At 73.6% G+C, this 56511-nt stretch carries 48 protein-coding genes and 1 riboswitch (1 of these 49 cut by a window edge); of the genes, 23 read left to right on the top strand and 25 right to left on the bottom strand.

What is annotated here, in order from left to right:
• The 4 genes in view from ABZ714_RS16900 to ABZ714_RS16885 are tightly spaced (at most 50 nt apart) and all read right to left on the bottom strand, a layout consistent with a single transcriptional unit that may run on beyond the window.
• A protein-coding gene (locus ABZ714_RS16900; RefSeq protein ID WP_358825992.1) for an XdhC/CoxI family protein crosses the window boundary here: on the bottom strand, positions 1 to 1147 show its 5' portion. It extends 29 nt beyond the left edge of the window; 1147 of the gene's 1176 nt are visible here — the first part of the coding sequence; its start codon is at positions 1145 to 1147; its stop codon lies off the left edge, out of view.
• Positions 1148 to 1197: 50 nt separating this feature from the next.
• Entirely contained in the window at positions 1198 to 3588 is a 2391-nt protein-coding gene (locus ABZ714_RS16895; protein ID WP_358825991.1) for a molybdopterin cofactor-binding domain-containing protein, read from the bottom strand.
• On the bottom strand, positions 3585 to 4235 hold the full coding sequence (locus ABZ714_RS16890) for a (2Fe-2S)-binding protein (protein ID WP_358825990.1): 651 nt from the start codon (positions 4233 to 4235) through the stop codon (positions 3585 to 3587). Before ABZ714_RS16890 ends, ABZ714_RS16895 begins: the two co-directional genes overlap by 4 nt.
• Positions 4235 to 5143: an FAD binding domain-containing protein gene (locus ABZ714_RS16885; RefSeq protein WP_358825989.1), complete on the bottom strand. Its 909-nt coding sequence runs from the start codon at positions 5141 to 5143 to the stop codon at positions 4235 to 4237. Before ABZ714_RS16885 ends, ABZ714_RS16890 begins: the two co-directional genes overlap by 1 nt.
• A 360-nt stretch (positions 5144 to 5503) precedes the next feature.
• Here ABZ714_RS16885 and ABZ714_RS16880 point away from each other — a divergent pair, with 360 nt between their 5' ends.
• From ABZ714_RS16880 to ABZ714_RS16860, 5 genes are all read left to right on the top strand, one after another.
• The gene (locus ABZ714_RS16880; RefSeq protein WP_358825988.1) at positions 5504 to 7213 is read left to right on the top strand and encodes a PucR family transcriptional regulator ligand-binding domain-containing protein; all 1710 of its coding nucleotides are present in this window, start codon (positions 5504 to 5506) and stop codon (positions 7211 to 7213) included.
• A gap of 732 nt (positions 7214 to 7945) precedes the next feature.
• Positions 7946 to 9010, top strand: coding sequence for an iron ABC transporter substrate-binding protein (locus tag ABZ714_RS16875; protein WP_358825987.1), 1065 nt, complete (start codon positions 7946 to 7948; stop codon positions 9008 to 9010).
• 76 nt (positions 9011 to 9086) lie between these two features.
• Positions 9087 to 10649, top strand: a complete 1563-nt coding sequence (locus tag ABZ714_RS16870; protein WP_358825986.1) for an iron ABC transporter permease — start codon at positions 9087 to 9089, stop codon at positions 10647 to 10649.
• Complete coding sequence (locus ABZ714_RS16865; RefSeq protein ID WP_358825985.1) at positions 10646 to 11725, top strand: ABC transporter ATP-binding protein; 1080 nt, start codon at positions 10646 to 10648, stop codon at positions 11723 to 11725. The genes ABZ714_RS16870 and ABZ714_RS16865 overlap by 4 nt, the downstream gene beginning before the upstream one ends.
• Before the next feature lie 425 nt (positions 11726 to 12150).
• The gene (locus ABZ714_RS16860) at positions 12151 to 12918 is read left to right on the top strand and encodes a hypothetical protein (protein ID WP_358825984.1); all 768 of its coding nucleotides are present in this window, start codon (positions 12151 to 12153) and stop codon (positions 12916 to 12918) included.
• Between the two features lie 531 nt (positions 12919 to 13449).
• Here the strand turns inward: ABZ714_RS16860 and ABZ714_RS16855 are convergent.
• Positions 13450 to 14127, bottom strand: a complete 678-nt coding sequence (locus tag ABZ714_RS16855) for a GntR family transcriptional regulator (protein ID WP_358825983.1) — start codon at positions 14125 to 14127, stop codon at positions 13450 to 13452.
• 302 nt (positions 14128 to 14429) lie between these two features.
• On the opposite strand from ABZ714_RS16855, the gene ABZ714_RS16850 reads away from it, so the two are divergent.
• Complete coding sequence (locus tag ABZ714_RS16850) at positions 14430 to 15275, top strand: (2Fe-2S)-binding protein (protein WP_358825982.1); 846 nt, start codon at positions 14430 to 14432, stop codon at positions 15273 to 15275.
• 289 nt (positions 15276 to 15564) lie between these two features.
• The gene (locus ABZ714_RS16845; RefSeq protein ID WP_358825981.1) at positions 15565 to 16656 is read left to right on the top strand and encodes a DUF2637 domain-containing protein; all 1092 of its coding nucleotides are present in this window, start codon (positions 15565 to 15567) and stop codon (positions 16654 to 16656) included.
• Positions 16657 to 16760: 104 nt separating this feature from the next.
• Here the strand turns inward: ABZ714_RS16845 and ABZ714_RS16840 are convergent, their stop codons facing one another.
• From ABZ714_RS16840 to ABZ714_RS16830, 3 genes are all read right to left on the bottom strand, one after another.
• Positions 16761 to 17138 (bottom strand): ATP-binding protein, encoded by a 378-nt coding sequence (locus tag ABZ714_RS16840; protein WP_358825980.1) that lies wholly within the window; start codon positions 17136 to 17138, stop codon positions 16761 to 16763.
• Between the two features lie 281 nt (positions 17139 to 17419).
• Positions 17420 to 19162 (bottom strand): pyruvate dehydrogenase, encoded by a 1743-nt coding sequence (locus ABZ714_RS16835; protein WP_358825979.1) that lies wholly within the window; start codon positions 19160 to 19162, stop codon positions 17420 to 17422.
• A gap of 470 nt (positions 19163 to 19632) precedes the next feature.
• On the bottom strand, positions 19633 to 21186 hold the full coding sequence (locus tag ABZ714_RS16830; protein ID WP_358825978.1) for a protein phosphatase 2C domain-containing protein: 1554 nt from the start codon (positions 21184 to 21186) through the stop codon (positions 19633 to 19635).
• A 255-nt stretch (positions 21187 to 21441) separates the two neighbouring features.
• On the opposite strand from ABZ714_RS16830, the gene ABZ714_RS16825 reads away from it, so the two are divergent.
• Both ABZ714_RS16825 and ABZ714_RS16820 read left to right on the top strand, forming a co-directional pair.
• On the top strand, positions 21442 to 21900 hold the full coding sequence (locus ABZ714_RS16825; protein ID WP_358825977.1) for a DUF456 domain-containing protein: 459 nt from the start codon (positions 21442 to 21444) through the stop codon (positions 21898 to 21900).
• A gap of 110 nt (positions 21901 to 22010) precedes the next feature.
• A complete protein-coding gene (locus ABZ714_RS16820; RefSeq protein ID WP_358825976.1) occupies positions 22011 to 22382 on the top strand; it encodes a PPOX class F420-dependent oxidoreductase in 372 nt (123 codons plus the stop codon).
• A gap of 60 nt (positions 22383 to 22442) precedes the next feature.
• On the opposite strand, the gene rsgA is transcribed toward ABZ714_RS16820, so the two are convergent.
• Positions 22443 to 23558 carry a ribosome small subunit-dependent GTPase A gene (gene rsgA / locus ABZ714_RS16815; protein WP_358825975.1) on the bottom strand — a complete coding sequence of 372 codons (1116 nt, stop codon included), beginning with the start codon at positions 23556 to 23558 and terminating at the stop codon, positions 22443 to 22445.
• A 393-nt stretch (positions 23559 to 23951) separates the two neighbouring features.
• Between rsgA and ABZ714_RS16810 the strand changes: the two genes are divergently transcribed.
• Both ABZ714_RS16810 and ABZ714_RS16805 read left to right on the top strand, forming a co-directional pair.
• On the top strand, positions 23952 to 25052 hold the full coding sequence (locus tag ABZ714_RS16810) for a right-handed parallel beta-helix repeat-containing protein (protein WP_358825974.1): 1101 nt from the start codon (positions 23952 to 23954) through the stop codon (positions 25050 to 25052).
• Positions 25053 to 25167: 115 nt separating this feature from the next.
• Complete coding sequence (locus ABZ714_RS16805; protein ID WP_358825973.1) at positions 25168 to 26268, top strand: methyltransferase; 1101 nt, start codon at positions 25168 to 25170, stop codon at positions 26266 to 26268.
• A gap of 101 nt (positions 26269 to 26369) precedes the next feature.
• Here the strand turns inward: ABZ714_RS16805 and ABZ714_RS16800 are convergent, their stop codons facing one another.
• The 7 genes from ABZ714_RS16800 to ABZ714_RS16770 all read right to left on the bottom strand — a co-directional run bounded on the left by ABZ714_RS16800 (position 26370) and on the right by ABZ714_RS16770 (position 31840).
• Complete coding sequence (locus ABZ714_RS16800; RefSeq protein WP_358825972.1) at positions 26370 to 26759, bottom strand: TcmI family type II polyketide cyclase; 390 nt, start codon at positions 26757 to 26759, stop codon at positions 26370 to 26372.
• Complete coding sequence (locus tag ABZ714_RS16795) at positions 26756 to 27220, bottom strand: SRPBCC family protein (RefSeq protein ID WP_358825971.1); 465 nt, start codon at positions 27218 to 27220, stop codon at positions 26756 to 26758. The genes ABZ714_RS16800 and ABZ714_RS16795 overlap by 4 nt, the downstream gene beginning before the upstream one ends.
• Position 27221: 1 nt before the next feature.
• On the bottom strand, positions 27222 to 27479 hold the full coding sequence (locus ABZ714_RS16790) for an acyl carrier protein (RefSeq protein WP_358825970.1): 258 nt from the start codon (positions 27477 to 27479) through the stop codon (positions 27222 to 27224).
• 119 nt (positions 27480 to 27598) lie between these two features.
• Positions 27599 to 28873 carry a beta-ketoacyl synthase N-terminal-like domain-containing protein gene (locus tag ABZ714_RS16785; RefSeq protein WP_358825969.1) on the bottom strand — a complete coding sequence of 425 codons (1275 nt, stop codon included), beginning with the start codon at positions 28871 to 28873 and terminating at the stop codon, positions 27599 to 27601.
• Positions 28873 to 30174, bottom strand: coding sequence for a beta-ketoacyl-[acyl-carrier-protein] synthase family protein (locus tag ABZ714_RS16780; RefSeq protein WP_358825968.1), 1302 nt, complete (start codon positions 30172 to 30174; stop codon positions 28873 to 28875). The genes ABZ714_RS16785 and ABZ714_RS16780 overlap by 1 nt, the downstream gene beginning before the upstream one ends.
• Positions 30171 to 30605, bottom strand: a complete 435-nt coding sequence (locus ABZ714_RS16775; RefSeq protein ID WP_358825967.1) for a cupin domain-containing protein — start codon at positions 30603 to 30605, stop codon at positions 30171 to 30173. Before ABZ714_RS16775 ends, ABZ714_RS16780 begins: the two co-directional genes overlap by 4 nt.
• Positions 30606 to 30697: 92 nt before the next feature.
• Complete coding sequence (locus tag ABZ714_RS16770; protein ID WP_358825966.1) at positions 30698 to 31840, bottom strand: SchA/CurD-like domain-containing protein; 1143 nt, start codon at positions 31838 to 31840, stop codon at positions 30698 to 30700.
• A gap of 243 nt (positions 31841 to 32083) precedes the next feature.
• Between ABZ714_RS16770 and ABZ714_RS16765 the strand changes: the two genes are divergently transcribed.
• Together ABZ714_RS16765 and ABZ714_RS16760 are read left to right on the top strand one after the other, a co-directional pair.
• The gene (locus ABZ714_RS16765; protein ID WP_358825965.1) at positions 32084 to 33850 is read left to right on the top strand and encodes an FAD-dependent monooxygenase; all 1767 of its coding nucleotides are present in this window, start codon (positions 32084 to 32086) and stop codon (positions 33848 to 33850) included.
• Between the two features lie 453 nt (positions 33851 to 34303).
• Positions 34304 to 36940 carry a SpoIIE family protein phosphatase gene (locus ABZ714_RS16760; protein ID WP_358825964.1) on the top strand — a complete coding sequence of 879 codons (2637 nt, stop codon included), beginning with the start codon at positions 34304 to 34306 and terminating at the stop codon, positions 36938 to 36940.
• A 78-nt stretch (positions 36941 to 37018) separates the two neighbouring features.
• Here ABZ714_RS16760 and ABZ714_RS16755 read toward each other — a convergent pair whose 3' ends face one another.
• A complete protein-coding gene (locus ABZ714_RS16755; RefSeq protein ID WP_358825963.1) occupies positions 37019 to 37810 on the bottom strand; it encodes a DUF1775 domain-containing protein in 792 nt (263 codons plus the stop codon).
• A 206-nt stretch (positions 37811 to 38016) separates the two neighbouring features.
• Here ABZ714_RS16755 and ABZ714_RS16750 point away from each other — a divergent pair, with 206 nt between their 5' ends.
• Entirely contained in the window at positions 38017 to 39114 is a 1098-nt protein-coding gene (locus ABZ714_RS16750; RefSeq protein ID WP_358825962.1) for a serine hydrolase domain-containing protein, read from the top strand.
• A gap of 28 nt (positions 39115 to 39142) precedes the next feature.
• Here the strand turns inward: ABZ714_RS16750 and ABZ714_RS16745 are convergent, their stop codons facing one another.
• The 5 genes from ABZ714_RS16745 to ABZ714_RS16725 form a co-directional block, all read right to left on the bottom strand.
• Positions 39143 to 40351 carry a hypothetical protein gene (locus tag ABZ714_RS16745; RefSeq protein WP_358825961.1) on the bottom strand — a complete coding sequence of 403 codons (1209 nt, stop codon included), beginning with the start codon at positions 40349 to 40351 and terminating at the stop codon, positions 39143 to 39145.
• Between the two features lie 570 nt (positions 40352 to 40921).
• Positions 40922 to 41245 (bottom strand): hypothetical protein, encoded by a 324-nt coding sequence (locus ABZ714_RS16740; RefSeq protein ID WP_358825960.1) that lies wholly within the window; start codon positions 41243 to 41245, stop codon positions 40922 to 40924.
• The gene (locus ABZ714_RS16735) at positions 41242 to 41745 is read right to left on the bottom strand and encodes a SigE family RNA polymerase sigma factor (RefSeq protein WP_358825959.1); all 504 of its coding nucleotides are present in this window, start codon (positions 41743 to 41745) and stop codon (positions 41242 to 41244) included. The genes ABZ714_RS16740 and ABZ714_RS16735 overlap by 4 nt, the downstream gene beginning before the upstream one ends.
• Positions 41746 to 41785: 40 nt before the next feature.
• Positions 41786 to 42436 (bottom strand): exonuclease, encoded by a 651-nt coding sequence (locus tag ABZ714_RS16730; protein WP_358825958.1) that lies wholly within the window; start codon positions 42434 to 42436, stop codon positions 41786 to 41788.
• A gap of 109 nt (positions 42437 to 42545) precedes the next feature.
• A complete protein-coding gene (locus ABZ714_RS16725) occupies positions 42546 to 43145 on the bottom strand; it encodes a histidine phosphatase family protein (protein ID WP_358825957.1) in 600 nt (199 codons plus the stop codon).
• A 119-nt stretch (positions 43146 to 43264) separates the two neighbouring features.
• Positions 43265 to 43406, top strand: a riboswitch (adenosylcobalamin (AdoCbl) riboswitch).
• A gap of 10 nt (positions 43407 to 43416) precedes the next feature.
• Between ABZ714_RS16725 and ABZ714_RS16720 the strand changes: the two genes are divergently transcribed.
• Positions 43417 to 43656: a CbtB domain-containing protein gene (locus tag ABZ714_RS16720; RefSeq protein WP_358825956.1), complete on the top strand. Its 240-nt coding sequence runs from the start codon at positions 43417 to 43419 to the stop codon at positions 43654 to 43656.
• 26 nt (positions 43657 to 43682) lie between these two features.
• The gene (locus tag ABZ714_RS16715; protein WP_358825955.1) at positions 43683 to 44522 is read left to right on the top strand and encodes a CbtA family protein; all 840 of its coding nucleotides are present in this window, start codon (positions 43683 to 43685) and stop codon (positions 44520 to 44522) included.
• A gap of 111 nt (positions 44523 to 44633) precedes the next feature.
• Here the strand turns inward: ABZ714_RS16715 and ABZ714_RS16710 are convergent, their stop codons facing one another.
• On the bottom strand, positions 44634 to 46019 hold the full coding sequence (locus ABZ714_RS16710; RefSeq protein ID WP_358825954.1) for a hypothetical protein: 1386 nt from the start codon (positions 46017 to 46019) through the stop codon (positions 44634 to 44636).
• A gap of 260 nt (positions 46020 to 46279) precedes the next feature.
• Between ABZ714_RS16710 and ABZ714_RS16705 the strand changes: the two genes are divergently transcribed.
• Together ABZ714_RS16705 and ABZ714_RS16700 are read left to right on the top strand one after the other, a co-directional pair.
• Entirely contained in the window at positions 46280 to 46750 is a 471-nt protein-coding gene (locus ABZ714_RS16705) for a hypothetical protein (RefSeq protein ID WP_358825953.1), read from the top strand.
• A gap of 73 nt (positions 46751 to 46823) precedes the next feature.
• Positions 46824 to 47237, top strand: a complete 414-nt coding sequence (locus ABZ714_RS16700) for a VOC family protein (RefSeq protein WP_358825952.1) — start codon at positions 46824 to 46826, stop codon at positions 47235 to 47237.
• On the opposite strand, the gene ABZ714_RS16695 is transcribed toward ABZ714_RS16700, so the two are convergent.
• Positions 47156 to 47980 carry a helix-turn-helix domain-containing protein gene (locus ABZ714_RS16695; protein ID WP_358825951.1) on the bottom strand — a complete coding sequence of 275 codons (825 nt, stop codon included), beginning with the start codon at positions 47978 to 47980 and terminating at the stop codon, positions 47156 to 47158. The two genes, ABZ714_RS16700 and ABZ714_RS16695, sit on opposite strands and share 82 nt — an antisense overlap.
• A gap of 10 nt (positions 47981 to 47990) precedes the next feature.
• Positions 47991 to 49313, bottom strand: a complete 1323-nt coding sequence (locus ABZ714_RS16690; protein ID WP_358825950.1) for a YihY/virulence factor BrkB family protein — start codon at positions 49311 to 49313, stop codon at positions 47991 to 47993.
• A gap of 18 nt (positions 49314 to 49331) precedes the next feature.
• Here ABZ714_RS16690 and ABZ714_RS16685 point away from each other — a divergent pair, with 18 nt between their 5' ends.
• From ABZ714_RS16685 to ABZ714_RS16665, 5 genes are all read left to right on the top strand, one after another.
• Positions 49332 to 50972, top strand: coding sequence for an acyl-CoA dehydrogenase family protein (locus tag ABZ714_RS16685; protein ID WP_358825949.1), 1641 nt, complete (start codon positions 49332 to 49334; stop codon positions 50970 to 50972).
• 366 nt (positions 50973 to 51338) lie between these two features.
• Positions 51339 to 52592: a GAF domain-containing protein gene (locus ABZ714_RS16680; protein ID WP_358825948.1), complete on the top strand. Its 1254-nt coding sequence runs from the start codon at positions 51339 to 51341 to the stop codon at positions 52590 to 52592.
• A gap of 53 nt (positions 52593 to 52645) precedes the next feature.
• Positions 52646 to 52876 (top strand): hypothetical protein, encoded by a 231-nt coding sequence (locus ABZ714_RS16675; RefSeq protein WP_358825947.1) that lies wholly within the window; start codon positions 52646 to 52648, stop codon positions 52874 to 52876.
• A 613-nt stretch (positions 52877 to 53489) separates the two neighbouring features.
• Positions 53490 to 54056 carry a GNAT family N-acetyltransferase gene (locus ABZ714_RS16670; protein WP_358825946.1) on the top strand — a complete coding sequence of 189 codons (567 nt, stop codon included), beginning with the start codon at positions 53490 to 53492 and terminating at the stop codon, positions 54054 to 54056.
• A 682-nt stretch (positions 54057 to 54738) separates the two neighbouring features.
• Complete coding sequence (locus tag ABZ714_RS16665; RefSeq protein ID WP_358825945.1) at positions 54739 to 56436, top strand: nitrite/sulfite reductase; 1698 nt, start codon at positions 54739 to 54741, stop codon at positions 56434 to 56436.
• Positions 56437 to 56511 lie beyond the last annotated feature (75 nt).

Raw genomic sequence — 56511 nt, 5'->3', positions numbered from 1 at the left:
GAGGTTCCGGGCGGGGAACCGGCCGTGGTTCGTCGTGGTGGATGGGTGTCCCGGTATCGGTGAGCGGCAGCCCGCCGCCGCCCCGGCGGTTCGCCACGATCTCCGCCGCGATCGACAGCGCCGTCTCCTCGGGGGTCCTGGCGCCCAGGTCGAGCCCGATGGGGCTGCGCAGCCGGGCGAGTTCGCGTGCGGTGACACCCGCGGCGCGCAGTCTCCGTTCCCGGTCGGCGTGGGTGCGCCGGGAGCCCATCGCGCCGATGTACGCGACCGGCAGCCGCAGCGCGTACTCCAGCAGCGGTACGTCGAACTTGGCGTCGTGGGTCAGGACGCAGAGCACGGTCCTGCGGTCGGTCCCGGTGGCCCGCAGATAGCGGTGGGGCCACTCCACGACGACCTCGTCGGCGCCGGGGAAGCGTTCGGCCGTGGCGAAGACGGGCCGGGCGTCGCAGACGGTGACGCGGTAGCCGAGGAACGTGCCGATCCGGACCAGCGCCGCGGCGAAGTCGACGGCCCCGAAGACGATCATGCGCGGGGGCGGTGCGCCGGCCTCCACGAAGAGGGTGAGCGGGTCCTCGCACCGGTCGCCGTCCGCGCCGGTGCCGTCCGCGCCGACGGTGACCGTGCCGCTCCGGCCGGTCTCCAGCAGGGCGCGGGCCTCGGCCGCGGCGGCGCGGTCGCGTCCCGGGGGCCCGCCGAGGGTGCCGTGGTACGCGCCGTCCGGCGCGACGGCCAGGGCACGGCCGAGGAGTCCGGCGGGGCCGCCGGTGATCCGTACCAGGGCCGTGGTGTCGCCTTCGGCGGCCCGGGTGACGGCCGCCGCCTCCGGCCCGTCCGGGGCGACCGGGACGACCAGGACGTCCAGTTCGCCGCCGCAGGTGAGTCCGGTGGCGAAGGCGTCGTCGGGATCGAAGGTGCCGAAGCGTTCCCGCAGGGGCCGTCCTTCGCTCAGGACCCGGACGCAGAGTTCGTAGACCGCGCCCTCCACACAGCCGCCGGAGACGGAGCCGACGGCCCGGCCCTCGGTGTCGACCGCGAGGGCGGCTCCGGGAAGCCGGGGCGCGCTGCCGCTGACGGCGACGACGGTCGCGACGGCGAAGGTCCGGCCGTCCCGGAGCCAGCGGTGGAGTTCGTCGGCGATGTCGAGCACGGTCCGCTCCTGTCCTCTGCGCTCTGTACCTCTGTCCCTGCCCTCGGCCCTCAGGCCGTGCCGGTGAGATGTTCCGGCCGGACGGGGACCCGGTTCAGTTCGAGCCCGGTGGCGGCCCGGATCGCCGCGAGGATCGCGGGGGTGGCGGAGAGGGTGGGGGCCTCGCCGACGCCGCGCAGCCCGTACGGCGCGTGGTCGTCGGCGAATTCGAGTACGTCGACGGGCATGGTGGGGGTGTCGAGGACGGTGGGGATCAGATAGTCGGTGAAGGACGGGTTGCGGACCTCGGCGGTGACGGGGTCGACCAGGATCTCCTCCATCAGGGCCACGCCCAGTCCCTGGGTGGAGCCGCCGTGGATCTGGCCGATGACGGCGAGCGGATTGAGGGCTTTGCCGACGTCCTGGGCGCAGGCCAGTTCGACGACCTTGACCAGGCCGAGTTCGGTGTCGACCTCGACCACGGCGCGATGGGCGGCGAAGGCGTACTGGACATGCCCCCGGCCCTGTCCGGTGGTGCGGTCGAAGGGCCGCGTCGGCCGGTGCCGCCACTCCCGTACGACTTCCACCGCCTCGTCCGCCAGTACGTCGGCGAGTTCGGCCAGGGTCTCGCCGGTGTCGGTGACGACCCGGCCGCCTTCGAGCCGGAGTCCGGGGTGCGCCCAGGCCGGATGGTGCGAGCCGAGACGGCGGCGCCCCAGCTCGAACACCTGCTCGCGGACGGCTTCGCAGGCGTGTTTGACGGCGCCGCCGGTGACATAGGTCTGGCGGGAGGCGGAGGTGGATCCGGCCGAGCCGACCCGGGTGTCGGCGGGGCTGATGGTGACGTGGGTGACGCCGAGTTCGGTCCGGGCGATCTGGGCGTGGACGGTGACTCCGCCCTGGCCGACCTCGGCCATCGCGGTGTGGACGGTGGCGACCGGGACACCGCCCGCGATCTCCAGCCGGACCCGGGCGGTCGAGTAGTCGTCGAAGCCCTCGGAGAAGCCGACGTTCTTGATGCCGACGGCATAGCCGACGCCCCGGACGACGCCCTCGCCGTGGGTGGTGCCGCCGACCCCGCCGGGCAGGGCCCGCAGATCGGGGGCGCCGCCCGCGACCTCCCACTGCCGTTCCGGCGGCAGCGGCCTGGCCTCGACCCGGCGCAGCAGTTCGGCGACGGGGGCCGGGGAGTCCACGGTCTGTCCGGTGGGCATGGTGGCGCCCTGGGACATGGCGTTGATCCGGCGGAGTTCGACCGGGTCCAGGCCGAGGGCGGCGGCGAGCTTGTCCATCTGGGCCTCGTAGGCGAAGCAGGCCTGGACGGCGCCGAAGCCCCGCATCGCGCCGCACGGCGGGTTGTTGGTGTAGAGGGCGAGGGCCTCGATCTCGATGTCGTCGACGACATAGGGGCCGATGCCGAGGGAGGCCGCGTTGCCGACGACGGCCGGGGACGAGGAGGCGTAGGCGCCGCCGTCGAGGACGATCCGGCAGCGGACGTGGGTGAGTCTGCCGTCGCGGGTGGCGCCGTGTTCGTAGTGGAGCCGGGCGGGGTGGCGGTGGACGTGGCCGAAGAAGGACTCGTACCGGTCGTAGACCATCTTGACGGGGCGGCCGGTGCGCAGGGCGAGCAGACAGGCGTGGATCTGCATGGAGAGGTCCTCGCGGCCGCCGAAGGCGCCGCCGACGCCGGAGAGGGTCATCCGGACCTTCTCCTCGGGCAGTCCGAGTACGGGGGCGATCTGGGCGAGGTCGGAGTGGAGCCACTGGGTGGCGACGTACAGATCGACGCCGCCGTCGTCGCCGGGCACGGCGAGCCCGGACTCGGGGCCGAGGAACGCCTGGTCCTGCATGCCGAAGACATAGTCGCCGGTGACGACGGTGTCGGCGCGCCGGGCGGCGGCCGAGGCGTCGCCGCGGACGATCGGCTGCCGGTGGACGATGTTGGGGTGGGGGACGTGCCGGCTGTGCGGGTCGGCGCGGTGTTCGTGGACGAGTACGGCGCCGGGCGCGGTGGCGGACGCCTCGTCGGTGACGACGGGCAGTTCGGCGTAGTCGACCCGGATCTTCGCGGCGGCCCTGCGGGCGGTCTCGGGGTGGTCGGCGGCGACCAGGGCGACGGGTTCGCCGTGGTGGCGGACCTTGCGGTGGGCGAGGGCGGGGGTGTCCTTGATCTCCAGGCCGTAGTGGGTGACCGCGGCGGGCAGGTCCTCGTAGGTGAGGACGGCGTGGACGCCGGGGACGGCGAGGGCGCCGGAGATGTCGATGGAGAGGATCGCGGCGTGGGCGGCGGTGGAGCGCAGGGTGTGGCCCCACAGCATGTCCTCGTGCCACAGGTCGGACGAGTAGGCGAACTCGCCGGTGACCTTGAGGGTGCCGTCGGGGCGGAGGGTGGACTCGCCGACGCCGCCGGGGGTGGTGTGGGCGTTCTGGGTGAGGTCGGTGGGGGTGCCGGTGACGGTCATCGCGGGGTGCCTTCTCCGGTGGGGCGGCGGGCGGCGGCGAGCCGTACGGCGTCGAGGATCTTCTCGTAGCCGGTACAGCGGCAGAGGTTGCCCGCGAGGGCTTCCCGGATATCGGAGTCGGAGGGCTCCGGGTGGCGTTCGAGGAGTTCGTCGGCGGCGACGAGGAGGCCGGGGGTGCAGAAGCCGCACTGGACGGCGCCGGCTTCGACGAACGCCCGCTGGATCGGTGCGAGGTCCTGGCCGGGCGCCCCCGGTACGGCGCCGGGCGCGGCGGGTGCCGTACCGGAGGTGTCCGGGGTCCCGTCGTACGTCTCCGGTACCGCGGCGGAGCCGTCGCCGGAACCTTCGCCGGGGCCGGGCGGCGCGGCGGGTCGCGCGACGACCCGTTCGGCCCGGCGGCGGGCCAGTTCGGCGAGCCCTTCGACGGTGATCACGTCCCGCCCCTCGGCCTGACCGGCGGCGACCAGGCAGGAGCAGACGGGGACACCGTCGAGCCGGACCGTGCAGGAGCCGCATTCGCCCTGCTCGCAGGCGTTCTTGGAGCCGGGCAGCCCGAGCCGTTCCCGCAGGACGTAGAGCAGGCTCTCGCCCTCCCAGACGTCGTCGGCGATCAGCCGCCGTCCGTTGACGGTCAGTTCGATCCGCATCAGACCGCTCCTCCGGTTCCGCCGGTCGTGGTGTCCCGGCCGCCGGTGCTCCGGTACTCCTCCCAGGCCCATTCCAGGGTGCGGCGGGCCAGGACGCCGACGGCGTGCCGCCGGTAGGCGGCGGTGCCCCGGACGTCGTCGATGGGGACGCAGGCCCCGGCGGCGAGGGCGGCGAACTCCCGGGCCACGGCGGGCGGTACGGGTCTCGGCTCCTCCCAGTACCCGCCGTCGGCCAGGGCCGCGACCAGGAACTCCTCGGCGGTCCGGGCCCGGACCGGGGTGGGGGCGGCGGAGCCGATCCCGGTCCGGACGGTACGGGTCGCGGGGTGGAGGGCGAGGCCGAAGGCGCAGACCGCGATCACCATGGCGTTGCGGGTGCCGACCTTGGCGAACTGCTGGGGCCCGCCGGCCCGGGGGACGCGGACGGCCCGGATCAGTTCGTCGGGGGCGAGGGCGTTCCGTTTGACGCCGGTGTAGAAGTCGTCGACCGGGATCAGGCGGGTGCCGCGGACCGAGGCGGCCTCGATCTCGGCGCCCGTGGCGAGGAGCGCCGGGTGGGCGTCCCCGGCCGGGGACGCGGTGCCCAGATTGCCGCCGACTCCGGCCCGGTTGCGGATCTGGGGGGAGGCGACGGTACGGGCGGCGCGCGCGAGCGCGGGCAGCTCGGTCCCCAGCCGTTCGATGATCCGGGTGTACGGGACCGAGGCGCCGAGCCGGACGGTGCCGCCGTCCGTCTCCCAGCGGCTCAGTTCGCCGATCCGGCCGAGGTCCATCAGCCGGCCGGGGCGCCGATGGTCGAAGTTGATCTCCACCATGACGTCCGTCCCGCCCGCGATGGGCACGGCGTCGGGGTGCGCGGCCTTGGCGGCGAGGGCCTCGTCCCAGGTGGCGGGCCGGAGGAATTCCATGCGCTGGCTCTCTTCTGCGGCGGTCCCGGAGGCCGGTCGGTCCCCGTGAGCCCGGTGGTCCCCGGTGGCCCGAACGGTCCCGGGAGGCACCCGGACGGCCGTCCCGCCCGTCGGGGCGTCGTCCGGGGTGGTGCGCGGCGCGTAACCAGTACACAAAGCGGCGCCGCGCCCGGTGCAGTCACCGAACCCCCGAAGGAGTTCGCTGGCCGGCCGGTACTTCTTGTAGATTCAGACAAACACAGGACGGGGCATTCGGGCGCGGCGAGCCGGTACCGCCGGTGACCGGGGCGTCACCGCGGCCGGTGCGCCCCCGGGCGTCCCGGGACACACGAGCGACGAGAACGGATCGGCGGCTACCGGATGCGGCTGCGCGCACTGCTGGAGAACGAGGCGCTGGGGCTGCGGCTGCTCGGCGGGGACGACGAGCTGGACCGCGCGGTGCGCGGGGTGATGACCACGGACCTGCGGGACCCGAGCCGCTATCTGTCGGGCGGTGAGCTGGTGCTCACCGGGCTGGCGTGGCGGCACGCGCCGGAGGACTCGGAGTCCTTCGTCCGGATCCTGGCCCGGGCCGGGGTGACGGGTCTCGCCGCCGGGGAGGCCGAGCTGGGGGCCGTACCGGAGGACCTGGTGGCGGCCTGCGGCCGGCACCGGATGCCGCTGTTCGCGGTGAACGAGGCGGTGGCCTTCGCGACGATCACCGAGTACGTGGTGCGGCGGGTCTCGGGCGAGCGGGCGGGCGATCTGGCGGCCGTGGTGGACCGGCACCGGCGGCTGATGACCTCGGGACCGGCGGGCGGCGGCCCGGAGGTCGTACTCGATCTCCTCGGCTCCGATCTGGATCTGCGGGCCTGGCTGCTCTCCCCCACCGGACGGCGGATCGCGGGCCCGGGTGACGTAGCGGGGTCCCCGGCGCCGTCGGCGGCCGTACGGTCGGCCCTGGCCACCGAGCATCTGGCGGCCGGGCGCGCGGGCCGCCGGGCGCCCTGCCGGGTGACCGCCGGGGGGACGGTGTACTCGCTCTTCCCGGTCGGCCCTGCTGACCCGGCGGCGGCCGGGGAGGGCGGCGATCCCCGGGAGGCGGTGCTCTCCGGCTGGCTGCTGGCCGTCGAGGCGGACGCCGCCGACTGGCCCGCCGAGCGGCTCGACCTCCTCCAGGGCGTCACCCAGCTGATCGCCGTGGAGCGGGACCGGGGCGACGCGGCCCGTGCGGTCCGCCGCAGACTGGCCCAGGAGGTGCTGGAGCTGGTCCGCGCGGGCGCGGCGCCCGCCGAGGTCGCGGCCCGGCTGAGGGTGGCGGCCCCCGTACTGCTGCCGGGTCCGGGCACCGCGCCGCACTGGCAGATCGTGGTGGCCCGGGTCGACGAGGGCCGGGAGACCGCCGGGGACCCGGCGGCCGACGAGACGTCCGGGCCGCTCGCCCGCGCCCTGCTGGAGGAGATCCTGATCGACCCGGCGGCCGGCGGCGCCGAACCGGGCGACCGGATCGCCGTGGCCCACGCGGGCGGCGAGGCGATCGCCCTCGTACCGCTGTCGGCACTGCCGCCGACCGGCGACACCCCCGCCACCGAGGAGTCCCTGCACGCGGACGCGCTGCTGGCGGCGGTACGCGAACCCCTGTCGGCCGGGCTCGGCGACGACGGACGGCTCACCATCGGCGTCAGCGCCGCCGTCTCGTCGGCGGAGGGGCTGCGCGGCGCGCTGGAGGAGGCCCGGCACGCCCGCCGGGTCGCGGCGGCCCGGCCGGGCCGGGTCTGCGCGGCGGGCCATCACGAACTGGCGTCGCACGTCCTCCTGCTGCCGTTCGTCCCCGACGACGTCCGCCGGGCCTTCACCGCCCGGCTGCTGGACCCGCTGCGGGAGTACGACCGGCGGCACCGCGCGGAGCTGATCCCGACGCTGGAGGCGTTCCTCGACTCGGACGGTTCGTGGACCCGTTGCGCGACCCGGCTCCATCTGCACGTCAACACGCTGCGCTACCGGGTGGGCCGGATCGAGCAGCTCACCGGCCGGGATCTGTCCCGGCTGGAGGACAAGCTGGACTTCTTCCTGGCCCTGCGGATGAGCTGACGCCGGTACGGGGCCGGGAGCCGTCACCGGGCGGCCCGGGGCGGCGGCGGGACCGGCCCGTCCGCCCGGGCCGTGTCGCCACCATGGCGCCGTCCGCCCGGCGTTCCCGGCCCGCGGCGTCCGGTGCGTGCGATGCGCGACGGCGGTGGGGGTCCCCCGGTGAAGCCGCGGGGCGGTCTCCCTCGTACCGGACGTACTCGGGAACCCCGACAACGCCGGGGATCCCTACCGCCCCCGAAGGGCTACGGGAGAGTGCGCGAGCCGGGCGGGACTTTCCGGACACGGCCGGGCCCGGGAACGGGACCGTCGTGGCCGGGTCGGGGTACGGCTCCGGTGCCGGGCGGGCGACCGGCGTGGTCCGGCCGCGTTCGCGGCCGACCGGCCGTTCCCGGGCGCCGCGCGGCAGACCGCGCCCAGCGGGCCGCGCGCCGGGTCCTCCCCGGGCCGGACCGGGCGGCCCCCGGCGGCCTCCGAGCACCGAAGCGGTGGATCCCCGCAGCCGACGCATGTCCCGACCCGACCGTCCCGCCCCGGGCCCGGCGAACGACGCGCGTCAGGGCCGGTCCGGACGGTCCGCCCGAGCACCCCTGGAAGGATCAAGATCAGCCATCACGCGGCCGAAAATTGACAGTAAGGCAAGCCTGACCATATTTATAGGCGCATCCGCTTTTTCCTCCCGCGCGCAGACCAGTCCTGCCGATTCGGCCGCCGCGGGCCCCCAGGAGGCTCCCCATGCGCCGTTCGCTCGTTCGCCGCGGCACGGTACTCGCCGTTTCCACGGCCCTGCTCGTCCCCGTCCTCGCCGCCTGCGGCTCGGACGACAAGGGTGACAAGAGCAACAAGAAGGACGGCTCGACGGCGCAGAAGGCCGATGAACTCGTCATCTACTCCGGCCGCAACGAGAAGCTGATCGGCCCGATCATCGAGAAGCTGGAGAAGGCGACCGGGACCAAGGTCCAGGTCCGCTACGGCGACAGCGCCGAACTCTCCGCCCAGATCCTGGAGGAGGGCAAGCGCACCAAGGCCGGTCTCTTCTTCTCCCAGGACGCGGGCGCCCTCGGCGCGCTCTCCGGCGCCGGACTGCTGGCGAAGCTGCCGGAGAAGTCGCTGAACAAGGTCGACCCGGCCTTCCGCGGCGGCGAGGGCGACTGGGTCGGCGTCTCGGGCCGCTCGCGGGTGATCGCGTACAACCCGGACAAGGCCCCCAAGGCGCCGGACAGCGTCAAGGACCTCACGGAGCCGGAGTGGAAGGGCAAGGTCGGCTACGCGCCCACCAACGCCTCCTTCCAGGCGTTCGTCACCGGTATGCGGGTCCTGGAGGGCGACGACGCCACCGCGAAGTGGCTGAAGGACTTCAAGGCCAACGGCGCCAAGCCGTACGCCAAGAACGGCGCGATCCTCGACGCCGTCGACAAGGGCGAGGTCTCGCTCGGTCTGATCAACCACTACTACTGGTACGAGAAGGCCGCCGAGGTCGGCACCGACAAGCTCAAGGCGAAGATCCACTTCCTGCCGGGCGGCGACCCGGGCGCCCTGGTGAACGTCGCGGGTGTGGCGGTCCTCGAGGACGGCGGCCAGAGCGCCGCGGCCGAGAAGGCCGTCGACTACCTCCTCTCCGCGGAGGCCCAGCGGTACTTCGCCTCGGAGACCAAGGAGTACCCGCTGGCCGCCGGGGTCGCCTCGCCCGTCGCCGGACTGCCGCCGCTGGCGTCCCTGAAGGCCCCGAAGATCGACCTCGGCAAGCTGGACTCGCTCCAGAAGACGCTGGAGATGATCCGCGAAGCGGGCATGGTCTGAGCCCGGCAGGTGTAGCCGCGACCGCTGACGCGGCCGTATCCCCGTCGATTCCACCGGAGACGAGAACACCACCGCCTTGAGCACCGACACCACCCGGTCCGTGCGCATATCGGCCGCCGCGCACCGCGCGGCGGCCGGTCGGCGTACTCCGCCGCTCGTCCTGCTGCTGCCCGCCGCCGCGGCGGCCCTGATCGCGCTGCTTCCGCTCGGCTATCTCGGCGTCCGCGCCCTGGAGCGCGGCCGGGGCTTCGCCTGGGACATCGCCACCGAGCCCCGGACCCTCGAACTGCTCGGCCGCAGCCTCTGGCTGACCGCGATCGTCGTCACCGGATCGCTGCTCATCGGCGTCTCCCTGGCCTGGCTGACGGTCCGTACCGACCTGCCGGGCCGCCGGGCCTGGGCCGTCCTGGCGACCCTGCCGCTGGCCGTACCCAGCTATGTGGCCGCCTTCACCTGGATCTCCGCCTTCCCGTCCCTCGAAGGGCTCCCCGGCGCGGCGATCACCCTCACGCTCGCCTGCTTCCCCTATGTCTTCCTGCCGGTCGCCGCGGTCCTGCGCGGTATCGACCCGGCCCAGGAGGAGGCCGCCCGCTCCCTGGGGCACGGCGCGTTCCGTACCTTCGTCCGGGTCACCCTGCCCCAGCTGAGGCCCGCGGCGGCGGGCGGCGCGATCCTCGTCGCGCTCTACGTCCTCTCCGACTTCGGCTCGGTCTCCATCACCCGCTACGACACCTTCACCCGCGCCATCCACACCTCCTACCAGGCCAGCTTCGACCGCACCCCGGCCGCGGTACTCGGCTGCGTCCTGGTCCTGATGACCGTGCTGCTGGTACTGGCGGAGAACCGCACCCGGGGCCGCGCCGGACACGCCCGCACCGGCCGGGGCAGCGCCCGGCCCCCGGTCCGGCTGCGGCTGGGCGCCGCGACCGCGCCCGCCCTCGCCTGGTGCGCCGCCGTCGCCGGGGCGGCCGTCGCCTTCCCCCTGGGGACCCTCGCCTACTGGCTGACGGCCGGGAACTCCGGCTTCGACGGCGGCAAGCTCTGGGACGCCACCGTCGCCACGGTCACCGTCGCCGCGATCGGCGCCGCCGTCACGACCCTGCTCGCCCTGCCCGTCGGGGTGCTGTCGGCCCGGCACACCGGCCGGTTCGCCCGGCTGCTGGAGCAGTCCGTGTACGCGGGCCACGCCGTCCCCGGCATCACCGTCGGACTGGCCCTGGTCTTCTTCGCCGTACGGTACGCCTACCCGGTCTACCAGGAGCTGCCGCTGCTGATCACCGCGTATGTGGTGCTCTTCCTGCCGGTCGCCGTCGCCTCGGCGCGCGCCGCCGTACTCCAGTCGCCACCGGTCCTGGAGGACGTGGCCCGGTCCCTGGGGCGGCGGCCCCTCCAGGTCCTGCGGGAGATCACGGTGCCGCTGGCCGCGCCCGGGATCGGCGCGGGCGCCGCCCTCACCTTCGTGGTGATCATGAAGGAGCTGCCGGCCACCCTGCTGCTCCGGCCCACCGGTACGGACACCCTCGCCACCCGGCTGTGGACCGAGACGGGCGCGGGCGCCTTCGCGGGCGCAGCCCCGTACGCGGCGGCGATCGTCCTCGTCGCGGCCGTCCCCTCCTATCTGCTCGGAAGGCGCTCATGACCGCGACCGAACCGGCGGCCGCCCCCGCCGGCCTGCGTATCACCGCCGTCACCAGCTCCTACGGGCGCGGCCCCGGGGCCCAACGGGTCCTGGACGGCCTCGATCTGACCGTGGGCCCCGGTGAACTCGCCGCCGTACTCGGCCCGTCCGGCTGCGGCAAGACGACCCTGCTGCGGATCGTCGCCGGGTTCATCGCGCCCGACTCCGGCGAGATCGCCCTCGGCGACCGGATCGTCAGCGGCCCGGGGGTCGCCGTCCCGCCCGAGCGGCGCGGTATCGGGATCGTCGCCCAGGAAGGCGCCCTCTTCCCGCATCTCTCCGTCGCCCGCAACGTCGCCTTCGGACTCACCCGCACCGGCCGGGCCGAACGCCGGTCCCGGGCCGCCGGGATGCTCGCCCTGGTCGGGCTCGCCGACTACGGCGACCGGATGCCGCACGAACTCTCCGGCGGACAGCAGCAGCGCGTCGCCCTCGCCCGCGCGCTGGCTCCCCGCCCCGCCCTCGTCCTCCTCGACGAGCCCTTCAACGCCCTCGACAGCGCCCTGCGGGCGGGGCTGCGGTCCGACGTCAGGGCCGCGCTCCGGGCCTCGGGCACCACCGCCGTCCTGGTCACCCACGACCAGGAGGAGGCCCTGTCCTGTGCCGACCGGGTCGCCGTCATCCGGGACGGCCGGGTCGCCCAGTCCGGTACGCCCCACGAGTTGTACGCCGCCCCCGCCGACCCGTGGGTGGCGTCCTTCGTCGGCGAGGCCGTCCTCCTCCCCGCCACCGCGGACGGCCGCACCGCGACCACACCGCTCGGCGAGGTCGCCGTCCCCGCCGACGCGTCCGGCGCCGGTACGGTCGCCCTCCGCCCCGAACAGCTCGCCCTGGTCCCGGTTTCGGGCGCGACCGCGGGCGGCCGGGTCGTCGGCCGGGTCACCGAGGTCCGCTACCACGGCCACGACACCCTGACCCTGCTCGACGTGGACGGCGTCGGCACCGTCACGGCCCGCGCGCCCGGCGCGCCCGTCTTCCACCCGGGCGACGAGGCGGGTGTGGTGGCCTCCGGCGCGGCGACGTTCCACCGCGACTGACCGCGCGCCGGGGGCGGCGGGCGTGCGGGCCGTGCCCGTGCCGGGGGCTCGGGGGTCCGGAGGTCGTCCATACCATCACCGGCCCGGCAACGCGACCCGCCCCGGGCGCTGTCAGTGGCCCCACCACGCGTCCCGGCCACCGGCGAACCCGGAAGCGCGCGGAGCGGCTTGCTGACAGTCCGGTACGAAGATCGAATGAAGATCGTCAACTCCGCGACGGTTACCGGCCAACGGCGAATCACCGCTGTTGACGCGTGTCGGGGGCGTCTTGTGGATCAATATCACGGATCATCACCCGCCCCGGGGCCAAAGTTTGTGAATTGATTCACTCAACCCCTTGGCCCAGTGGGTCGATCCATGCTGAGATTCCCCATACTCAACAGCTCGACGGCGTGCTCGGGGAGGGCGTAGTGGCGCACACCGCCATGTCTGGTTTTGGGACCACAGCCGGTGACGATCCACTCCAGACGGCGGTTTGGCGGCTGCGTTCACGCGGCTGCTGGACCGACGCGGCTGCCCTGCTCGCCCCGCACGCCGCGGATCCCGCCGCCGCGCTGGAGCGCGTCGGGCTCCTGGTGGAGCGCTGCATGTACACGGGCGACGGCTGGGCCGACGCGGAGGACGCCCTGCGGACCGCCGAGGCGGGCGCCCGCGACGACGAGGAACGCGGGGGCGCGGCCTGCGAACGCGGCCGGCTGGCCTACGCGGCCACCGTCCTCGGGGTACGCGACCGGGCCGACGAGGCCCGTACGGCGCTCGGCCGGGCCGCGGCCCTCCTCTCGCCCGTCTCACCCGCGCGACCACTGCTCGACTTCCGGCGGGGCCTGCTCGCCGAACACATCGCGGACTCGCCGCAGGCGGCCAGGGCCGCGTACCGCAGGGCCCACGAAGGGGCGGCGGCGGGCGGCGACCGCCTGCTGATGTCGTTCACCTTCCACCACCTGGCCCGGATCGCCCTGCGCGAGGGCGAGATCCCGGAGGCCAGGCACGGCTTCACGGAAGCCCTGCGGCTCCGGGTGGAGCTGGGCTATCTGATCGGTACGGCCCCGGCGCTGGCGGCCCTCGCGGACTGCGAACCGGAGCCGGAGGCACAGCGGTTGCGCACGGAGGCGGGCCGCCTGTTCCGCCTGCTGGGCGGGGTCCCGGTCTGGCTCGCGGACCGTCTCCCCCACCCGTCGACCCCGGTGGCCTGACCCCCGGCAAGGAGCACGTCGCCCTTCAAGCGGCGCCCGGACGAGAGCGTTCAGGGGCGCGGGGAACTGCGGGACAGGCCACCGGCGGGGCGGGGCCGCCCGACAACGTCCGCCAGCCAGAACATTCGACGCGAGACCTCACCGGGAGAGCCCAGGCGCTGGGGTCCCCCCCATCGCCGAAGGCACAGGGGGCGGAACTGCGCGACCAGCCCACGACGGCGCGCGGTCGCCCGGCAACCTTCGCCCGGCAGGGCGGATGGCGCGGGCCTCACCCGGAGAGCCAAGGCGCTGAGGGTCCCCCCGCCGCAGGCACAGGGGGCGGAAGTGCGCGACCAGCCGGGCACGGCCGTCCGGCCGGATACAGCCGCTATCGGACACGGTGCGACGCGGCACCCCGCCGTGGCGGCGACCGTTCGACGCCGTCCTCACGCCGCCGTGGCCGGTCGCGCAGTTCCCCGCGCCCCTGAACGCTCTCCTGCGCGCTGCACCCGCGAGGGCGACACCGGAACAGAGGGCGCCCGGGGCGCGGGGCTACGCCCCGGGAAGAGCGCCGAAGTGGGCCTCGATCAGGGGGAGCGCCGCGGGGACGTCACCGGAGGCGAGCGCGCCCAGGAGCCGGATGTGCTGAGCCGCGTCGGCGATGAGGCACGTACCCGCGGGGGGCCACTGGGAGCGCCGGTGCAGATCGTCGGCGACCGCCACCAACTGGTCGTTGCCGCCGAGCGACAGGACCGCCCGGTGGAAGGCGCGGTCCGCCTCCGCGTAGCCCGCGCGGTCACCGGTCGCCGCGACGACCGCCGCCGCGTCCGCGACGGGACGGAGCCCGGCCCAGCGGTCGGCGGGCAGGGTACGGGCGAGCCGCAGGACGACGGGTGCTTCGATCAGCGCCCGGACTTCGGCGAGTTCGGCCCGCTCGCGGGGGCCGCGGACCGCGATCCGGAAGCCTCGGTTGGGGACGACCTCGACCGCGCCCTCACTGGCGAGTTGCTGCATCGCCTCCCGGACGGGCGTCGCGGAGACCCCGAACCGGAGTCCGAGCGCCGGTGCCGAGTAGACCTCTCCGGGGGCGAGGTCGCCGTCGAGCAGCGCGCCGCGCAGGGCCTGGAGGATCTGTTCCCGTACCGAGTGCCGGCGGATCTCCCGGTGCGCGAGCGGCGCCGCGGCGGCGTACAGCGGGCCGCTTCCGGCGGGCTCGGGCGCGTCCGCCATGACCGGTCCGCGCGGCGAGCCGGCCCGCGGCGGCGGTACCGTGAACGGCGGACGCGGTACGCCGCCGCCCGGCGTTCCGGCCGGGCCCGACGGCACTGCGGGCGCGGATCCGGCGCGGGTCGCCCCCGCGCCCCGACTCGGGGCCTGCTCCACTCGGGTCCTCCTCCGGCCTGCCGGGGCCCGGTCGCCGTCCGCCCGACCCCCCGGAGTGCACCATAACGGCCGGGCCCGCCGTCCAAACACCGCACGCCTCGGGTAAGGTAAGCCTAACCTGAAGTCGATCGTGGATTCGGCGGTCCCGTATGACCCTGCCCGCGCTGCTGCCCGCGCCCGCGTCACCCGTCGCGGACGCGTATGCCCGCCTCGGCGAGGCGTATCCGGGCCTGGCCTTTCGCGAGCTGGAGCCGGGGGACGCCGTCCCGGCGGGCGAGGGCTGGTTCCGCGCGGACGAACTGGCCGCGGGCGGCCCGGCGCTCGACGGATTCCTCGCCTGGGACGCCGAGCAGATCCGCCGCGACTACGGCGAGGAGGCCCGCCCGGACGTGGTCGCCAGCTTCGGCCTGCACCGGTACGCCTGGCCGACCCTGCTGCTGATCACCGTCCCCTGGTTTCTGCGCCGCCGGGTGCCGAGGGTCGATCCGGCCTCGGTGGCGTACCACCGGACGGACAGCAGGATCGTGGTCCGGGTCACCGACTTCGCCTGCCTGCCGGGCGATCCGGCGGCCGTACTGCCCGGCGCCCGGGTCGTCCGGGACGAGGCGGCGCTGCGCGACGAGGTACGGACCGCCGTCGCCGACCACATCGGCCCGCTGCTCGACGGGTTCGCCCCGCGGATGCGGCGCGGCCGCCGGGCGCTCTGGGGCATGGTAACGGACGAGATCGTCGAGGGCCTCTGGTACATCGGCGAGCGGCTGGGCGAGCGGCAGCGGGCCATGACGGAGCTTCAGGAGCTGCTGCCCGGCACCGTGAAGCCGTACGTCGGCACGCCCGGCTTCCGTACGCTGCCCGGCCCCTCGGGTGAGCGATTGCCGACCCGGGACCGCGCGAGCTGCTGCCTGTTCTATACACTGCGCCCGGACGACACCTGTGTCACCTGCCCGCGGACCTGCGACGCGGACCGGGTGGCCCGGCTGCTGCCGAACGCCTGACCCGGGCGGACGGACGGCCCGGAGGGGCGTCCGGAGACCCTGGTGACGCCGCGCCGGAAGACCCGGAACCGATGTCACGCTCCGGATGTCACACCCCCCTTCCGGGTGATATAAATCGTACGCAACTCCCGCTGCCCATACGGCAGTTCGAGGGAAACCCAGCTATCCGTATGCCGTATGGCCCCATTTGGCGTTCTCTTGCCATGAAACCCCCTGGGATCGCCCGGACTTCGGTCAGTATGGCGGCCGACCGCCTACCGCGATGCAGATGTAAAGGGACGCCGACAACATGAGAGACATATCGCTATCCTGGTTGCTTCCCGGCGCCGTGATGCTCGTGGGAGTCCTGGTCGCGATCGCCGTGCTCCAGCGCGGCAAGAAGGCTTCGGCGAAATCGGAGCCCGAGGATTCCTGGGAGCGCAGTGAGGAGCGCCGCAGGCGCAAGGAAGCCATGTACGCCACGGCTTCCTATGTCCTCCTCTTCTGCTGTGCCGCGGTGGCCGCCGCACTCTCCTTCCACGGTCTGGTCGGCTTCGGCCGGCAGAATCTGAACCTGTCGGGAGGCTGGGAGTACCTCGTGCCCTTCGGCCTCGACGGCGCGGCCATGTTCTGCTCGGTGCTCGCCGTCCGCGAGGCCAGCCACGGTGACGCGGCCCTCGGCTCCCGCCTGCTGGTGTGGACGTTCGCGGGCGCCGCGGCCTGGTTCAACTGGGTGCACGCCCCCCGGGGTGTGGACCACGCGGGCGCGCCGCACTTCTTCGCCGGTATGTCCCTTTCGGCCGCGGTGCTCTTCGACCGCGCGCTGAAGCAGACCCGCCGGGCCGCCCTGCGCGAGCAGGGTCTGGTGCCCCGCCCGCTGCCGCAGATCCGGGTCGTCCGGTGGCTGCGAGCGCCTCGTGAGACCTTCAACGCCTGGTCGCTGATGCTCCTCGAGGGCGTCCGCACGCTGGACGAGGCGGTCGAGGAGGTCCGTGAGGAAGAGGCCAAGAAGAAGCAGCACAAGATGCGCACCCGGGACCAGGCGAAGCTGGAGCGCGCCCGGATCAAGGCCCTCAACCGGCAGCACCGGGCCTGGGGGCGCGGCCGGGTGATGGCCGATCCGAACCTTCCGGCACTGACCGCGAGCCCGGCCGGCGGGGCCGCTTCGAGCCAGTCGGGGAGTTCCGCGGGGGCGCTGACGGAGAGTTCGGCCACCGTAGCGGAGCCTGCCATAGCGACGGGACAGCTGCCGCTTCGATCCATGCACTCCCTGGAGCCCGCGGCATCGGCCGCCCCCGAGCCTAAGGTCGTCGACCTGACGGCGGAGGACGACACGATGACCCTGCCCAGGCTGGATTCCCTGGAGCGGAAGCTGAAGGATCTGGAGCAGCAGTTCGGCTGACCGGGTCTCCGATCGTGATCGCAGGAGGGGCCGCCCCGGATTCCGGGGCGGCCCCTCCTGTGGTCCGCCGGGCCGGCCGCTCGAAGGGCGGCGGCCGGTCGCGGTCAGGCGGCGTTGAGTTCGAACCAGACGACCTTGCCCGCGTGCTGGGTCCTGACCCCCCAGGAGTCCGCCAGGCTCTGGACCAGTGCCAGACCGCGACCGTGGGTGTCGAGAAGATCCTGTTCCCGGCGCGGTTCCCGGGAGACCGCGGGCGGCTCCGGGAAGCCCTCCACGAAGTCGCGTACCTCCACCCTGAGGGTCGAGGTACCGACGGTCGCCGTGACGACGGCGCCGTGGTCCGTATGGATCAGCGCGTTGGTCACCAGCTCGCTGGCGAGCAGTTCGGCGACATCGGCGGTGCCACCACCGCCCCACTGTCCGAGCAGCTCCCGTAACCCGTGGCGGACTTCGGGCACCGCTTTCAGATCACCGCACCCCATCCGGCGATGCAGCCGCTCCCTTCCGCGAGCCCGTCCGGGCTGTCCCCCGATTCGACCGGATCCGTCCGAGGCGGAACCGGCCCCTCCCTGACGCACTGTCATCATCCCCACCCGTTGAACGCCGGACTCCTCGTCACGACGGTGCGTACCGACCATTCCAGGAGAGCCCTGCCCCTTTCGGGGGCGAGCCACGCATGGCAAAGGGGGTCAAGGGGTCGGGAGAGGGGTTTTTTCCCGCAGCGGACGGATGTGGTCTACGCCTTCTGCCGGAGTCTTTCCACTCAGGGCCTGGGCACATTGCGCAGATTGGAACGGGCCATCTGCACCATCCGCCCGACTCCTCCGTCGAGCACCATCTTGCTCGCGGAGAGCGCGAAGCCGGTCACCATCTCGGCGCTGATCTTCGGCGGGATGGAGAGGGCGTTGGGGTCCGTGACCACATCGACCAGGGCCGGGCCCTTGTGCTTGAACGCCTCCTTGAGGGCATGGGCGAGCTGGCGGGGCTTCTCGACCCGGATGCCGTACGCGCCCGACGCCCGGGCGATCGCCGCGAAGTCGGGGTTCTTGTTGTGGGTGCCGTAGGACGGGAGCCCGGCGACCAGCATCTCCAGATCGACCATCCCCAGGGACGAGTTGTTGAAGAGCACGACCTTCACCGGCAGGTCGTACTGGACCAGGGTGAGGAAGTCGCCCATCAGCATGGTGAATCCGCCGTCGCCGGACATCGACACGACCTGTCGGCCCCGGTCCGTGAACTGGGCGCCGATCGCCTGCGGCAGCGCGTTCGCCATCGAGCCGTGGCTGAAGGAGCCGATGATCCGGCGGCGGCCGTTCGGGGAGATGTAGCGGGCCGCCCAGACATTGCACATCCCGGTGTCGACGGTGAAGATCGCGTCGTCGTCGGCGAGTTCGTCGAGGACGGAGGCGACGTATTCCGGATGGATCGGAACATGCTTGTCGACCTTGCGGGTGTACGCCTTGATGACGCCCTCCAGCGCGTCGGCGTGCTTCTTCAGCATCTTGTCGAGGAAGCGGCGGTCGTTCTTGATCCGGACCCGGGAGTTCAGACAGCGCAGGGTCTCCCGGACATCGCCCCAGACGGCGAGGTCGAGCTTGGAGCGGCGGCCCAGGTTCTCGGGCCGGATATCGATCTGGGCGATCTTCACATCGTCGGGGAGGAAGGCGTTGTACGGGAAGTCGGTCCCCAGCAGGATCAGCAGATCGCATTCATGGGTGGCCTCATAGGCGGCGCCGTAGCCGAGGAGTCCGCTCATGCCGACGTCAAAGGGATTGTCGTACTGGATCCACTCCTTGCCGCGCAGGGCGTGGCCGACGGGTGACTTCACCCGTTCGGCGAACTCCATCACCTCACGATGGGCGCCCGCGGTGCCGCTGCCGCAGAAGAGCGTCACCCGGTCGGCCTCGTCGATCATCCGGACCAGTTTGTCGATCTCGCCGTCGCCGGGGCGCACCGAGGGGCGCGAGGTGACCAGCGCGCTCTCCACGGTCTTCTCCGGGGCCTGCTGGGCGGCGATGTCGCCGGGGAGGGAGACCACACTGACCCCGCTGCGGCCGATGGCGTGCTGGATCGCGGTCTGGAGCAGCCGGGGCATCTGCTTGGGGTTGGAGATCAGCTCGCTGTAGTGGGAGCACTCGCGGAACAGCTGGTCCGGATGGGTCTCCTGGAAGTAGCCCAGACCGATCTCGCCGGACGGGATGTGGGAGGCGAGGGCGAGTACGGGCGCCATGGAGCGATGGGCGTCGTAGAGACCGTTGATCAGATGCAGATTGCCGGGGCCGCAGGAGCCCGCGCAGGCGGCCAGCTTGCCGGTGATCTGGGCCTCGGCCCCGGCGGCGAAGGCGGCGGTCTCCTCGTGGCGGACCTGGATCCAGTCGATCTCGGGGGTGCGGCGGATGGCGTCGACGACGGGGTTGAGGCTGTCGCCGACGACTCCGTAGAGCCGCTGGACACCCGCGCGGACGAGGAGGTCGACGAACTGTTCCGCGACGTTCTGCTTGGCCATGGGGGTGGGGTCCCTTCCTCGCGTGGTCCGCCTGAAGGTCCATCAACCCATGGGACGACTGTTTCCGCCTCCTCTTTAGCCCCGGTGGCCCCGGGCGCCCCCGGTCCGGAGGCGGTCGGCGGTCGGCCGCCTATGCCTCCGGCGATGGGGGGACCCCCAGCGCCTCGGCCCTCCGCGTGAGGCCCACGCCACCGCCCAGCCGGGCGAATGCTGTCGGGCGACCACGCGCCGCCCGTGGCTCGTCGCGCGGTTCCGCCCCCTATGCCTCCGGCAATGGTGGGACCTCCAGCGCCTCGGCCCTCCGGGTGAACGCCACGACCCCGGCCGCGCCCGGCACCCTGATGTTGTCTGCGGCCCGCAGCCCGCCCGTGGTTGCTCGCGCAGCTCCCCGCGCTCCTGGTTACCTTCCCGACCGCCTTCGTGAGGAGGCGGGGTGCCTCCTTTTCTTTTGGGGCGTGGGGGTTCGCGCCCTAACCGAGGGTGTCGTAGACGGCTACCGCCGTGCGGTCGTCCGCGTAGCCCTTCACTCTGAGCTGGACGTCGGCCAGGAAGGCCGCCGGGGGCGGGGGGTCGGTGGAGTGCCAGCGGCGGGCCAATTCGATGCCGAGGCCGGGGGCCTCGCGCAGGGGGTCGGCGAGGCCGGGGGCGCAGAGGAGCAGGGTGTCGCCGGGGCGGGCGGTACAGACCCGGAACCGGAAGGGTTCGGGCGGTGGCGGCGCCGGGTCCTCGTACTCGGGCGGCACGGCGGCCGGTTCCAGCTCCGCCCAGGCGCCGTCCCGCAGCCGGAACAGTCCGCCGGGGCCGATTCCGAAGAAGATCCGGTGGCGGCAGTCCGGGTCGGCGGTCAGCAGCAGACAGCGCAGCCCGGCGGTGTAGTCGTCGGGCGCCCGGCCGCGTTCGGCCGCGAGGGCGCGGAGCCGGCTGACGCTCCGGTCGGTGAGCCGGTGCAGTCCGGCCCTGAGGTCGTCGCGGCGCCCGGCCCTGATGTCCTCGGTGAGCCGGAAGTGGCTGCGGCCGACCGCGCCGCCGATGAGCCGGCAGGCGTCCGCCGCCGCGCGGTGGGCGTCGGGGGCGGCCCGGGAGCCGGTGGCGACGGCGATCAGTACCAGCGCGTTGTCCCCGGTACCGAACCTGGCGGTGAGCAGGGCGTCTTTGCGGGGGTCGCCCCGGTAGCGCGCGGAGTCGCCGCGGACGGAGGCGGCGCGCAGGGTCCAGGTGCCGTACCGGGCGCCGTCCAGGACGGTGTCGGGGACCAGCCCGTCCAGCGCCTCGGGGTCGGCCATGGGCAGGGCGGTGGGGTCCGCGTCATAGGTCGGCGGCCCGTCGCCGATGTATCCGGGGTGGCCGCCGCCGTCCGGTGCCGACACCGCTTCGAGGGCCCGCGGAACTCGTGGATCCGGCACACCGGGTACGGGCCCGGACGCCTCGCCCTCGCCCTCGCCCTCGGCGGCGGCCGACTCCGGCGCGTCGGCCGTGGGCGGCTCCGGCACAGACGGTGGTACGCGCTCCGCTCCCGCGCCGGGCTCCTCCGGCGGCGGTTCGGCGCTCGGGCTCCCGAAGACCATCGGTCCCGTCCCCGGCAGGGGCGGCGGAAGGACGGGCTCCGCGGCTTGGACCGGCTCCGACGGGCCGTCGTCGGCGGTCGGCTCCGGCCCGGACGGCGGCCGTACGCGCCCTTCGGCGGTCGCGGTCCGGTCCCGGCCGGACCGCCCGGGCGCGGCGGGGGGCGGCTCCGGCGCGGACCCGGGGGCGGGCACGGTCGGGTCGGGGGCCGCCGATCCGGTCAGGGCGGGGGCCTCTTCGGGCTCCCACCAGGCCCGGGGACGTATGGGCGGGCCGGCCGGGGCCGTGATCGGCGCCGCCACCGCCGTCGCGGAGGCGAAGTGCTCGTCGAGACTCGCGCCGCCGGTCGGGGACTGCGGACGGAGCGGGTCCGGGGCGGGCGCGGGCACGGGCGCCGGTTCCTGATAGAGCCGGTGCCACCAGTCGTCTGCCGGGGCGGGTGTCTCCCCCTGCTGCCTCATGTCCATAGTGTCGACCGGGAACGGCCCGGCAAAACGGGGCCTTTCCAAAGCTGTCGACCTTTCGCCATCCCCGTTCGGCCGGTCGTCGGCGCTCGCACCGGGAAGAGGCGGCGCCACCTGCGGCGGGGCGCGTTCGGCGGCTGTACCACCGGTACGGCGCCCCGGACGGCCGGAGTCCGGATCGTGCCACGGGAGGCGGGGGCGACCGGTGTGGGGGAACCTGGGTCCGTGGGCGGTGTGTGGCAGGAGGTACTGGTGGGGGGTGTGATTGCGTTCGGGCTCGCCGGGGTGCTCGTTCCCGGAGTGCCCGGCCGCTGGCTGGTCTGGGCGGCGATGCTCTGGTGGGCGCTGCACGAGCAGTCGGGTGCCGCCTGGGCGCTGCTGGTCGGCTCCACTGCCGTACTGCTGCTGGCGCAGGTGGTGCTCTGGCTGATGCCGACCCGCCGGATCCGGGAGTCGGGCGCCACCGGCAGGACCGCGGCCTTCGCGGGCGCCGGGGCGGTGGTGGGGTTCGTGGTGCTCCCGGTGATCGGCGCGATCCCGGGCTTCGTCGGGGGGATCTATCTCTGTGAGCGCCGTCGGCTGGGCGGCCACGGCCAGGCGAAGGCGGCGACCCGTCAGGTGATGCGCGCGGCGGGGGCCAGTGTGCTGGTGGAACTGTTCGGCTGTCTGCTGATCGCCGGTGCGTGGCTGGGTACCGTGATCGCGGGGTGACGACCGGCGCCGGCTCCCGTAACCACACCGCGTCCGCACCCGTATGAGCCGGAGGTCCTACGGCCGGGGTCCGATACCGGGGAGCGGTCCGGGCGTGTGAGGCTGTGATCATGACCGAATTCACCGAGACCGAGCGCGCCTATCTCGCGACCCAGCGGCTGGGCCGGCTCGCGACCGTCGACCCGAAGGGGCAGCCGCAGGCGAATCCCGTCGGGTTCTTCCCCCAGGCGGACGGGACGATCCTGATCGGGGGTCATGCCCTGGCGACCACCAAGAAGTGGCGGAACCTCCAGTCGAATCCGAAGGTGGCGCTGGTGGTGGACGACATTCTGAGCGTACGGCCGTGGCGGGTGCGCGGGGTCGACATCCGGGGCGAGGCCGAGTTGCTGACGGGGCCGCACGACCTCGGGCCGCACTTCAGCCAGGAGCTGATCAGGATCCATCCGAAGAAGATCCACAGCTGGGGTCTCGAACAGGAGTAGCGCCGGGCCCGGCCCGGCCGGTGACGGGCATATCCGTCACCGGCCGGACCAGCGGCTGGGTCAGCGGCCCTGACGGCCCCGCTTGGCCTCCATCGCCGCCTTTCCGATGGCGCCCCGCACCCGGTACTCGCGGCGCAGTTCGGCCCGGACCCGGGCATCGGTCTTGGCCACGATGCGCTGGTTCTCCCGCAGCAGTTTGCGGAAGCTCTCCAGCCGCCGTTCCGGCAGCGCGCCGGACTCGACGGCGGCGAGTACCGCGCAGCCGGGCTCCCGGCCGTGGGCGCAGTCGTGGAACCGGCAGTCGGCGGCCAGTTCCTCGATCTCCGCGAAGACCTGGTTCACCCCGACCGTGGCGTCCCACATGCCGACGCCCCGCAGTCCGGGGGTGTCGATGAGCACTCCCCCGCCGGGCAGCGGCAGCAGATTGCGGGTGGTCGTGGTGTGCCTGCCCTTGCCGTCGATGTCCCGGATCTCCTGGACTTCCATGGCGTCGGCGCCGACCAGGGCGTTGGCGAGGGTGGACTTCCCGGCGCCGGAGACCCCGAGCAGCACGCTGGTGCCGCCCGCGACGACGGCCCGGAGGACGTCCATGCCGTCACCGGTGTGGGAGCTGACGGCCAGCACCTCGGCGCCGGGGGCGACGGCGGCGACGTCCTCGACGAGATACGACAGTCCGGTCGGGTCCGACACGAGGTCGGCCTTGGTGAGGACGACGACGGGCGCGGCTCCGCTCTCCCAGGCGAGGGCGAGGAAGCGCTCGATCCGGCCCAGGTCGAGTTCTCCGGTGAGGGAGACCGCGACGATCGCGGTGTCGACGTTGGCGGCGAGGATCTGGCCCTCGGACCGCTTGGACGAGGCGGAGCGGACGAAGGCGGTCCGGCGCGGCAGATACGTCCGGACGTAGCGGGGGTCGCCGCCGGGCGGTTCGAGGACGGCCCAGTCGCCGGTGCAGATCACCCGCAGCGGGTCGTGGGGCGTCACGAAGGCGGTGTCGGCGCGGACGACCGTGCCGTCGGCGGTGATCACGTCGCACTGCCCCCGGTCGACCCGCAGGACCCGCCCGGGCCGCAGCCCTTCGGCGGCGTACGGGGCGAACGCGGACTCCCACGAGCCGTCCCAGCCGTAGGCGGGCAGGGCGGAGGACGGGGAGGTGTTGCCGGTGGTGGAGAGGTTCAAGGAGGGACCCTTCACAGGGGTGGCCCCGGCGGCTCGTCCGCGCGGCGCGCGCGGACGGCGGAACGCTGAAGAAGATCAGCCGGTGACCACGGAGGTGGAGTTGATGGACGTCTGGTCGCGGACAGCGCGCAGCACAGTGACCGTCATGACTCTCACCTCCTCCTCACTCTCGTCGTCGCCGACGGCCCGGTGGCCGTCGTCGCGGTTGTGCCCCCACTGTAGGGCCCGCCCGGCGCCGTACGCCAGGCCTTTTTCACCACCGCGGGGCCGGACCCCGGCGGCCCCGCCCGTACGGCCCCTCCGCTCCCCCGGGCAACCCGGTCGCCGTACGCCGCGCCGCCATCTGGTCACTCCATGTGGCGGGGGGTGGGAATCGACCCTAGCTTCGGCGGTATGACGAAACGCCACAAAAACCACCTATCCCTGCTATGGAATCGGCGGCGCGCGGGCATCGTGGCCGTGGCCGTGGTCGCGATGGGCTCCGGGGTCGCCGCGGTGCCCGGACATCACGGCGGGCGGCACTCGGTCCGGCCGGGTGAGTCGATCCAGGCCGCGGTGGCCGCCGCGCGGCCCGGGGACACCGTCGTGGTGGCGCCGGGGACGTACCGGGAGAGTGTGGAGATCACCACCTCCGGGGTCACCCTGCGCGGCTCCGGGCCCGGGACCGTGATCGCGCCGCCCGCCGAGACCGAGAAGCGGGCCGTGAGCGCCTGCGCCAAGGCGGGCAACGGGATCTGTGTCACCGGGACGGACGACGCCGATGTCACCGGGGTGACCATCCGGTCCCTCGCGATCTCCGGCTTCGCCAAGGGCGGCCTGTGGGCGTCCCGTACCGAGGGGCTCACCGTCCGGGACGTGACCGCCGAGAAGAACGGCACCTGGGGCCTGGGCCAGGAGAAGTCCACCCGGGCCGTCTTCCGGGGCAACACCGCGCGCGGCAACGGCGACGCGGGCATCATGCTGACGAACATCGTCGGGCACGAGGCCGCGGCCATCGACAGCGGCGGCACGGTCGTCGCCGACAACGACCTGAGCGACAACCGGCTCGGGGTGATGCTCAAGCGGATCCGCAATGTCTCCACCCACGCCAACGAGATCACGGCCAACTGTGCCGGGATCTTCGTGGTCAGCGACGAGTCACGGCCGGGGTCGGGCGACATCACCATCCGCTCCAACACGATCCACCGGAACAACAAGTTCTGTGCGGCCACCCCCAGGCTGCCCGCCATCCAGGGCTCCGGGATCGTCCTGACCGGCTCCGACGCCACCCTCATCAAGGGCAACTCGGTCCGCGACCACAAGAGCGACACCCTGCTGGCCGGGGGGATCGTGCTGGCCGAGAGCTATGTCGGCGCCGTCAACACCGACAACGTGATCGAACACAACACGGTCACCGGCAATGTGGCGGCCGATCTCATCGACCGCGGCAACGGCTCGGGCAACACCTTCGCCCGGAACGAGTGCGCCTCGTCCAAGCCCGCCGGACTGTGCTGATCCGGTTCCGGCGGCCCGGGGAGCGCCACCGCGCCCCCGGCCGCCGGACCGCGCCGAACCGTCAAGCCCCCATCCGGCGCCGGGCGCCGGGAGAGCAGGAGAACGAGCACACACCATGACAACCCTCGGCACCAGACCCACGCCCGGCGACCCCGCCGGAGTCGACTCGTCCCCGCCCCCGGCGATGCGGCTGCGCGAACTCGTCTTCGGGGCGGCCTGCGCGGCGGCCGTCCGGGCCGCCGCCCGGCTGGGCGTCGCCGACGCCCTCGGCGACGCGCCCACCACTGTCGACCGCCTCGCCGCCGTCGTCACCGTCGAGCCCCGGCCGCTGCGCCGGCTGCTGCGGGCCCTGTCCTGCTACGGCGTCTTCGCCGAGCGCCCCGACGGCACCTTCGTCCATACGGAGATGTCGCGGATGCTGCGTGAGGACGATCCGCGGTCGCTGAAGTACATCGCCCTGTGGTGCACCGAGCCGTGGACCTGGGCCGCCTGGCCGCGGCTCGACGACGCGGTCCGCAGCGGGGACACGGTCTTCGACGAGCTCTTCGGCAAGGGCTTCTTCGAGTATCTGCACCAGGACGCCCATGAGTCCGCGCATGTCTTCAACCGGGCCATGACCACTTCCAGCCGGCAGTCCGCCCTGGAGGTCGCGGAGCTGCTCGACCTCACCGGGGTCACGTCGGTCGCCGATATCGGCGGCGGCCAGGGGCATGTACTGGCCGGGCTGCTGGAGAAGCACCCGGGGGTCCGGGGCACGCTGCTGGATCTGCCGGACGTGGTCGCCAAGGCGGACCCCCGGCTGCGCGAGGGCGGCGAACTCGCGGACCGGGTCGACATCCTGCCCGGCGACTGCCGCCGGGAGATCCCGGTCGCGGCCGACCTCTACATCATCAAGAACATCCTGGAGTGGGACGACCACAGCACCCTGGCGACGCTGCGCAATGTGATCGCGGCGGCCCGCCCCGGCGCCCGGGTCGTGGTGATCGAGAACCTGGTGGACGACACCCCGTCGATGAAGTTCACCACCGCCATGGATCTGCTGCTGCTGATGAACGTCGGCGGCGCCAAGCACACCCGCGACAGCATGGTGGAACGGATCACCCAGGCCGGGCTGGTGCTCGGCGAGATCCGGCCCGTCAACGCCTATCTGCACGCCTTCGAATCCGTCGTCCCCGACCCCGACCGGGAACGCGAACCCGCGCCCGTCGCGTCCTGAGCCGGGAGCGGACGGCGGACCGGCCCCGGGAACCCTTCGTACGGGTCCCGGGGCCGGTCCGTGATGGCGTACGGCGCCCTCGGCGGGCGGCGCGCGCCGGGTCAGTCGCTCTCCCAGCGGTAGAACTGCCGGGCCATCGCGTCCTTCGGGGACCGCCAGGTCTCGGGGTCGTACGGACTGACGTAGGCGCTCAGCCGCTCGCTCAGCTCCCGGAACTCCGGATGCCCGGTGACCTCGGCGATCGCCGGGCCGGGCGGGCGGTCGGACTCGATCAGATGCAGATACAGATCGGGGCCGAACTGGAAGAGGCTGCGCCGGTTCACCCCGACCAGACGCGGCAGTTCACCGCGGTCGGAGCGGGCGAAGAGATCGGCGATCCCGGCCGCCGAGCCGGGCGCCATCCGGGCCACGATCAGCGCCCGGTGGGCCGAGGACGGCGGGTCGCCGACCCCGGGCGCCCCGGCGGCCTCCGTCCGGGACGACGTACTCATCGCCGAACCCCCGCCCGGGCCCGGTCCTCGATCTTGTCGCGGATCAGCGCCATCTGGATCTTGGAGTTGCGGTTGATGTTCTCGGTCATCCAGTCGTCGTCGACCGGGGCGTCCGGCTTCATCGCGAAGTCCTGGCGCCAGTGCAGCCGGGTGCCGCCGGGGACCTCCGAGTACTCCCACACGATGTCCATGTGCTGGAACGGGCCGGTCTCCACCCGGCGGGCCCGGACCCGGCGGGCCTCCCGGTCGGGGGTGCGTTCGGAGACCCAGCTCCACACCTTCCCGTTCTCGTCCGGGTGCATGGTCAGCCGGAAGGTGGTGGTGTCGCCGCTGCGCTCCAGGATCTCGACGGAGGCGTATTCGCTGAACAGCTCCGGCCAGTGCTCCAGGTCGTTGGTGATGTCCCAGACCAGGTCCAGGGGGGCGGCGACAATGATCTCGTTCTCGGTATGTCCGGGCACGTCAGGCTCCGCTCTTGAGAAGGGTGTCGTTGACCAGCGCGAGGAACTCGCGGGGGGTCTTGCAGCGCTCGGCGTCCTGCGGCATCGGGTGCCCGTAGTGGTTCTCCAGGGTCGCGACGATGCCGAGCAGGCCGAGCGAGTCGAGGCCGTAGTCCTCGAACGGGGTGTCGGGACGGTCGGCGAAGGCGTCGGGGTCGACGTTGACGCCGGCGTTCTTCCGCATCAGTTCGGCGAGTGCGCCGGAGGTCAGGCTGCTCATGGGGGTACTCCTTCGTGGTGCTTCCAGTGGCGGGCCCGGTCCCGGTGGGACCGGTGGCCGCTGGTCGGGGCGTCCGGTACGGGCCCGGGGCCGGGTCCCGTACCGGACCGGACCGGCCGTCAGTCGGGGGCGGCGCTGCGCAGTACCAGGGCCGCGTTGGACCCCATCAGGCCCCGGCTGACCACCAGCGCCGTACGCAGCGGCATCCGCCGGGCCTTGCCGGTGACGACGTCGATGTCGTGGCAGACGTCGAAGACGTTGGGCGTGGGCGGTACGAGGCCGTGCTCCATGGCCATGACGGCGGCGGCGGCGTCCAGGACCGGGCCGCCGCAGTAGGCCCGGCCGATCCCGGTCTTGGGGGCGGTGACGGGGACCCGCCGGCCGTGGGTGCCGAGGGCGTCGGTGAGGGCCAGGGCCTCCGCCCGGTCGGCCTCCGGGGTGCCGACGGCGTCGGCGAAGACCACATCGATCTCCTCGGGGGCGGTGCCGGACGCCTCCAGCGCGCCGCGGATCGCCCGGGCGAGGCCTTCGCGGGACTCCGCCCACCGGGACGGGCCGGTGAAGGTGGCGGCGTGTCCGACGATCCTGGCCCGGGGCCGTACCCCCCGCCGCAGGGCGGCCTGCTCGTCCTCGACGACCAGCATCGCGCCGCCCTCGGCCGGGGCGAAGCCGCATGCCTCGGCGGTGAAGGGGCGGTAGGCCCGGTCCGGGTCGTCGCTGCGGCTGAGGTCCGGATAGCCGAGCTGGCAGACGGCGGAGTAGGGGGCGAGCGGTGCTTCGGCGGAGCCGACGACCACGGCGTCGGTGCCGCGGACGACCGCCCGGGCGGCGAGCGCGAGGGCGTCGAGTCCGCCCGCCTCGTCGCTGCAGACCACCCCGCAGGGGCCCTTGAAGCCGCCGCGGATGGAGATCTGGCCGGTGCTGGCGGCGTAGAACCAGGCGATGGACTGGTACGGGCCGACGAAGCGGGATCCCTTGCCCCAGAGCCGTTGCAGCTCGCGCTGGCCGAACTCGCCGCCGCCGGAGCCGGACGCGGTGACCACGCCGACGCCGAACGGGAACTTCTCGTAGTCGGCGCGGCCGAGCCGGGCGTCGGCGAGGGCGAGATCGGCGGCGGCCATCCCGAAGTGGGTGAACCGGTCGGTCTGGACCAGGAAGCGGTCCTCGACCATCGCCCCGGGTTCGAAGTCGCGGACCTCGCCGCCGACCTTCAGCGGTAGCTGTTCGCAGCCCTCGCGGGTCACCCGGTCGAGGACGCTGATGCCCTCCTGGGTGGACTTCCAGAACACGTCGGCGCCGATGCCGTTGGGGGCGACCACGCCGATTCCGGTGACGACGGTACGGCGGGCGGGGTCGCCGCGGCGCCGGGGCGTGGCACTCTCCGCGCTGCCCATCAGGTCCTCCCACTGGTCCTGTCGCTGGCCCGGGAGCCGCTGCGGCCGCCGGGACGGGTCATCACGACCGCGGACTGGAAGCCGCCGAATCCGCTGCCGACGGAGAGCACGGTGCGCAGCTTCCGGGAGCGGGCGGTCCGGGGTACGTAGTCGAGGTCGCACTCGGGGTCGGGGGTCTCGTAGTTGGCCGTCGGCGGCACGACCTGGCGGTCCATCGCCAGGACGCAGGCGACCAGTTCGATCGCGCCGATCGCGCCGAGCGAGTGCCCCACCATGGATTTGATGGAGCTCATGGGGGTGCGGTAGGCGTGCTCGCCGAGGGACCGCTTCACGGCGGCCGTCTCGTGCCGGTCGTTCTGCTTGGTGCCGGAGCCGTGGGCGTTGACGTAGTCGACGGCGGTCCGGTCGATCCGGGCGTGGTCGAGGGCGACGTCGATGGCGCGGGCCATCTCGATGCCCTCGGGGGTGAGTCCGGTCATGTGGTAGGCGTTGCCGAAGGTGGCGTAGCCGCCGATCTCGCAGTAGATCCGGGCACCGCGGGCCCTGGCGTGTTCCAGTTCCTCCAGGACGAGGACGGCGCCGCCCTCGCCCATGACGAATCCGTCGCGGTCGGCGTCGAAGGGCCGGGACGCGTGGACCGGGTCGTCGTTGTTGGCGGAGGTCGCCTTGATGGCGTCGAAGCAGGCCACGGTGATCGGGGATATCGGGGAGTCGGAGGCACCGGCTATGACGATGTCGGCCCGGCCCTCCTCGATGGTGTGGAAGGCGTAGCCGACGGCGTCGAGGCCGGAGGTGCAGCCGGTGGAGACGGTCTGGACCGGGCCCTTGGCGCCGCACCGTTCGGCGACCGCGGACGCCAGGGTGCTGGGTGAGAACGCCCGGTGGAGATGGGATTCGGCGGGGCGGTGGTCGACGGCCCAGCGGCTGCCGGAGGCGGAGACGGCGACATAGTCGTGCTCCAGCCGGGTGGTGCCGCCGACGGCGCTGCCGAGGGAGACCCCGGTCCGCCAGGGGTCCGTACGGTCGGGGTCGAGCCCCGCGTCGCGTATCGCCTCGTCGGCGGCGACCAGGGCGAACTGGATATAGCGGTCCTGCCGGGCCCGCTCCTCCCGGCCGAGGCCGAGTGCTTCGGCGTCGAAGTCGACCTCGGCGGCGATCCGGGAGCGGAATCCGGTGGCGTCGAAGAGGGTGATGGCGCGGGTCGCGGTGCGTCCGTCGGCCAGCAGGTCCCAGAACGCCGGGGCGCCGACCCCGCCGGGGGCGACGACGCCGACCCCGGTGATCGCCACCCGCCGGGTCATGACACGGCTCCGGACCGTTCCGGCGGCCCGGCGGGGGCGCCGGCCGGATTGACCTCGGTGTCGACATGGCCGAGGTCGGGCCGGGGGGCCAGCGGGCCGAGGTGGAAGACCATCCTGGCCTCGACATTGCCGACGTTACGGAACCGGTGCCGCATGTCCTTGGGGATGAGCAGGCCCTGGTCGGGCCGCATGGGGTGCGGTTCGCCGTCGAGGTCGACTTCGAGGAGGCCGCTCACGACATAGATGAACTCCTCCGAGTACGGGTGGTAGTGCTCGGCGATGAACTCACCCGGCTGCACGATGGCGACGCCCATGAACCCGCTCTCGGCGCCCACGGCGGTGGGGGTGAGCATGGCGCGCAGATCGCCGCCGCGCCGGGTGTTGGGCTGGGTGTCGCTGAGGTCCACGATGCGTGGGCTGTGCGTGGTCATGCTGGCTTCCTCCAGATGGGGGTACCGGTCCGGCCGGGCGGTACGGGGTGCCCGCGGGGCCGGGCCGGTCCCGGCGGTGGTTCGGTGGTTCTTCAGCTCTCGTCCGGGGCGAACCGGTCGGTGATCAGCTGCATATCGGCCCGGGTGACGAAGCGGGCCACGCCCGGGTCGCCCTCGGTGATCTCGGCCGCCGTGTGCGGGAGTTCCGCGCCGTCGGCGAGCAGCTTGGCGAGGGTGGCGGTCTTCCGGGCGCCCTGGACGCCGAGGGCCAGCACGCTGTGGTCCGCGATGGGCCCGCTGACGTCGATCAGCCGGACCACGATGTCGTCGCGGTGGAAGACGGTGGAGGAGACGATGGGGTCCTGGCCGTGGGCCGCGGCCTCCTCGTCCTGCTGGGCGAGGAGCCGGGCGACGGCCAGGCCGCAGCCCTCCTTCGCCTGGTAGAAGAGGGCGTGCCGGTTGACCTCGCCGGGCGGGCGGGACTCGGCCGAGACATGGTGGACGGCGGGCAGCGCCGCCCGGGTGAAGAAGACCCGGGCCGAGTTGGCGTCGTCGAGGTCGCGGTCCTGTTCCAGATACGGGTTGATGGCCTCCTCCACGGCCCGTACCTCGGGCTGTTTGGCCACATGCCGCAGGGCCACCATGAGGTCGCCCTGGACCTCGATGGCCCGGACGACCCGGTTGCCGTGCATGAAGAGGGACGTCCGGCGGAGCCGGGTGTGGTCGTCGACCCGGGCGGCGGGCGGCCGGTAGTCGGCCAGGATCTTGGCGACGGTCTTCTCGCTGCCCGGCTTCACGGTGAAGGTGAGGGCGTGCCGGACGACTCCGTCGCCGACCCGGACGGAGGCCCGCTTGTCGGCCGGCCGGCGCGGCGCGGCGTCGACGGTGAACGCCTGTCCGGTCTCGCGCAGGACGTTGAACTTCAGCGACCGGGTGTCGCGGACACAGCTGTGCAGCGGCTGCACGGTCTCCACGTGCTCCTCGCTGTTGACCCAGGCCAGGAACGGCGGCGCGCTCTCCCATTCGCTGGTGATCAGCCACTGGGAGGGGTTCTCGATGGACTGGCAGAGCTGGTCGCTGATGTGCCCGGGCACCGAGGCCACGCTGTTGCGCATGTGCTCGTACGCCTCCAGGAACTCCTTCTGGGCTCCTTCGTAGAGGTCGAGGAGGAGGATCACGCGGAGCCTGGAGCCGTCGAAGACGGACTGCGATATGCGTTCCGACAGGGTGGTCATCGGTGTTCACACTCCTTCGCGACCACGTCCGGCGGCAGCGGGCCCGGTGCCCGTCCGTCCGTCGTCACGTCCGTCGCCTGTACCTGTGCTGGCTGTGCTGATGTTCCGGCGGCGGGCTCCGCGCGCCGCGCGGAACGCTCCCCGTGGTCCGATCGTGATCCGGTGTCACAGGTGGCGCGAGAGATGGGCACCATGCGGGTGAATGAGCGGGGGAACCGTTCCTGCACCGGGCACACAGAACGCATGGAAGACCCCACGAAGCACCCCGCAACCCCAGCCGTCGCACAGCAACCCGGGGCACCGGCGCTCCGGGTCCCGGTCCTCGTCGTGGGCGGGTCCCTGGTGGGCCTGTCCACCTCCTTGTTCCTCAGCCGTCACGGCATTCCGCATCTGCTGGTCGAGAAGCACTCGGGTACCTCCACGCATCCGCGCGGACGGGGGATGAACCTGCGCACCATGGAGCTGCTCCGGGTGGCGGGGGTGGAGCGGGAGATCCGCGAGGCGTCGGCGGTGCTGGCGGGCAACCACGGGATCCTCCAGGCCAGGTCGCTCGCCGGGGACGACGGCGAGTGGCTCTTCCGGCAGATCGACCCGGGCGGCGGCCATCGGGCGATCAGCCCCAGCGGCTGGTGTCTGTGCAGCCAGAACGACATCGAGCCGGTACTGGACGCCCGGTCCCGGGAGTACGGCGCCGATCTGCGGTTCTCCCATGAACTGTGCTCGTTCGACCAGGACGAGCAGGGGGTGACGGCGCTGGTCGAGAACCGGGCCACCGGGCGGAGATTCGCGGTCCGGGCGGACTATCTGGTCGCCGCCGACGGGCCCCGCAGCCCGGTCCGGGAGGCGCTCGGCATCGGCCAGAGCGGCAATGGGGAGCTGTTCCACAACGTCAGCGTCACCTTCACCTCGCACGGTCTGGCGGCGGTGGTCGGGGACCGGCGGTTCATCGTCTGCTATCTGACCAGCCCCGGTTCGGACGGGGCGCTGCTGCCGGTGAACAACCGGGAGCTGTGGGTCTTCCACGCGCCGTGGCACCCCGAGGTCGGCGAGCCCCTGGAGGCGTTCACGGACGACCGGTGCCGGGACCACATCAGGGCGGCCGTCGGGGCCCCCGATCTGGATGTGGAGATCACCGGCAAGGCGCCCTGGCACGCGGCGGAGCGGGTCGCGGAGCGGTACTCGTCGGGGCGGGTGTTCCTGGCGGGCGACTCGGCGCACGAGATGTCGCCGACGGGCGCGTTCGGCTCCAATACCGGGATCCAGGACGCGCACAACCTGGCCTGGAAGCTGGCGGCGGTACTCAAGGGCTGGGCCGGTCCCGGCCTGCTGGAGAGCTATGGCGCGGAGCGGCAGCCGGTGGCCAGGGCGACCAGCGCGCGGGCCTCGGCCAGGTCCGCCGAGCACCGCCATCCGGGGTACGACCCGGCGCCGTCGGCGATCATCCGCCGGGGCAATGTGCTCACGGTGGCGATGGGGTACGGGTATCCGCGCGGCGCGGTCGTGGGAACGGACCCCGACGCCCCGGTCGTCCCGGACGCGATGCGGATCACGGGCGCGCCCGGCACCAGGGCACCGCATCTCCGGGTCACCCGGTCGGGCGAGCGGATCTCGACGATCGATCTGTACGAACGGGTCCCGGTACTGCTCTGCGCGGAGGGCTCCGGCTGGCCGGAGGTGGCCCGCCAGGACGCGGCCCGGCTCTCGGTCCCGCTGGAGGTACTGACCTTCGGCCGGGGCCCGGACGCGGATCTGGTCCCGGAGGAGGGCGTGGACTGGGCGGTGACGCACGGCGTGGAGCCGGACGGCGCGCTGCTGGTCCGCCCGGACGGCTTCGTGGCCTGGCGGGCGGTGACATCGCTTCCGGCACCGGGCGCGGCGGTGGCCGGGGCGCTGACCGAGGTCCTCAGCCTGGAGACACGTACCCCCGATCAGGAGGCCCGAATGCTGGACGGCGCGGTCACCCGCGAGGAACCGGGCCAGGCGGGGGAGCCGCGTCCCACCGGGGTGTGACGGGGTGTCGGAGCCGTACGGGCTGACCGGTACGGCTCCGGACGCCGCCGCCCCCGGAGACCCGGGCCGCGCCCCGGTGCCGGGCTGGTCGCGCAGTTCCCCGCGCCCCTGGTTGCCCTTCTCACCGCTCTCGGGAAGAGACCGGCCCCTCTTCACCGAGGGCGGGACCCTCTTCAGGGGCGAGGCCGGGGAGAGCATTTAGGGGCGCGGGGAACTGCGCGACCAGCCCACGACGGCCCGCAGTCGCCCGACAACACCCGCCCGGCCGGGCGGACGGCGCGGCCCGGGCTCTTGGGGGAGGCAACCCGCGGCGGCGGGGCCCGCGGGCGCCGCGCGCGGATAGCCCACCCCAGGCGGGAGGTGTAGAAAGAGGTCATGGCCGCACGCTCCGGTCGCCCCTCCCGGCACCCGCGTCCCTCCCGGCGTCCGGGGCAGGTACCGCGGGGCCTGTCGATGCGCAGCGTGGCGGGTCAGGTCTTTCTGCTCCAGGCGGTGATCGTGGTGCTGCTGGTGGCCGCGGGCATGGCCGCCCTCGTCCTCCAGTCGCACTCGGACGCCGAACGGGAGGCCCGGCGGCGTTCGATCGCCGTGGCGGAGACCTTCGCGTCCGCCCCGGGCATGGAGGCGGCGCTGAAGAGCCCGGATCCCTCGGCGATCCTCCAGCCGAAGACGGAGGCGGCGCGCAAGCTGGCGGGCGTGGACATCATCGTGGTCTTCGACACCCACGGCAGGCGCTGGACCCATCCCGATCCGGGGCTGATCGGGAAGACGTTCACGGGCGATATCTCCCCCGTGCTGAAGGGCGGTGTGGTGACCGGCGAGGTCAAGGCGCAGCCGGGCCGGCTGGTGCATGCCACGGTCCCGGTGCACGCGGCGAACGGCTCGGTGATCGGGCTGGTCTCGGCGGGTGTGACGCTGGAGCGGGTGAGCGGGGTGGTCGAGGAGCAGTTCCCGCTGCTGTTCGGGGTGGCGGCCGGGGTGCTGCTGCTGGCCACCGTCGGCACGGCCCTGGTGACGGGGCGGCTGCGGCGCCAGACCCACGGGCTGGGTCCGGAGGAGATGACCCGGATGTACGAACACCACGACGCGGTGCTGCACGCGGTGCGCGAGGGCGTGATGATCCTGGACGGCGACCGGCGGGTGCTGCTCGTGAACGACGAGGCCCGCCGTCTTCTCGGGCTGCCCGCCGAGGTGGAGGGCCGTACGGTCGACGAGCTCGATCTCGATCCGCACACCGCACGGCTGCTGTCGTCGGGACGGATCGCCAACGACGAGATCTACCGGGTGGGGCAGCGGCTGCTCGCCGTCAACCAGCGCGCCACCGACCGGGACGGCGGCCCGGCCGGTACGGTCGCCACGATCCGGGACACCACCGAGCTGGCGGCTCTCAGCGGGCGGGCCGATGTGGCGCAGCGGCGGCTGCGGCTGCTGTACGACGCGGGGATGGAGATCGGGACGACCCTCGACGTGGTCCACACCTGCGAGGAGCTGACCCTGTTCGCCGCCGCCCGGTTCGCGGACTACGCGACGGTCGATCTGTCGGAGGCGGTACTGCGCGGCGAGGAGCCGACGGCCACCGGCGCCGGTTCGGACATGCGCAGAACCGCCTTCAGCGGGCCCCGGGACGACACCGCCCTCTTCCCGCTGGGGACGACGATCCGGTTTCTGCCGTCTACGGCGCTGGGCGCGGGCATCAACAGGGGCGAGGCGGTGCTGGAGCCCGATCTGGCCGCGTTCACCGGGTGGGAGCAGCAGTCGCAGTCCCGGGCCCGGCGGCTGGTCGGCGCCGGATTCCACTCGATGGTGGCGGTACCGCTGCGGGCCAGGGGCGCGATCCTGGGCGTGGCGATGTTCTGGCGGTCGGAGCGCCCCGAGCCCTTCGACGAGGAGGACCGCACCCTCGCCGAGGAGTTGGTGGCCCGGGCGGCCGTCAGTGTCGACAACGCCCGCCGTTACTCCCGTGAGCACACCATGGCGGTGACCCTTCAGCGGAGTCTGCTGCCGCGCGGGGTGCCGGTGCAGAGCGCGCTGGAGGCCGCGTACCGCTACCGCCCGGCGCAGGCCGGTCTCGGTGGTGTCGGCGGGGTCGGCGGCGACTGGTTCGACATCATCGCGCTGCCCGGCTCGCGGGTGGCGCTGGTCGTCGGTGATGTCGTCGGCCACGGGCTGCACGCGGCGGCCACCATGGGGCGGCTGCGGACCGCGGTGCACAACTTCTCCACCCTCGATCTGCCGCCGGACGAGCTGTTGTGGCATCTGGACGATCTGGTGCGCCGGATCGACCAGGAGGACGGCGCGGACGCGGAGTCCGCGATCACCGGCGCCACCTGTCTGATCGCGATCTACGATCCGGCGACCGGGGTGTGCTCGATGGCCCGGGCGGGCCATGTGCAGCCGGTGGTGGTCCATCCGGACGGCACCGCCGCGTTCGCGCGGGTGCCCGGCGGGCCGCCGCTGGGGCTCGGCGGGCTGCCTTTCGAGACGCTGGAGCTGCGGCTGCCCGAGGGCAGCACCCTGGTCCTCTACACCGACGGCCTGGTCGAGGACCGGGACCGGGACATCGACCAGGGCCTGGCGCTGCTCCGCGACACCCTTTCCGGGCACGGCGACCGCACCCCCGACGAGACCTGCGACGCGGTGCTCCGGGCGCTGCTGCCGGAGAACCCCCGTGACGACGTCGCCCTTCTGGTGGGCCGGACCCGGGTCCTGGATCCCTCCCGGGTCGCCGAATGGGGCGTACCGTCCGACCCCTCGGCGGTGGCGGAGCTGCGGGCCCGGGTGGCCCGCACCCTGAAGGAGTGGGACCTGGACGACGAGGCGTTCACCACGGAGCTGATCCTGAGCGAGCTGGTCACCAACGCCATCCGCTACGCGGTCGGGCCGATCCGGGTCCGGCTGATCCGGGACCGCGCCCTGATCTGCGAGGTCTCCGACCACAGCAGTACGTCACCGCATCTGCGGCAGGCGGCGAGCACGGACGAGGGCGGCCGAGGGCTGTTCCTGGTCGCCCAGTTCGCGGACCGGTGGGGTACCCGGTACACACCGGACGGCAAGGTCATCTGGACGGAGCAGCCGCTGCCGGGCTTCTGAGGCGGCGCGAGGGCCCGGCACGGCGTACGGCCCGGCGGCGGGGATCCGCCGGGCCCGTACGTGCTCATGGGGTACGGCTCAGGTGCCGGAGGAGCGGCGCCGGTACGCCCAGAACCCGCCCGCGGCCAGGACGGCGACACCGCCCGCCGCCGCCGCGATCACGGCACCGTTCCCACCGCCGTCTCCATCGCCGCCGCTCCGGGCGGAGCCGCCGGTCGTCCCGTGCGAGTCGTGTCCCTTCGTCTGCGCGGTCAGCGGGGTCGCGCTGGCCGTGGCCCCGGCCTCCGGCGGCTTGGGCGTCGTCTCGGCCGTCGGCGGGGGCGTCGCCGGGGCGGACGGCGGGCGGACGCGTTCGCGTACGGCCCCGGCGGCCTTGGCCCGCAGCTTCACGACGGGCGCCGGGTTCTCCGGCTTCACCCCGGCCCGGGGCTCCTCGATCCAGCGGGCCTGGGAGCCGTCGCCGTAGGTCTCCAGGACCCGGAAGACCAGCTCCTTCGCGTCCGGGAGCTGCTGGACGACGACGCTGTGCACCGCGTCCCGGCCGACGGCCAGGGGTGCGCCGCTGATGGTGTAGCCGCCCTGGGAGTGGCTGAACTTCCAGCCCTTCGGGGCCTGCTTCAGGATGACCGCCGCCGACGACATGTCCTGGGCGAGGACGACCTGGACCTTGGTGAGGCCCGCCTTCGCCGACTCGGCCTCGGAGGTGAAGGTGAGGGTCACGTTCTTCGCCAGGGCCCGTGGCTCGGAGGCGGTGACCCCCGCGTGGGCGGCGGCGGGGTGGCCGGTCGCGACCACGAGGGCCAGCCCGCAGACGAACGCGGCGGCGGGCGCGGCGCGGCGGGCTCGGCGGGACAGGGGCGAGCTGCTCATGGTTCTCCTCGGGTGTGTGCCGTGGACTTGCGCGTCGGGCCGCCCCCGGCAAACCCCTGGCGCTGTCGGGTCCCTGCCGTGCCGGAGGTGCCGGGGACATCATTCACGACACCGAGCCCCCGGCAAAGACCCTGATCCCTATACCCCCATGGGGTACCTTAGGATTCCTGTCAACACCCCCCAGGGGTATGGGAGGTCGAGTTGTCATGCAGAGCGATGATTTCGCCGAGGCACCGTACGCCCGGGTACGCCAGATCTTCGACCGGTTGGTCCGCGAGGGCCGGGAGCCCGGGGCCGGGCTCTCGGTCTGGCGCGCGGGGCGGGAGGTGTTGCGGCTCACCGGCGGCTGGGCGGATTCCGGCCGCACCCGGCCGTTCGACGGCACGACCCTGGTCCAGCCCTACTCGCTCTCCAAACCGTTCGCCGCCGTCGCCGCCCTGGTCGCGGTCCGGGACGGGGCCATGGAGCTGGACCGCCCGATCGCGGAGTACTGGCCGGAGTACGGGCGGGCCGGGAAGGAGCGGGTGACCCTGCGCCAGGTCCTCTCGCACCAGGCGGGCCAGCCCCGCTTCCCCGAGTCCCTGCGGGGCGTCGACCCGCTCGACGACACGGCGCTCCGGGCGGGGCTCGCGGCGGCACCGCCCGAGTACGAGCCCGGTACGGCGATCGGCGAGCACGCGCTGACGTACGGGCATCTGATCGACGGCGCCCTGAGGGCGGGCGCCGGTACGACCCTGGGCGAGATGTTCAACGGGGTCGTCCGCCCGGCGCTCGGCCTGGACGCCTGGTTCGGAGTGCCGGAAGGGGAGCTGGGCCGGGTGGCCGAGCTGGAGTACGCGGCCCCCGGCTGGGCGGAGCAGCTGCCGTCCGCGCCCTGGCTGGGGATCCCGGCGGGCCCGCTGGAGCCGGCCACGGTCAACTCGGCCCGGTGGCGGCGGTCGGTCTTCGGCGCGGTCAATCTCCACACCAGCGCCTCGTCGGCCGCCCGGTTCTTCGGCGGGCTCACCGACCCGGCCGGACCGGTGGCGAAGCTGCTCGGACCCGGGGTCCACCGGGAGTTCCTGGCGCCCCAGGCGACCGGCCACGACGAGGTCTTCGGCACCGAACTGACCTGGACGCTGGGACTCCTCCGGGACCGTACGAAGATCGCCAAGGGGGGTATCGGGGGCTCGGCGGGCTGGTGGTCCGCCGAACGCGGCCACGGCGTGGCCTATCTGACCCGGGGGCTGGCCGACCACTCCCGGGTGGCGGAGATCGCGACGGCGCTCGGGGACGATCTGTCGGTGACGCCGCTGGAGAGCTGACCGGGGCATCCGGCGCCGGGCCCGGCGGTCAGATGGCGTACCGCCAGACGGTGAGCATATGGGCGCCGTACCAACTGCCGACGAGAGTCGCGACGGCGAGTACGGCCACGGCGGTACGCGTCCTCGCCCGCCCCAGCGCCACCGCGACCGGCACCAGGAAGATCACGGCGGGCACCAGCAGCCGCAGCTTGGAGTGGTAGTAGTTGCTCTGCGCCAGGGTCAGCACCACCATCACCGTCCCGTACACCAGCAGCGGCGGCCAGGTGCCCCGCCGCCAGGCCGGCACCGTGACGCAGACGGCCGCCACCAGCAGGACGGCGGTACTCACCGGCACCCAGCCCTCGGCCCGCCCGGCGGTCTCCGCCAGAAACGAGAAGAACGCGGCGCCGTTGTCCCAGCGGGTCCCCCACCCGGCCTCCTGGATCACGAACCAGGCGTCGAGCTGCCCCAGCCGCTCCCCCACCCAGAGCAGATACAGCGGCGTCCCCGAACACGCCAGCACCACCCCGGCGACCCGGCGCCGGCCGAGCCGCCCGTCCGCCCGTACGGCCATCACGGCGGCGACCGCCAGCGCCACCGCGAGCGCGAAGGCAGCCGGCCGGGTCAGCCCCGTCAGCAGCCCCAGGAACCCGGCCGTCAGCCAGGCTTCCCGGTGCGCGGCGAGCAGCGCGGCGGCGGCCAGGGCGAGGAAGAGCGACTCGCTGTACGCCATCTGGAAGGTGATCGCCATCGGCTGCGCCCCGGCGAGCAGCGCGATCCCGGCGAGGGCGGTCCGCTCGTCGTACAACCGGTACAGCAGGCCGTGTACGGCGAACATCGCGCCGAGCAGACAGAGATGCGCCAGGGCGATCGCGACCCCGCCCGCGTCGAGCCCGGTGAGCCGGTGCGCGGCCCGTACCAGGAGCGGGAACAGCGGGAAGAAGGCCAGATTGTTGCCGGTCAGCTCGCCGTCGTCCCGGTAGTGGAATCCGGACGGATAGCCGTCGGTGGCTATGTCGACGTAGAGGGCGGCGTCCCAGGAGAGCAGCCGGTCCCGCAGCGACCAGCCCGGCGGCAGCATCGCGGTGAGTACGACGAGATGGACGGCGACGCTCACGGCGTACACCCCGACCACGGCGGTGGCACGCTGCCACCCCGCCGGCTCCCCCGCGTTCCCCGTCTCCCCGGGGCCGCCGCGAGGCGCGGGCATCCACGGCCCGGCGGTCGGGCGGTCGTCGGTCAGGGACTGGTCGGCCATCGGGCTCCTCGTACGGTTCGTACGGTCGATTACTCGACACGCATACGTACGTTCGCCCCTACGCGGTTGACACGCTGTGACGCACCTCACGAACCGCGCCGCGCTCCTGGCGAGGCCCTTTGCTCCGATTGCCCTGCTGGGCGGGTGTTGTCGGGCGACCGTGCGCCGTCGTGGGCTTGTCGCGCAGTTCCGCCCCCTATGCCTTCGGCAATGGGGGGACCCCCAGCGCCTCGGCCCTCCGGGTGAGGCCCACGCCACCCACCCAGCCGGGCGAAGGTAGTCGGGCGACCGCGCGCCGCCCTGGGCTGGCCGCGCAGTTCCCCGCGCCCCTGAATACTCTCCCTCTGCACCGGCCCTGGAAAAAGGGGCACTGCCCTTGGGGAGGAGGCTCGCCTCTTTACAAGGACGTTGAGGAGGGCAACCTAGGGGCTCGGGGAACTGCGAGACCAGCCACGGACGGCGCACGGTCGCCGGACGACACCCGCCCAGCAGGGCATTTGGCGCAAAAGGCCGCGCCCGGAGGGCCGAGGCGCTGGGGGTGCCCCACCCCCGAGAACGCAGCGCCCCGCGTCAGGGCGACGGGTGCGGCATCGTGGCCGAGGGGGACGGGCGCGAGGGCGTCGGGGAGGCCGTCGCCATCGGGGCCGTCGAGGCGTCCGCGGGGTCCACCGGGCCCGGGCCAGGGCCGGGTGCCGCGTCCGGCCGGACCACGAGCAGCGCCACCACCGTCACCGCCACGCAGAGCAGCCCCGCCCCCGCCGCCCTGCGCCGTCGCGTTCTGGCCCTGGCCCGGTCGGTGATGACGGCCGCTTCGGCGGGCCGTACCCGTCCGGCGGCCCGGGCGGCCGCCGTCCGCAGCCGGTCCGCCACCAGTTCGTCGTGGTCGGTCGTCACGGCGATCCCCCGTCCGTCGTCCGTGCAGGATGGTCGTCGAGCAGTCCGGCGAGTCTGGCCCGCGCCCGGGAGAGGTGGGTCTTCACGGTCCCGGTGGAGAGCCGGGTCTCGGCGGCTATCCGGTCCACGGGCAGATCGCAGACGTAGTAGAGCGCCGCGCACTGCCGCTGCCGCGCGGGCATCCCCCGCAGCGCCCGTTCGAGATCGACGGCGCCCGGCCCGGGGCCGTCGCTGACGGCGGGGTCGCCGCGCCGCCGCCAGGCCCGCTGCCCCCGGACGACCCGCCGCCACCGGCTGACGGCGAGCCGCCATGCCACGGTCCTCACCCACGCCTCGGGCCCCAGGTCCTCGGCCAGCCGCCGCCGGTGCCCCCAGGCCCGGACGAACGCCTCCTGCACCACGTCCTGCGCCTCGTGGAAGTCGCCGGTCATGACGTACAGGTGGCCGGTGAGCCGGTGCACGGAGCGGGTGTAGAAGTCCGTGAACTCCTCCTCGGTCAAACGTCAGCTCTCCTCGCCGGTGTACGGATCCCCGCCGACGTTACGCGGCGCCGTCCGGGGAGCCCCGACGCGGGTCGCCGCCCCGGCGGGGCCGCTCGCCGGGCCCGGGGGCGTACCGCTCGAGTACGGCGTCGAAGACGGCGGCCAGCTCGGCCGCGTCCTCGCCCGCGTGGTGGGTGTGCGGGAGTCCCTTCAGCCCGGTCGCCGCCTTGATGGTGCTCTTGTGGGAGCGGCGCCATTCGGCGCCCGTCAGACCCATCCAGTAGCTGCGGAGGTCGATTCCGGCGCCGGTGGCGCCGAAGGGGCTCGCGCCGGTGAAGCGGACGAAGTACCAGTGGACGAACATGCCGTCCCAGACGGCGGGCGCGGCGAGGAAGACCGGGCGGCCGATCCTCCGCAGCCCGTCCACCCAGCGGGCCGCCCGGGCCATCGCCGCCTCGGGCGCGGGTGCCTCGCGGAGCAGCCGGTCGCGGTCGAGCCCGGAGACGGCGAGGGCCTCGGGGACGACTTCGTCGGAGATGGGCCGCAGTTCGGTGTAGAAGGCCAGGTCGGGGCGGCCCGCGACGGACATGCCGAGGGAGAGCATGCTGTACGGCCCCGGGATGGGACCGTCGGCCTCGACGTCCACGGCGACGTACAACTCGGGGAGAACGGCGGCGGGACGGCCGGTCGGACCGGTGGGTGGGTTCACGCGGCGCAGCGTAGACGGGTACGGCACCGCCGGGCCACGGGTTTGCGGGCGGCCCGTCGCCCCCGGGCGGAGCCCCCGGCCCCGGAAGGGAAGGGCGGCCGGAGCGGCGTCACGGCCCCGCGTCCCGTCCCTCAAGGCGCGTACCCAGGCGCAGATTCCAGCGGCGGCCGTCGCCCGACAGGTCGGTCCGGCTCAGCGGGGGTACGTCCAGCCGCCAGAACGTCTCCGGGGGCAGTGCCAGTGCGTGCAGTACGGCCACGCGGACGACGGCCGCTTCGGCGACGGCGAGTACCCGGCGCCCGGCGGGGCCGTGGGCGAGGCCGTCCAGCCAGCCGCCGACCCGGGCGCGGAGGTCGAGCAGCGATTCGCCGCCGTGCGGGGCCGACGCGGGGTCGCCGAGCCAGTCGGCCATCGCGTCCGGTTCCGTACGGGCCGTCTCGTCCAGTCCTCGCCCCCGCCAGCGCCCCAGGTCCCAGTCGGCGACGGCGGGCTCGATCCGGGGCCCGGGGCCGAGGCCGAGTTCGGCGCAGGTCTCCCGGCAGCGGGCGGAGGGGGCGGTGAGGACGGTCCGTCCGCCGCGCGGTACCCGGTCGGCGGCGGCGCGTGCGGCGGCCCGGCCCGGCTCGTCCAAGCCCTCGCCCGGGTCGAACCGGGCGGCGCGGACCGCCGCGGTCGCCGCCGCCGTCAGCAAGGTGACCCGTACCACCACACCACCGTCCCCTCCGGCCGCTCCTGTGGCCGTCCGTCCCATCTTCGGCCCCGGGCGCGGGATCCGGCCCGGGGTAGTCGAATACGCGCCATGGCGGCGGGGGTTCGGGCGCGGTACGGTCGCGTGGACATGACGAGGATGTGATGGAAGTCCGGTGCAAATCCGGCACGGTCGCGCCACTGTGAACCCGTCTCCCCGGCGGGAAGTCAGACCCGGCGTCCTCGTCTCTAGGCACCACGAACGGGACGCGTTGTTCCCCCTGGAGGTTGTCATGGCCCAGTCGGCCGTACCCGCCGCTCCGCTCACCCCCGCACCGGCCCGCACGCCGGTCGCCGTCGCTCCCCTCTCCCTCCGGGAGATCGCCCCCTGGGCGCTCTTCACCGGAATTCTGGCCCTGATCCTGCTCTACTTCGTCGGCGCCGAGCAGGGCGCGGTCGCCCTGGTCTCCGGCGAGAGCGTCCACGAGTGGGTCCACGACGGCCGTCATCTGCTCGGCTTCCCGTGCCACTGAACCCCGGTACGGGAGAGAGACGGCGGATGAACCCGACGGACATCAACACCCACAGCAACACCATCACCGACACCGACACCGAGCAGCACACTCCCGCGCCCACCGGCTCGGGGACCGTCCGGGCACTGCTGGTCCGGGGCATGCTGGCGGGCCTGATCGCCGGGGTGTGCGCCCTGGCCGTCGCGTACTTCCTGGGCGAGGGCCCGGTCGACGCGGCCATCGCGTTCGAGGAGGCGGACGCCCATGACCACGGCGGCGAGGAACTCGTCAGCCGGGCCGTGCAGTCGACCGCCGGACTCGCCACCGGCGTCCTCGTCTTCGGGGTCGCCGTCGGCGGGATCGCGGCGCTCGCCTACTGTGTGGCGCTCGGCCGCTCCGGCCGCTTCGGGCCGCGCGCCACGGCCCTGCTGGTGGCGGTCGGCCTACTGCTGAGCGTCTATGTCGTGCCGTTTCTGAAGTACCCGCCGAATCCGCCCGCCGTCGGCGATCCCGACACCATCGGGCAGCGGACGGTCCTCTACTTCCTCATGGTGGTACTGGGCGTGGCGCTCACGGTGGGGGCGGTGATCGCCGGCCGCCGGCTGGCGCCCCGTACCGGCGCCTGGTACGCGGCGGTGATCGCGGCGGCGGGGCTGGTACTGGCCGTGGGGCTCGCCTATGCCTTCCTGCCGTCGTTCGACGAGGTGCCGAAGGGGTTCCCGGCCGCTGTGCTGTGGGAGTTCCGGCTGGCGACGCTCGCCGTACAGGCCACGCTGTGGACGGTGTTCGGCCTGGTCTTCGGGGAGTTGGCGGAGCGGCTGCTGACCCCGGCGAAGGCGCGGGCGGCCCGCCCGGCCGCGACGGGGGCGGTGACGGCGGCCGGCTGACGGTCACGGGACGACACACCTGGTGTCCCGAGGCGCCGCGCGCATACCTGTGCCCCGCCGGATCTCCGGCGGGGCACAGGTGCCGTCTGCCCACGTGGCCGCGTACCCGTGTCAGCCGGTCGTGGCCGGGAACGTCACGGCGATCTCCTCCGGCGCGGTCCCGGCCGTGCCCCGGCAGACCGCCTCGACGGGCGCGGCCCCCGGCACGGCCGCCAGCCGTGCCACTACCTCCCCCAGGCACCGCTTCAACGCGCGCTGCCCGTAGTAGTTGGGGTACAGGACCTCCCGGGCCTCGTCGGCGGGCGGTTCGGCCGCCGTCCGGGGGACGTACCGCGCCCACTCCGCCCGTTCGGCACCGGGCGCGGCGATCGTCCCGTCGGCGGCGAAAGCGGTCCGCGACGCCTGCCCGCCGCAGACCTGATGGCCTTCGAGCAGCCCCCCGACGTCCACGAAGTCGGCGCCGGAGCGGCGGGCGGCGGCCCTGATCCGGTCGTTGAGCGCGCCGCCGACCCCGGTGGCGAGCCAGCGCAGATCGCGGTCGTAGAAGGGGCAGCCCGCGACGCCCCAGCGGTCCCGGCCGTTCTCGTCGAGCCGGGTCGTCGCGCCCGGCTCCCCCGAGGCCAGCGGCAGCGGATACGACTGGACGACGACCCGTGGCATCGAACCGGTGCCCTCGACCGCCGCGCGCACCGACGCGACGGCCGCCGCCACCTTCTCCCCGACCGCCGCGACGCGCTCGGCCGCCGGGCCGGTGATCCGCCGGTCGGTCGAGCAGTCGGTACGGTCGCGCCAGGCCGCGGCGCAGGCCTTCATGGTGTCCGTCAGACGGACGTCGTCGCCGCCGATCGAGACGACGACGGTCCGTACGTCGTACCGGGCGGCCAGCTTCCGCAACTGTTCGAGCTGCGCCTCGTGGCTCCGTACGGCCCGGGACGGCGCCTCGGCCCCGGCGGTCGAACAGGCGATGTTGTGGTGGCGGACGGTGTCCGTGGTGAGGGTGAGGACATCGGAGCGGCGGCAGTCGTCGGTATAGACCCGGCGCGGTACGGCTCCGGAGGCCCCGGCCGTCGTCCTGGTCCGGTCCGTGGCATCGCGCAGCGCGGCCGGAACGCCGCCGTCGCCGCCGAGCCCTTCCGCGTTCCCGGCCCAGCGGGCCCCTTCCCCGGCGAGGAAGCCGTCCCCGAGCGTCACCAGCGCCACCGGCCGGGCGGGCGGCGCGGCCCCCGGCTCGTCGGCGGTGGTGATATCGGGGCGCGGCGACTCGGGACCCGGTTCGACGGGCCCGGGGCCCTGGGCCACCACGGGGCCGGTGGGCCTGGGTACGGGCCCCTGCCCCGGTGTCGCGGTGGCGGACGGCGATCCGACGGCCAGGGCCACGGGGAGGACGGCGAGGGCACCCAGTACCCCCACGGCGCTCCGCGCGGCCCGCGCCGTCCGCCGCCGCACGGCGGGATCTCCGGCGCCCGCCCGGGGTGCCCGGTCGGGGAGTTCGGTCATCGCTGGAGCCTCGATCCTTGGGCCGGTACCCCCGCTGTGCTGCTCCCATTGACCGCCTCACCGGCGGCGGAAGGCTTCCGGCCACGCGTGCCGTACGGCGACATCACCCGTTCGGGCCCGCCTCCCGGCGACACCACCCACAGTGCGGATAGCGGCGACCAGGGGCGCGAGGCCTCCCGCCCCACCGGATGGACTCGGCCACGCCTGGCGCGTTCCGCCATCATCCCTTCGGATCCGCCGTCCGGCCAGGAAGGACTGCCATGTTCAAGTCCAGAATCGCCGGTCTACTGGCCGCCACCGTGGCGGCATTCGGGCTGACGTCCGTCACAGCCTCGTCGGCCTCCGCATCCGCTTCCGCGATCGAGGGACCCTGGAAGCCGTGGGACAACCACTGGAACACCACGTGCGGCCAGACGACGACACACTGGCTCACGACGAACGCCGGCTTCCAGGCGTGCTTCATCGTCGACAGCGGCGGCGTCGTCCAGCCGGTGCTCGTGGTCAAGAAGAACGCCGCCGTCGCCATCCGCATCAAGGGAAGCGCCGATTCCACCTATGGCACCACGGTGAACTGCCCGGCGACCCCTCTCAGCGCCGGACAGCGCACCACCTGCATGGGAACCACGGAGGCGCTCCGGCCCGGCAACAACGACGGCTGGGGCAACCTCAGCCCCTGGAACAACAACGCCTGGTACGTCGGCTCGACGGCGGTTGTCAGGATCATCGCCTGACCGAGTCGCCCCGCCCCGCCCGTGTCCGAAAGGTTCAAGACCCCGTTCCGGCCGGGCGCCTACCGTGAGCGGCATGAACGCACGACTCGACGCCATCAGCCTCGTCGTCTCCGACATGGCCGCATCACTCGCCTTCTACCGCCGGCTCGGGCTCGATGTGCCCGCCGACTCCGACGGGGCCCCTCATGTGGAGGCCACCACGCCCGGTGGGCTGCGGGTGCTGTGGGACACCGAGGAGGTCATCACGTCGTACGACCCCGGCTGGACCCGGCCCTCCGGCGGGGAGCGGATCGGGCTGGCGTTCCGGTGCGAGGGGGCCGCCGCCGTGGACGCGCTCCACGACGAGCTGGTCGGCGCCGGATACACGTCGCATCTCGCGCCGTGGGACGCCGTCTGGGAGCAGCGCTACGCCGTGGTGCTCGACCCCGACGGGATGGGAGTGTCGCTCTTCGCGGACGCCGACGGCACCACCCCGCCCGCCCAGTAGGCGCGGAGGGTCAGACCCGACAGCAGGCGCATCTCGCGGGCGAGATGCGCCTGGTCGGCGTAGCCGGCGACGGCCGCCGCGGTCGCGTAGGGCGTGCCCCGGCCGATCAGGGCGAGGGCCCGCTGGAGGCGGAGTATCCGGGCCAGCGTCTTGGGGCCGTAGCCGAAGACCTCCAGGGATCGGCGGTGCAGTCGCCGGACGCCGAGGCCGGTCGCCTCGGCCGTCGCGGCGACCGTCGAACCGCCGTCCAGGAGGCGGACGATCCGGGCCGTCAGCGGGTCGGGGCCCCTGCCCTCGGCGTTCCGTGCGGCGGCGATCCGGACGGCCAGGGCTTCCAGGGCGGCCACCGGGTCGGCAGCCGAGTCGATCCGTTCGACGAGCCGCCGGGCACTGGCGGCGCCCCGGAGATCGGCCAGTTCGACCCGCCGGTCGCGCAGTTCGTGGGCCGGGATTCCGAGCAGTGCGGGCGCCGTACCGGGGGCGAATCTGATGCCCGCGTGGCGACGGCCGCCCGCGCCGGGTCCCGGGACGTAGGCCCGGGTGTCGGGTCCGGCGACGTACAGCCTGCCGGGGGTCCACAGCAGATCCATACAGCCGTCGGGGAGCACCGGCCGGACCCCGGACCCCGCCGATCCCGCCGACGGGCCCTTGGCCCAGACGATCGCGCCGGGGAGCGCCGAGGCCCGTTCGGCGTAGCCGGAACCGGAACCGAAGCCGGAGGCGGCATCCGAAGCGGGGTCCATCGCCGCGACGCTATCGCCGGTCGTCGCCGGACGGCCGGTCCGGCTTGTGGGCCGAGGGGCGGCCGGGGTACGGGGGATGCTGCGGGCGCGGCGGGTACTGGGGGTGCTGGGGGTACGCGGACGCGGGCGGGCCGCCCGTGATGTCGTTCGGCCCCGGGCGCTCACCGGCGGGCGGTTTGGCGGTGTGCAGCCGGGACCGGACGTCGTCCGGGGGCAGGAAGCGGGACCAGCGCTCCGGGAACTCGGACGGCATGTCCCCCGGCCCGCCGTCGCCGTCGTCGTCCGGGTCGTCGTCACCGTCGTCACCGTCGTCGTAGGTGTTGTAGTCGTCGTACAGCCTGGCCGCCTGTGCCTTGGCCAGCACCTCCACCGCCTGGGCCTCCCGGAGCCGGTCGTTGGCGGCGCGCGCGGCGGCGGTCGCGACGGACGGCCAGACCCGGTCGATGGCCGCGTTGACGGCGGCGCCGACGAGTACGGCGAAGGCGGAGATCCCGATCCACAGCAGGACGGCGATGGGCGCGGCGAGTGAGCCGTAGATCGTCGGGCCCTCGACCGTACTGGTGATGTAGACCCGGAGCAGGGCGCTGCCCGCCACCCACATCCCGATCGCCACCAGCGCGCCCGGGACGTCCTCGATCCACGGCGAGCGGACCGGGACGGAGACGTGGTAGAGCGTCGTCAGGAAGGCGATGCTGAGCAGCAGGACCACGGGCCAGTAGAGGATCGTGACGAGCGTCGTGCCCCAGGGGACGAGTTCGACCACCCGGTCGGGTCCGACGGCCGCCAGTGGCAGCACCACCGCCCCGATCAGCAGGGCGACGAGATAGAGCAGGAAGGCGAGCAGCCGGGTGGCGACGATGCCCCGGTGTCCGTCGAGGCCGTACATGACGGTGATGGTGTCGATGAAGACGTTCACCGCCCGGGAGCCCGACCAGAGCGCGATGGCGAAGCCGATGGAGATCAGATCGGGCCGGCCGCCGTGGGTGACGTCGGCCAGCAGGGGTTTGGCGATCTCGTTGACGCCCCGTTCGGAGAGCACGGTCCCCACGGCGTTGAGGATGTTCTTCTCGATCGAGGCGACGGTGGTGGTGTCGGTCCACGAGTCGATATAGCCCAGAAGACCGAGGAGCCCGAGCATCAGGGGCGGCAGCGACAGCAGGGTGAAGAACGCCGCCTCCGCCGCCAGCCCGAGGATCCGGTACTCGATACACGAGTTGACGGTGTCTTTCAGCAGCAGCCAGACCATCTTCCGCTTCGATACGTTGCGGTAGAGGACCCGGGCTCGCTGGAGCCGCCCCGAATGCCGCTCGGGTGTTTCGTTTGCTGCCTGCACGTCCATACCGTATCGGGCATGGAGACCAGCACTCACACAGTGACCAACCAGGCTCCGCCCCTGGTGGGATACGACGTCTTCGGTTCCGACCGCGCGCTGGGCGAGGCGGTCGCCCGGCATGTCGGGCCGGAGCTGGCGGAGGAGGTCCGTACGGAGCTGACGGAGCTCGGTAGGGCGGCGGGATCGGCCCAGGCGCAGGAGTGGGGGCGGCTGGCGAACGAGTCTCCGCCCCGGCTGCGGACCCATGACCGGTACGGCGAGCGGATCGACGAGGTGGAGTTCCATCCGGCCTGGCACCGGCTGCTCGGCCATGCCGTAGGCGCCGGGCTCACCGACGCCTGGGGCCGCCCGGCCGGGCATGTCCGCCGGGCCGCGGGCTTTCTGGTCTGGTCGCAGGTGGAGGCGGGTCACGGCTGTCCGGTGTCGATGACGCACGCGGCCGTACCGGCACTGCGGACGGACCCGGCCCTGGCCGCCGAGTGGGAGCCCCGGCTGACGTCGCACGGCTACGAGGCCGGGCTGGTGCCCGCGGCCCGTAAGCCGGGCGCCCTGTTCGGGATGGGTATGACGGAGAAGCAGGGCGGCAGCGACGTCCGGGGCAACACCACCCGTGCCGAACCGGTGCCGGGCGGCGCGGCCGACTACCGGCTGACCGGGCACAAATGGTTCTGCTCGGCACCGATGTCGGACGGATTCCTGGTCCTGGCGCAGGCACCGGAGGGGCTGACGTGCTTCCTGGTGCCGAGGGTGCTGGCGGACGGGTCCCGCAACGCGTTCCGGATCCAGCGTCTGAAGGACAAGCTGGGCAACCGTTCGAACGCGTCGGCGGAGGTGGAGTTCGACGGTACGACCCTGGCCCGCCGGGTCGGCGACGAGGGGCGCGGGGTGCCCACCATCATCGAGATGGTCGCGGCGACCAGGCTGGACTGCGTCCTGGGTTCGGCGGCTCAGATGCGGCAGGCTTTGGCCCAGGCGATCCACCACTCGGCGTACCGCCACGCCTTCGGCGGGCCGCTGATCGACAAGCCGCTGATGCGGAACGTGCTGGCGGATCTGGCGCTGGAGTCGGAGGCGGCGACGGTCCTGGCGATGCGGCTCGCGGCGGCGTACGACGCCGATACGGGCCCGGAGCGGGCGCTGCTGCGGATCGCGGTGCCCGCCGCCAAGTACTGGGTGACGAAGCGGGCCACGCCGATGGTGGGCGAGGCGCTGGAGTGCCTCGGCGGCAACGGGTACGTGGAGGAGTCCGGGCTGCCCCGGCTGCTGCGCGAGGCGCCGCTCAACTCGATCTGGGAGGGCTCCGGCAATGTGCAGGCCCTCGACGTGCTGCGGGCGCTCCAGCGGGAGCCGGGGGCGCTCGACGCGTATCTGCGCGAGGTGGGGCTCGCCCGGGGCGCGGACCACCGGCTGGACCGGGCGATCAAGGACCTGCTGACCGAGCTGGCGGATCTGGAGGGCGTCGAGGGCCGGGCACGGCGGCTGGTGGAGCGGATGGCGCTGGTACTCCAGGGGTCGCTGCTGGTGCGCTGGGCGCCGCCGGAGGTGTCGGACGCGTTCTGCGCCTCCCGGCTCGGCGGCGACTGGGGCGCCGCATTCGGCACCCTGCCGCACGGGCTGGCGACGGGCGCGGTGGTGGAGCGGGCGCGGGCGGTGGTCTGAGCGGGGGTACGGGGCTCCGCCCTGCCGCGGGCGGGGCCCGCGGGCTCCGGGGCGGGCCGCTCCGCCGCGTCGGCGGTGTGCGCGGGCACCGGCGGACCGCTCCGGCGGGCCCGCCCCGCCGGTGGTGCGCGCGGCCGGGGGCCGTACCGTGGTCAAAAGGATTTGGCCCCGGCGGTTGCGGGCACGGGACGCAAAGATGATCATGGTCGGGGTGGTGCTGCGCCGACACGGCACCACCCCTCGCGCCGTTCACTTTCGTACAGGTGAGCACCTATTCGCGAGAGTTGCAGAGGGTTGCAACGCTTGCCGCGAATCAGCCGTATCGCGGTGCTGGATCCGTTTCGCGCCGAGGAGGACCCCCGCGTCGTGCAGACCACGCCGATCGATCTGGCCAGACTCGCCGCGATGGAACCGGCGGAGGCCGGACGGGTGCTCCGGGGCATCCGGGAGGCCGTGCTCGACGGACGCCGCTCCGCCCTCGCCCCCCGGTCCGACATCGGCGCCTCGTGGCGGCGGCTGCTGGACGGCGGGCTCGATCCGGAGCGCGGCGCCCGGGGCGGGCTGCTGCCCCGGGAGGAGATCGAGCGGCGACGCTGCGAGTCCCCGCTCCGTACGGTGCTGCCGGTCCTGCGCGAAGCGCTGGTGACCATCGCGGACGCGGCCCAGCACATCGTCACGGTCGCCGACGCGGACGCCCGGCTGCTCTGGCGCGAGGGCACGGCCGCGGTACTGCGCAAAGGCGACGCGCACGGCTTCGTGATCGGCTCCGACTGGAGCGAACCGCTCGCCGGGACCACGGCGGTCGGTACGGTCCTGGTCACCCGGCGGCCGGTCCATGTCCACGCGGCGGAGCACTTCGTGGCCGCGTACCACTCCTGGACCTGCGCCGGGGCCCCGGTCACCGACCCGCGCGACGGGCGCCTGCTCGGCGTGGTCAATGTCAGCGGCCCCCCGAACACCCTCCACCCCACGGTGCTGCCCCTGGTCGCGACGGTGGCCCGGCTCGCCGAGGCGGAACTGCGCCAGCGCCACCAGACGGCCCTGGAACGGCTGCGGGCCGTGGCGTCGCCGCTGCTGGGCCGGATGACCGGCCGGGCCCTGATCACCGACGGCAACGGCTGGCCCGCGGCCGTGATCGGGATGCCGCCGCCCCCGGGGCGGATCCAGCTGCCCCGGCCCCCGTCGGCGGGCCGGTTCTGGCTGGCGTCGCTGGGCATGGCGGATGTCGAGCCGGTACCCGGCGGCTGGCTGATCCGGGTGACGGAGGCCGGCGGGCCGGGACCGGTGGCCCGGGTCGTCGTCGACCTCACCCGCCCCCGGTACGCGTCGGCGACCGTGCACGGCGCTGCGGGCAGCTGGGTCCAGGAGCTGAGCCCCCGCCACGCGGAGCTGCTGGGCCGGCTGGCGGCCCACCGCGAGGGCCGGACCGCGGCCCAGCTCGCGGAGGACCTCTTCGGCGACCCCACCAGAACGGTGACGGTACGCGCCGAACTGTCCCGGCTGCGCCGGCAGCTGCCGCATGTGATCACCAGCCGCCCGTACCGGTTCGCCGAGACGATCGAGGTCGAGATCCGCCACCCCGAGCCGGCCCCGGAGGACGGGCCGCCCGGGGAGCCCTGATCACGGGCACTACGATGCGCCACGTCGCAATTCGAGGCCGAAGGGGTGGAGCCGTGCTCGGGGGAATCCTGCTGGCGGTACTGGTCGTCGTGATCATCGGGACCACCTGGGCCCTGACCCGCTGGCGCCCCAGGCCCCGGTGGGCCGACCGCGACGGCCGCGACTGTCCGGGGTGCGGTGGCTTCCGCGTGACCACGGTGAACAACGGCACACGCCTCGACGGCATGCTCGAATGCCGCGCCTGCGCCCGCGTCTGGTCCCCGGAGGACCACACCCGCGGGTGACCCTCACCCGGAGCGCCCCGACGCCGGAGACCGCTCGCCGCGACGACCGCCGGGCGCGGGCATCCAGGGGCTCTGGGGACCCCAGCGCCTTGGCCCTCCGGGTTGCCGCCTCACTACCCGGGCCGCGCCCGGCTCCTTTATGTTGCTCGCGGCCCGCGACCCCCAGCGCCACCTGGGTTGCCCTCCTGACCGCCCTCGCAGAGAGACGAGCCCCCCTTCTCAGGGGCGGGACTGGGGAGAGCATTTAGGGGCGCGGGGAACTGCGCGACAAGCCCACGACGGCGCGCGGTCGCCCGACAACACTCGCCCGGCAGGGCGGAGGGCGTGAGCCTCACCCGGAGAGCCAAGGCTCTGGGGGTCCCCCCGTCGCCGAAGGCACAGGGGGAGGAACTGCGCGACCAGCCACAGACCGGGCGCGGTCGCCCGACAACACCCGCCCGGCAGGGCGGGTGGCGCGACCCCCACCCGGAGAGCCAAGGCTCTGGGGCCGGCGCCGCCCGAGGCGTCCAGGCAGCCGGGGGCCCCGGGGCGCGGGGCCGCGTGCAAGGCGGCGAGGGCAGGTCACCGGCACCCCCGCCCCGGGGCGTCGCGCGCCGCATGGTTCCCTGGGGCCATGAGCATCACCGTCACCACCTGGTCCCTTGAGCAGACCTCGCCCGCCGATCTGCGGCCCGCCGCGCCCGTGGGGCCCGATGTCACGGTCGTCCGGTCGGAGATCCCGTCGCCCGAGTTCAGCCGGTTCCTGTACTCCGCCGTCGGCGGGGACGTGACCTGGACCGACCGGCTGGGGATGAGCTACGCCGAGTGGGAGGCGGCGCTCGGCCGGCCCGGGACGGAGACCTGGGTGGCGTACGAGCGGGGGACGCCCGCCGGGTACGCCGAGCTGGCGACCGACGGCGAGGGCACGGTGGAGATCGTCTACTTCGGGCTGATCGCCGCCTTCCGGGGCCGCCGGATCGGCGGCCATCTGCTGAGCGTGGCGACCGCTCGCGCCTGGGATCTGGCGGACCGCTGGCCCGGTCTCCCCCCGACCAAGCGGGTCTGGCTGCACACCTGCTCCAAGGACGGCCCGCACGCCATGGAGAACTACCGGCGGCGCGGCTTCGCCCTCTTCGACACCAAGGTCGGCGAGGAGCCGGAGACGGCCACCCCGGGCCCGTGGCCCGGCGCCCACGGCTGAGCCGCGCGACCCACCCGTACACCGCACACCGCACCCGTAGATCCCCCGCGCACAGCCACCCGTACGGCCCCCGGGCGCCCGCCCCGAGGGGCCGTACGCGCTTCCGCGCACCGGCGCCCCGGCGCACCCCGGGCCGTACGCCCGGCACACGTCCGCCTCACACCCCGGACACCCCTCCCGGGGCCACCCGCCACCCCTCCTCTACACCCGGCCGACCTCCGGGAACGCGCCATCGCGTGACCGTCGCCACACGTCTCATAGTGCGAGATACTTTTGTCCACCATCCGGATTACGGTGGACTCTCCTCCAATCGCCGTGCCACGCTTCCGTCATGTCTCGAGCTGGAATTGCCTTGGTGAGTCGGCGGCACGTCGACCACGGCCGCATGTCCAGCGCCATCTGTCCCGCCTGCTGACAGCCCAGCACCACCGCTCCCTCAGTTAGCCGTCGCCAGTCGAGCATTCCGCCGCCCGATCCGCCGAGTAAGCCGATCCTCCGCCCGCTCCACCTGCGCGTTCGCACCACTTTCGACTGAACACCGCCAGATCGCCCCGTACACCGCCCGACCTGCGCCTGTTCTCCGCCTGCCCCTCACCGCACATCCGCACCCCGCGCACCGTCGCGCGGACCGCCAGTGTGCGGTCGCGAGCCGCCCTCCCGTTGCCCCGAAGGACATACCGCCATGGCCGCCACACCGGACAAGCCCGCTCCCGCAGCCGCCCGCCGCAAGGCCGGCCGCCACCGCGGCGAGGGACAGTGGGCCGCGGGCCATTTGACGCCCCTCAACGCCAACGAGCAGACGAAGAAGGACGACGACGGTCTCAATGTGCGGACACGCATTGAGACGATCTACGCCAAGCGGGGTTTCGACTCCATCGACGGCGCCGATCTCCGCGGCCGGATGCGCTGGTGGGGTCTCTACACCCAGCGCAAGCCCGGGATCGACGGCGGGAAGACCGCGATCCTGGAGCCCGAGGAGCTGGACGACAGCTACTTCATGCTCCGGGTCCGGATCGACGGCGGCCGGCTGACCACCCGCCAGCTCCGGGTCATCGGCGAGATCTCCGAGGAGTTCGCCCGCGGTACCGCCGACATCACCGACCGGCAGAACGTCCAGTACCACTGGATCCGGATCGAGGACATGCCGGAGATCTGGCGGCGTCTGGAGGCCGTCGGGCTCTCCACCACGGAGGCGTGCGGCGACACCCCCCGCGTCATCCTGGGCTCCCCGGTCGCCGGGATCGCCGCGAACGAGATCATCGACGGCACGCCCGCGATCGACGAGATCTACCGCCGGATCGTCGGCAACAAGGACTTCTCCAACCTGCCGCGGAAGTTCAAGTCCGCGATCTCCGGCTCGCCGCTGCTGGACGTGGCCCATGAGATCAACGACATCTCCTTCATCGGGGTGAACCACCCCGAGCAGGGCCCCGGCTTCGACGTCTGGGTCGGCGGCGGGCTCTCCACCAACCCCAAGCTGGGGGTCCGGCTCGGCGTCTGGGTGTCGCTGGACGACGTCCCGGACGTCTACGAGGGCGTCATCTCCATCTTCCGCGACTACGGCTACCGCCGGCTCCGCAACCGGGCCCGGCTGAAGTTCCTGGTCGCCGACTGGGGGCCGGAGAAGTTCCGCCAGGTGCTGGAGGACCAGTACCTGCTGCGCAAGCTCTACGACGGGCCCGCGCCCGAGGTACCCGTACAGCAGTGGCGTGACCACATCGGTGTCCACCGCCAGCTGGACGGCCGGTTCTACATCGGCTTCGCCCCGCGCGTCGGCCGGGTGGACGGCACGATCCTCACCAAGATCGCCGACCTGGCGGAGGCCCACGGCTCCGGCCGGGTCCGGACCACGGCCGAGCAGAAGATGATCGTCCTCGACGTCGAGGAGGACCAGGTCGACTCGGTCGTCGCCGGCCTGGAGGCACTCGATCTGCGGGTCACGCCCTCGCCGTTCCGGCGCGGCACCATGGCCTGCACCGGTATCGAGTTCTGCAAGCTGGCGATCGTCGAGACCAAGGGCCGCGGCGCGTCCCTCATCGACGAACTGGAGCGCCGGCTGCCCGAGTTCGACCAGCCGATCACCATCAACCTCAACGGCTGCCCCAACGCCTGCGCCCGGATCCAGGTCGCGGACATCGGTCTCAAGGGCCAGCTCCTCCTGGACGACGACGGCCGTCAGGTCGAGGGCTTCCAGGTCCACCTCGGCGGCGCCCTCGGTCTCGAACCCGGCTTCGGCCGCAAGGTCCGCGGCCTGAAGGTCACCTCCGAAGGCCTCCCGGACTACGTCGAGCGGGTCCTGCGCCGCTTCCAGGAGCAGCGCGAGGACGGCGAGCGGTTCGCCCAGTGGGCGGCCCGAGCGTCGGAGGAAGCCCTCTCGTGAGCGACGCGCGCGCGGCTGCCGGGCCGCGGACGGCAACGAAACCCGCACAGCGCCGCGCGAGCGGAGAAGCGAACA

Origin of the sequence: Streptomyces sp. NPDC006798 (assembly GCF_040635975.1) — a bacterium.
In the GTDB taxonomy this organism is placed as follows: domain Bacteria; phylum Actinomycetota; class Actinomycetes; order Streptomycetales; family Streptomycetaceae; genus Streptomyces.
Note: the sequence above shows the minus strand (reverse complement) of the source record. Positions and strands in the feature narration are given on the sequence as shown.

Excerpts from the sequence above, each read along its gene's own strand:
- ABZ714_RS16780 (WP_358825968.1), bottom strand. The coding sequence starts at position 30,174 with ATGACCCGGCGGGTGGCGATCACCGGGGTCGGCGTCGTCGCCCCCGGC.
- ABZ714_RS16860 (WP_358825984.1), top strand. The coding sequence starts at position 12,151 with ATGTCTGGTTTTGGGACCACAGCCGGTGACGATCCACTCCAGACGGCG.
- ABZ714_RS16820 (WP_358825976.1), top strand. The coding sequence starts at position 22,011 with ATGACCGAATTCACCGAGACCGAGCGCGCCTATCTCGCGACCCAGCGG.
- ABZ714_RS16755 (WP_358825963.1), bottom strand. The coding sequence starts at position 37,810 with ATGAGCAGCTCGCCCCTGTCCCGCCGAGCCCGCCGCGCCGCGCCCGCC.
- ABZ714_RS16895 (WP_358825991.1), bottom strand. The coding sequence starts at position 3,588 with ATGACCGTCACCGGCACCCCCACCGACCTCACCCAGAACGCCCACACC.
- ABZ714_RS16805 (WP_358825973.1), top strand. The coding sequence starts at position 25,168 with ATGACAACCCTCGGCACCAGACCCACGCCCGGCGACCCCGCCGGAGTC.
- ABZ714_RS16850 (WP_358825982.1), top strand. The coding sequence starts at position 14,430 with ATGACCCTGCCCGCGCTGCTGCCCGCGCCCGCGTCACCCGTCGCGGAC.
- ABZ714_RS16835 (WP_358825979.1), bottom strand. The coding sequence starts at position 19,162 with ATGGCCAAGCAGAACGTCGCGGAACAGTTCGTCGACCTCCTCGTCCGC.
- ABZ714_RS16880 (WP_358825988.1), top strand. The coding sequence starts at position 5,504 with ATGCGGCTGCGCGCACTGCTGGAGAACGAGGCGCTGGGGCTGCGGCTG.
- ABZ714_RS16715 (WP_358825955.1), top strand. The coding sequence starts at position 43,683 with ATGAACCCGACGGACATCAACACCCACAGCAACACCATCACCGACACC.
- ABZ714_RS16790 (WP_358825970.1), bottom strand. The coding sequence starts at position 27,479 with ATGAGCAGCCTGACCTCCGGCGCACTCGCCGAACTGATGCGGAAGAAC.
- ABZ714_RS16885 (WP_358825989.1), bottom strand. The coding sequence starts at position 5,143 with ATGGAATTCCTCCGGCCCGCCACCTGGGACGAGGCCCTCGCCGCCAAG.
- ABZ714_RS16770 (WP_358825966.1), bottom strand. The coding sequence starts at position 31,840 with ATGACCACCCTGTCGGAACGCATATCGCAGTCCGTCTTCGACGGCTCC.
- ABZ714_RS16840 (WP_358825980.1), bottom strand. The coding sequence starts at position 17,138 with ATGGGGTGCGGTGATCTGAAAGCGGTGCCCGAAGTCCGCCACGGGTTA.
- ABZ714_RS16785 (WP_358825969.1), bottom strand. The coding sequence starts at position 28,873 with ATGGGCAGCGCGGAGAGTGCCACGCCCCGGCGCCGCGGCGACCCCGCC.
- ABZ714_RS16765 (WP_358825965.1), top strand. The coding sequence starts at position 32,084 with ATGGAAGACCCCACGAAGCACCCCGCAACCCCAGCCGTCGCACAGCAA.
- ABZ714_RS16705 (WP_358825953.1), top strand. The coding sequence starts at position 46,280 with ATGTTCAAGTCCAGAATCGCCGGTCTACTGGCCGCCACCGTGGCGGCA.
- ABZ714_RS16800 (WP_358825972.1), bottom strand. The coding sequence starts at position 26,759 with ATGAGTACGTCGTCCCGGACGGAGGCCGCCGGGGCGCCCGGGGTCGGC.
- ABZ714_RS16695 (WP_358825951.1), bottom strand. The coding sequence starts at position 47,980 with ATGGACCCCGCTTCGGATGCCGCCTCCGGCTTCGGTTCCGGTTCCGGC.
- ABZ714_RS16745 (WP_358825961.1), bottom strand. The coding sequence starts at position 40,351 with ATGGCCGACCAGTCCCTGACCGACGACCGCCCGACCGCCGGGCCGTGG.
- ABZ714_RS16700 (WP_358825952.1), top strand. The coding sequence starts at position 46,824 with ATGAACGCACGACTCGACGCCATCAGCCTCGTCGTCTCCGACATGGCC.
- ABZ714_RS16775 (WP_358825967.1), bottom strand. The coding sequence starts at position 30,605 with ATGACCACGCACAGCCCACGCATCGTGGACCTCAGCGACACCCAGCCC.
- ABZ714_RS16890 (WP_358825990.1), bottom strand. The coding sequence starts at position 4,235 with ATGCGGATCGAACTGACCGTCAACGGACGGCGGCTGATCGCCGACGAC.
- ABZ714_RS16855 (WP_358825983.1), bottom strand. The coding sequence starts at position 14,127 with ATGGCGGACGCGCCCGAGCCCGCCGGAAGCGGCCCGCTGTACGCCGCC.
- ABZ714_RS16720 (WP_358825956.1), top strand. The coding sequence starts at position 43,417 with ATGGCCCAGTCGGCCGTACCCGCCGCTCCGCTCACCCCCGCACCGGCC.
- ABZ714_RS16810 (WP_358825974.1), top strand. The coding sequence starts at position 23,952 with ATGACGAAACGCCACAAAAACCACCTATCCCTGCTATGGAATCGGCGG.
- ABZ714_RS16750 (WP_358825962.1), top strand. The coding sequence starts at position 38,017 with ATGCAGAGCGATGATTTCGCCGAGGCACCGTACGCCCGGGTACGCCAG.
- ABZ714_RS16830 (WP_358825978.1), bottom strand. The coding sequence starts at position 21,186 with ATGAGGCAGCAGGGGGAGACACCCGCCCCGGCAGACGACTGGTGGCAC.
- ABZ714_RS16710 (WP_358825954.1), bottom strand. The coding sequence starts at position 46,019 with ATGACCGAACTCCCCGACCGGGCACCCCGGGCGGGCGCCGGAGATCCC.
- ABZ714_RS16670 (WP_358825946.1), top strand. The coding sequence starts at position 53,490 with ATGAGCATCACCGTCACCACCTGGTCCCTTGAGCAGACCTCGCCCGCC.
- ABZ714_RS16845 (WP_358825981.1), top strand. The coding sequence starts at position 15,565 with ATGAGAGACATATCGCTATCCTGGTTGCTTCCCGGCGCCGTGATGCTC.
- ABZ714_RS16760 (WP_358825964.1), top strand. The coding sequence starts at position 34,304 with ATGCGCAGCGTGGCGGGTCAGGTCTTTCTGCTCCAGGCGGTGATCGTG.
- ABZ714_RS16685 (WP_358825949.1), top strand. The coding sequence starts at position 49,332 with ATGGAGACCAGCACTCACACAGTGACCAACCAGGCTCCGCCCCTGGTG.
- ABZ714_RS16875 (WP_358825987.1), top strand. The coding sequence starts at position 7,946 with ATGCGCCGTTCGCTCGTTCGCCGCGGCACGGTACTCGCCGTTTCCACG.
- ABZ714_RS16865 (WP_358825985.1), top strand. The coding sequence starts at position 10,646 with ATGACCGCGACCGAACCGGCGGCCGCCCCCGCCGGCCTGCGTATCACC.
- ABZ714_RS16665 (WP_358825945.1), top strand. The coding sequence starts at position 54,739 with ATGGCCGCCACACCGGACAAGCCCGCTCCCGCAGCCGCCCGCCGCAAG.